General features: G+C 69.9%; 47 protein-coding genes and 2 tRNA genes (1 of these 49 running past the window's edge). 18 read left to right on the top strand and 31 right to left on the bottom strand.

Annotated features, from left to right (window positions below; genetic code table 11):
* Positions 1-818: the 3' portion of a hypothetical protein gene (locus AC3EO4_RS49685; RefSeq protein WP_431903032.1), read on the top strand. 286 nt of this gene lie to the left of the window's left edge; the window shows 818 of its 1104 coding nt (coding positions 287-1104); its start codon lies off the left edge, out of view; it ends in the stop codon at positions 816-818.
* A 22-nt stretch (positions 819-840) separates the two neighbouring features.
* Complete coding sequence (locus tag AC3EO4_RS49680; RefSeq protein WP_431903030.1) at positions 841-3039, top strand: heavy metal translocating P-type ATPase; 2199 nt, start codon at positions 841-843, stop codon at positions 3037-3039.
* Here the strand turns inward: AC3EO4_RS49680 and AC3EO4_RS49675 are convergent.
* The gene (locus AC3EO4_RS49675) at positions 2935-4179 is read right to left on the bottom strand and encodes an MFS transporter (RefSeq protein ID WP_431903028.1); all 1245 of its coding nucleotides are present in this window, start codon (positions 4177-4179) and stop codon (positions 2935-2937) included. The genes AC3EO4_RS49680 and AC3EO4_RS49675 overlap by 105 nt on opposite strands.
* A complete protein-coding gene (locus AC3EO4_RS49670) occupies positions 4180-4626 on the bottom strand; it encodes a carboxymuconolactone decarboxylase family protein (RefSeq protein WP_431903026.1) in 447 nt (148 codons plus the stop codon). It abuts the gene before it with no gap.
* Positions 4627-4694: 68 nt separating this feature from the next.
* Here AC3EO4_RS49670 and pdxR point away from each other — a divergent pair, with 68 nt between their 5' ends.
* Together pdxR and AC3EO4_RS49660 are read left to right on the top strand one after the other, a co-directional pair.
* On the top strand, positions 4695-6071 hold the full coding sequence (gene pdxR, locus AC3EO4_RS49665; RefSeq protein WP_431903024.1) for a MocR-like pyridoxine biosynthesis transcription factor PdxR: 1377 nt from the start codon (positions 4695-4697) through the stop codon (positions 6069-6071).
* Complete coding sequence (locus AC3EO4_RS49660) at positions 6068-7279, top strand: MFS transporter (protein WP_431903023.1); 1212 nt, start codon at positions 6068-6070, stop codon at positions 7277-7279. Before pdxR ends, AC3EO4_RS49660 begins: the two co-directional genes overlap by 4 nt.
* Here the strand turns inward: AC3EO4_RS49660 and AC3EO4_RS49655 are convergent, their stop codons facing one another.
* Genes AC3EO4_RS49655 through AC3EO4_RS49635 form a run of 5 tightly spaced genes read right to left on the bottom strand, consistent with a single transcriptional unit; the run spans position 7280 to position 14032 of the window.
* Positions 7280-9958, bottom strand: a complete 2679-nt coding sequence (locus tag AC3EO4_RS49655; RefSeq protein ID WP_379572789.1) for a DUF5682 family protein — start codon at positions 9956-9958, stop codon at positions 7280-7282.
* Positions 9955-11058: an ATP-binding protein gene (locus AC3EO4_RS49650; protein WP_379572790.1), complete on the bottom strand. Its 1104-nt coding sequence runs from the start codon at positions 11056-11058 to the stop codon at positions 9955-9957. The genes AC3EO4_RS49655 and AC3EO4_RS49650 overlap by 4 nt, the downstream gene beginning before the upstream one ends.
* Positions 11059-11067: 9 nt before the next feature.
* The gene (locus AC3EO4_RS49645) at positions 11068-12294 is read right to left on the bottom strand and encodes a VWA domain-containing protein (protein ID WP_431903021.1); all 1227 of its coding nucleotides are present in this window, start codon (positions 12292-12294) and stop codon (positions 11068-11070) included.
* Positions 12291-13559, bottom strand: coding sequence for a hypothetical protein (locus AC3EO4_RS49640; RefSeq protein WP_379572792.1), 1269 nt, complete (start codon positions 13557-13559; stop codon positions 12291-12293). The genes AC3EO4_RS49645 and AC3EO4_RS49640 overlap by 4 nt, the downstream gene beginning before the upstream one ends.
* Positions 13559-14032, bottom strand: coding sequence for a hypothetical protein (locus tag AC3EO4_RS49635; protein WP_379572793.1), 474 nt, complete (start codon positions 14030-14032; stop codon positions 13559-13561). The genes AC3EO4_RS49640 and AC3EO4_RS49635 overlap by 1 nt, the downstream gene beginning before the upstream one ends.
* 146 nt (positions 14033-14178) lie before the next feature.
* Here AC3EO4_RS49635 and AC3EO4_RS49630 point away from each other — a divergent pair, with 146 nt between their 5' ends.
* Entirely contained in the window at positions 14179-15384 is a 1206-nt protein-coding gene (locus tag AC3EO4_RS49630) for an aminotransferase class V-fold PLP-dependent enzyme (protein ID WP_431903019.1), read from the top strand.
* On the opposite strand, the gene AC3EO4_RS49625 is transcribed toward AC3EO4_RS49630, so the two are convergent.
* The 7 genes from AC3EO4_RS49625 to AC3EO4_RS49595 all read right to left on the bottom strand — a co-directional run bounded on the left by AC3EO4_RS49625 (position 15321) and on the right by AC3EO4_RS49595 (position 24995).
* Complete coding sequence (locus tag AC3EO4_RS49625; RefSeq protein ID WP_379572795.1) at positions 15321-17468, bottom strand: S9 family peptidase; 2148 nt, start codon at positions 17466-17468, stop codon at positions 15321-15323. The two genes, AC3EO4_RS49630 and AC3EO4_RS49625, sit on opposite strands and share 64 nt — an antisense overlap.
* Before the next feature lie 74 nt (positions 17469-17542).
* The gene (locus AC3EO4_RS49620; protein WP_379572796.1) at positions 17543-18163 is read right to left on the bottom strand and encodes a class I SAM-dependent methyltransferase; all 621 of its coding nucleotides are present in this window, start codon (positions 18161-18163) and stop codon (positions 17543-17545) included.
* Between the two features lie 30 nt (positions 18164-18193).
* A complete protein-coding gene (locus AC3EO4_RS49615) occupies positions 18194-19312 on the bottom strand; it encodes a PP2C family protein-serine/threonine phosphatase (RefSeq protein WP_379572797.1) in 1119 nt (372 codons plus the stop codon).
* 219 nt (positions 19313-19531) lie between these two features.
* The gene (locus AC3EO4_RS49610) at positions 19532-21040 is read right to left on the bottom strand and encodes a M28 family peptidase (RefSeq protein ID WP_379572798.1); all 1509 of its coding nucleotides are present in this window, start codon (positions 21038-21040) and stop codon (positions 19532-19534) included.
* A gap of 176 nt (positions 21041-21216) precedes the next feature.
* Positions 21217-22719: a M28 family metallopeptidase gene (locus AC3EO4_RS49605; RefSeq protein WP_379572799.1), complete on the bottom strand. Its 1503-nt coding sequence runs from the start codon at positions 22717-22719 to the stop codon at positions 21217-21219.
* 175 nt (positions 22720-22894) lie between these two features.
* Complete coding sequence (locus tag AC3EO4_RS49600; protein WP_379572800.1) at positions 22895-24337, bottom strand: basic amino acid/polyamine antiporter; 1443 nt, start codon at positions 24335-24337, stop codon at positions 22895-22897.
* 190 nt (positions 24338-24527) lie between these two features.
* Positions 24528-24995: a hypothetical protein gene (locus AC3EO4_RS49595; RefSeq protein WP_379572801.1), complete on the bottom strand. Its 468-nt coding sequence runs from the start codon at positions 24993-24995 to the stop codon at positions 24528-24530.
* Positions 24996-25126: 131 nt separating this feature from the next.
* Here AC3EO4_RS49595 and AC3EO4_RS49590 point away from each other — a divergent pair, with 131 nt between their 5' ends.
* The 4 genes from AC3EO4_RS49590 to AC3EO4_RS49575 all read left to right on the top strand — a co-directional run bounded on the left by AC3EO4_RS49590 (position 25127) and on the right by AC3EO4_RS49575 (position 30013).
* Complete coding sequence (locus tag AC3EO4_RS49590) at positions 25127-26356, top strand: PP2C family protein-serine/threonine phosphatase (protein WP_379572802.1); 1230 nt, start codon at positions 25127-25129, stop codon at positions 26354-26356.
* 221 nt (positions 26357-26577) lie between these two features.
* Positions 26578-26823, top strand: coding sequence for a hypothetical protein (locus AC3EO4_RS49585; RefSeq protein WP_379572803.1), 246 nt, complete (start codon positions 26578-26580; stop codon positions 26821-26823).
* Positions 26820-27548 carry an ABC transporter ATP-binding protein gene (locus tag AC3EO4_RS49580; protein WP_379572804.1) on the top strand — a complete coding sequence of 243 codons (729 nt, stop codon included), beginning with the start codon at positions 26820-26822 and terminating at the stop codon, positions 27546-27548. Before AC3EO4_RS49585 ends, AC3EO4_RS49580 begins: the two co-directional genes overlap by 4 nt.
* The gene (locus tag AC3EO4_RS49575; protein WP_431903015.1) at positions 27545-30013 is read left to right on the top strand and encodes an FtsX-like permease family protein; all 2469 of its coding nucleotides are present in this window, start codon (positions 27545-27547) and stop codon (positions 30011-30013) included. The genes AC3EO4_RS49580 and AC3EO4_RS49575 overlap by 4 nt, the downstream gene beginning before the upstream one ends.
* 120 nt (positions 30014-30133) lie before the next feature.
* Here the strand turns inward: AC3EO4_RS49575 and AC3EO4_RS49570 are convergent, their stop codons facing one another.
* The 6 genes from AC3EO4_RS49570 to AC3EO4_RS49545 all read right to left on the bottom strand — a co-directional run bounded on the left by AC3EO4_RS49570 (position 30134) and on the right by AC3EO4_RS49545 (position 36418).
* Positions 30134-30988, bottom strand: coding sequence for an ABC transporter permease subunit (locus AC3EO4_RS49570; protein WP_431903014.1), 855 nt, complete (start codon positions 30986-30988; stop codon positions 30134-30136).
* Positions 30985-32049, bottom strand: a complete 1065-nt coding sequence (locus AC3EO4_RS49565) for an ABC transporter ATP-binding protein (RefSeq protein ID WP_431903051.1) — start codon at positions 32047-32049, stop codon at positions 30985-30987. Before AC3EO4_RS49565 ends, AC3EO4_RS49570 begins: the two co-directional genes overlap by 4 nt.
* A 2-nt stretch (positions 32050-32051) precedes the next feature.
* Entirely contained in the window at positions 32052-33128 is a 1077-nt protein-coding gene (locus tag AC3EO4_RS49560) for a hypothetical protein (RefSeq protein WP_431903013.1), read from the bottom strand.
* A 250-nt stretch (positions 33129-33378) separates the two neighbouring features.
* Positions 33379-33825, bottom strand: coding sequence for an SRPBCC family protein (locus AC3EO4_RS49555; RefSeq protein ID WP_431903011.1), 447 nt, complete (start codon positions 33823-33825; stop codon positions 33379-33381).
* Positions 33822-35153, bottom strand: a complete 1332-nt coding sequence (locus AC3EO4_RS49550) for a carotenoid oxygenase family protein (protein ID WP_431903009.1) — start codon at positions 35151-35153, stop codon at positions 33822-33824. The genes AC3EO4_RS49555 and AC3EO4_RS49550 overlap by 4 nt, the downstream gene beginning before the upstream one ends.
* Complete coding sequence (locus AC3EO4_RS49545; RefSeq protein ID WP_431903008.1) at positions 35150-36418, bottom strand: MFS transporter; 1269 nt, start codon at positions 36416-36418, stop codon at positions 35150-35152. Before AC3EO4_RS49545 ends, AC3EO4_RS49550 begins: the two co-directional genes overlap by 4 nt.
* 85 nt (positions 36419-36503) lie before the next feature.
* Between AC3EO4_RS49545 and AC3EO4_RS49540 the strand changes: the two genes are divergently transcribed.
* On the top strand, positions 36504-39116 hold the full coding sequence (locus tag AC3EO4_RS49540; RefSeq protein WP_431903006.1) for a helix-turn-helix transcriptional regulator: 2613 nt from the start codon (positions 36504-36506) through the stop codon (positions 39114-39116).
* Between the two features lie 50 nt (positions 39117-39166).
* Positions 39167-39355: a hypothetical protein gene (locus tag AC3EO4_RS49535; protein ID WP_431903004.1), complete on the top strand. Its 189-nt coding sequence runs from the start codon at positions 39167-39169 to the stop codon at positions 39353-39355.
* Positions 39356-39440: 85 nt separating this feature from the next.
* Here the strand turns inward: AC3EO4_RS49535 and AC3EO4_RS49530 are convergent.
* From AC3EO4_RS49530 to dnaA, 11 genes are all read right to left on the bottom strand, one after another.
* Positions 39441-39540 (bottom strand) — tRNA-OTHER (locus AC3EO4_RS49530).
* A gap of 118 nt (positions 39541-39658) precedes the next feature.
* Entirely contained in the window at positions 39659-40663 is a 1005-nt protein-coding gene (locus AC3EO4_RS49525; RefSeq protein ID WP_379572813.1) for a nucleoside/nucleotide kinase family protein, read from the bottom strand.
* 488 nt (positions 40664-41151) lie between these two features.
* Positions 41152-41225 (bottom strand) — tRNA-Ile (locus AC3EO4_RS49520).
* A gap of 115 nt (positions 41226-41340) precedes the next feature.
* Positions 41341-41943: a DUF3566 domain-containing protein gene (locus AC3EO4_RS49515; protein WP_379572814.1), complete on the bottom strand. Its 603-nt coding sequence runs from the start codon at positions 41941-41943 to the stop codon at positions 41341-41343.
* A 3-nt stretch (positions 41944-41946) separates the two neighbouring features.
* Positions 41947-44448, bottom strand: coding sequence for a DNA gyrase subunit A (gene gyrA / locus AC3EO4_RS49510; protein WP_379572815.1), 2502 nt, complete (start codon positions 44446-44448; stop codon positions 41947-41949).
* Between the two features lie 33 nt (positions 44449-44481).
* Positions 44482-46425, bottom strand: a complete 1944-nt coding sequence (gene gyrB, locus AC3EO4_RS49505; protein WP_417629458.1) for a DNA topoisomerase (ATP-hydrolyzing) subunit B — start codon at positions 46423-46425, stop codon at positions 44482-44484.
* 305 nt (positions 46426-46730) lie between these two features.
* The gene (locus tag AC3EO4_RS49500; protein WP_379572816.1) at positions 46731-47228 is read right to left on the bottom strand and encodes a DciA family protein; all 498 of its coding nucleotides are present in this window, start codon (positions 47226-47228) and stop codon (positions 46731-46733) included.
* The gene (gene recF, locus AC3EO4_RS49495) at positions 47218-48450 is read right to left on the bottom strand and encodes a DNA replication/repair protein RecF (RefSeq protein ID WP_431903001.1); all 1233 of its coding nucleotides are present in this window, start codon (positions 48448-48450) and stop codon (positions 47218-47220) included. The genes AC3EO4_RS49500 and recF overlap by 11 nt, the downstream gene beginning before the upstream one ends.
* Positions 48451-48592: 142 nt before the next feature.
* Positions 48593-49534 (bottom strand): phosphogluconate dehydrogenase (NAD(+)-dependent, decarboxylating), encoded by a 942-nt coding sequence (gene gnd, locus AC3EO4_RS49490; RefSeq protein WP_431902999.1) that lies wholly within the window; start codon positions 49532-49534, stop codon positions 48593-48595.
* Between the two features lie 45 nt (positions 49535-49579).
* Positions 49580-50719, bottom strand: a complete 1140-nt coding sequence (dnaN, locus tag AC3EO4_RS49485; protein ID WP_379572819.1) for a DNA polymerase III subunit beta — start codon at positions 50717-50719, stop codon at positions 49580-49582.
* 525 nt (positions 50720-51244) lie between these two features.
* Positions 51245-52762: a chromosomal replication initiator protein DnaA gene (gene dnaA, locus AC3EO4_RS49480; protein ID WP_379572820.1), complete on the bottom strand. Its 1518-nt coding sequence runs from the start codon at positions 52760-52762 to the stop codon at positions 51245-51247.
* 437 nt (positions 52763-53199) lie between these two features.
* Between dnaA and rpmH the strand changes: the two genes are divergently transcribed.
* The 7 genes from rpmH (at position 53200) to AC3EO4_RS49445 (ending at position 57426) form a co-directional block, all read left to right on the top strand.
* Positions 53200-53337, top strand: coding sequence for a 50S ribosomal protein L34 (gene rpmH, locus AC3EO4_RS49475; RefSeq protein WP_043614899.1), 138 nt, complete (start codon positions 53200-53202; stop codon positions 53335-53337).
* A gap of 66 nt (positions 53338-53403) precedes the next feature.
* Complete coding sequence (gene rnpA, locus AC3EO4_RS49470; protein ID WP_379572821.1) at positions 53404-53751, top strand: ribonuclease P protein component; 348 nt, start codon at positions 53404-53406, stop codon at positions 53749-53751.
* Positions 53748-54026 carry a membrane protein insertion efficiency factor YidD gene (gene yidD, locus AC3EO4_RS49465; RefSeq protein WP_379572822.1) on the top strand — a complete coding sequence of 93 codons (279 nt, stop codon included), beginning with the start codon at positions 53748-53750 and terminating at the stop codon, positions 54024-54026. The genes rnpA and yidD overlap by 4 nt, the downstream gene beginning before the upstream one ends.
* A 4-nt stretch (positions 54027-54030) precedes the next feature.
* Positions 54031-54987, top strand: coding sequence for a membrane protein insertase YidC (gene yidC / locus AC3EO4_RS49460; protein ID WP_379572823.1), 957 nt, complete (start codon positions 54031-54033; stop codon positions 54985-54987).
* 32 nt (positions 54988-55019) lie between these two features.
* Positions 55020-55508: a Jag family protein gene (locus AC3EO4_RS49455; protein WP_379573039.1), complete on the top strand. Its 489-nt coding sequence runs from the start codon at positions 55020-55022 to the stop codon at positions 55506-55508.
* Positions 55509-55693: 185 nt separating this feature from the next.
* Entirely contained in the window at positions 55694-56365 is a 672-nt protein-coding gene (gene rsmG, locus AC3EO4_RS49450) for a 16S rRNA (guanine(527)-N(7))-methyltransferase RsmG (protein WP_379572824.1), read from the top strand.
* 137 nt (positions 56366-56502) lie between these two features.
* Positions 56503-57426, top strand: coding sequence for a ParA family protein (locus tag AC3EO4_RS49445; protein ID WP_379572825.1), 924 nt, complete (start codon positions 56503-56505; stop codon positions 57424-57426).
* Positions 57427-57671: the final 245 nt, after the last annotated feature.

Below are 57671 nucleotides of genomic sequence, written 5' to 3'. Positions count from 1 at the left end.
CAGGCCACACCGACAGCGCCGAGGCGACCAAGACGGCCACGACGTCCCAGGATACCCCCGGGGGGCTCCAGGTGTCCGAGAACGGCTACACGTTCACACCGGCCACCAACACGCTGAAGGCAGGGCAGCCGACCGACTTCAGCTTCACCGTCACGGGCCCTGACGGGCGTCCCGTCACCGGCTACGAGGTCCAGCACGAGAAGAAGGTCCACTTCATCGTCGTCTCCCGCGACCTGAACACCTTCCAGCACCTCCACCCCGAGGAAGGCGCCAACGGCGTCTGGACGGTCAAGCTGACTCTCCCCGAGGCGGGCGTCTACCGCGCCTACGCCGACATCCTGCCCACGGGCGCGAGCGCCATGACGCTCGGCGCCGACCTGTTCGCCGCCGGCGACTACGCGCCGAAGCCGCTGCCCGCGGTCAGCCGTACCGCCGAGGTCGACGGATACACCGTGACGCTCGACGGCGACCTGGTGCCAGGGCAGGCCGGCAAGCTGACGCTGACGGTCGCCAAGGACGGCAAGCCCGTCACCGACGTGCAGCCCTACCTCGGCGCGCTCGGCCACCTGGTCGCGCTGCGCGCCGGCGACCTCGCCTACCTGCACGTCCACCCCGAGAAGGACAGCCTCACCTTCTACGCCGAGGTGCCCAGCAGGGGCGACTACCGGCTGTTCCTCGACTTCAAGCACCAGGACAAGGTCCGCACGGCCGCCTTCACGGTGAAGGTCGGCGACGCGACCGCGACATCGACCACCGCGCCCACAACACCGCCCACCGCTGAGCCCGCCGAGCCTGACGGCCACGGCCACAGCCACTAGACGCCGCCGGAAGGAGAAGCTGATGGCCACCGAGACAGCCGTCGAACTCTCGATCGGCGGCATGACCTGCGCTTCCTGCGCCAACAGGATCGAGCGCAAGCTCAACAAGATGGAGGGCGTGACCGCCACCGTCAACTACGCCACGGAGAAGGCGAAGGTCACCTTCCCCGACGGGCTCGACCCGCAGCTGCTGGTCGCCGAGGTGGAGAAGGCCGGGTACACCGCCGAGTTCCCCAGGCAGCAGGCCGAGGGGCAGCGCGAGGCCGAGGAGGAGGACGAGCTCAGGCCGCTGCGCAACCGGCTGATCACCTCCGTGGTGCTGGCCGTGCCGGTGATCGCGATGGCGATGATCCCGCCGCTGCAGTTCACCAACTGGCAGTGGTTGTCGCTGACGCTGGCCGCGCCGGTCGTGGTCTACGCGGGCTGGCCGTTCCACAAGGCCGCGTGGACGAACCTGCGCCACGGCGCCGCGACCATGGACACGCTGGTGTCCATCGGCACCCTGGCCGCCTTCGCGTGGTCGGTGTGGGCGCTGTTCCTCGGTACGGCGGGCACGCCCGGCATGACGCACCCGTTCGAGTTCACGATCGCCAGGACCGACGGCTCGGGCAACATCTACCTCGAGGCCGCGGCGGGCGTGACGGCGTTCATCCTGGCCGGGCGCTACTTCGAGGCCAGGTCGAGGCGCAAGGCGGGCGCCGCGCTGCGCGCGCTGCTCGAGCTGGGCGCCAAGGACGTCGAGCTGGTGGACGGGCGGCGCGTCCCTGCCGAGCGGCTCAAGGTCGGCGACCGCTTCGTCGTGCGGCCAGGCGAGAAGATCGCCACGGACGGTGTGATCGAGGAGGGCTCGAGCGCGGTCGACGCCTCGATGCTGACCGGCGAGTCCGTGCCCGTCGAGGTGCGGCCCGGCGACCGCGTGGTCGGCGCGACGGTCAACGCGGGCGGCCGCCTGGTCGTCAGGGCGGAGAAGGTGGGTGCGGACACCCAGCTGGCCCAGATGGCCAAGCTGGTGGAGGACGCGCAGACCGGCAAGGCCGAGGTCCAGCGGCTGGCCGACAGGATCTCCGGCATCTTCGTCCCCATCGTGATCGCCCTGGCGGTCGGCACGCTCGGCTTCTGGCTGGGCACCGGCGGCGGCGCGGGCGCGGCGTTCACCGCGGCGGTCGCCGTGCTGATCATCGCCTGCCCCTGCGCGCTGGGCCTGGCCACGCCCACGGCGCTGCTGGTGGGCACGGGCAGGGGCGCGCAGCTGGGCATCCTGATCAAGGGCCCCGAGGTGCTCGAGTCGACCAGGAAAATCGACACGGTCGTCCTGGACAAGACCGGCACGGTCACCGAGGGCAGGATGACGCTGACGGCCGTCCACCTGACCGAGGGCGAGAACCGCGAGGAGGTGCTGCGTCTGGCGGGAGCGCTGGAGCACGCCTCCGAGCACCCGATCGCGCAGGCGGTCGCCAGGGCCGCCGAGTCGGACGCGACGGTGGAGGACTTCGCCAACGTCGAGGGGCTGGGCGTGCAGGGCATCGTCGACGGGCACGCCGTGCTCGTGGGCCGCCCGAGGCTGCTGGCCGAATGGTCGCAGCACCTGCCCGAGGATCTGGCGCAGGCTCTGGAGCGGGAGCAGGAGGCGGGCCGTACCGCCGTGGCGGTCGGTTGGGACGGCAGGGCGCGCGCGGTTCTCGTGGTGGCCGACGTCGTCAAGCCGACCTCCAAGGAGGCGATCCAGCGGCTGCGGGCGCTGGGCCTGACTCCCGTGCTGCTCACCGGCGACAACGAGAAGGTCGCGAGGACGGTCGCGGCGGAGGTGGGGATCGACGAGGTCATCGCCGACGTCCTGCCCGCCGACAAGGTCGATGTGGTCAAGCGGCTGCAGGACGACGGCAGGACGGTCGCCATGGTGGGCGACGGCGTCAACGACGCCGCCGCGCTCGCCCAGGCCGACCTGGGCCTGGCGATGGGCACGGGCACGGACGCGGCGATCGAGGCCTCCGACCTCACGCTGGTCCGCGGCGACCTGCGGGTGGCCGCCGACGCGATCAGGCTCTCGCGCAGGACGCTGGCCACGATCAAGGGCAACCTGTTCTGGGCCTTCGCCTACAACGTGGCCGCGCTCCCGCTAGCCGCGCTCGGCCTGCTCAACCCGATGATCGCCGGTGCCGCGATGGCCTTCTCCAGCGTCTTCGTCGTCACCAACAGCCTGCGTCTTCGCGGCTTCAAGTAGTCCCCAGCGGACGGCCGGCGCCATCGCGGCGCCGGCCGCCGCGAACATGCCGCCCAGCACCAGCCAGCCGGGCGTGCCCCAGCCGATGACGAGACCGGTGAGCAGGACGGGGCCCGCCATCCTGGCGATGGCGGTGCTGATGCCGAAGAAGCCCTGGTACTGGCCCTGCTTGTCGGCGGGCGCGAGACCGAAGCTGATCTCCCAGGCGCCCGACGCGAGCATCATCTCGCCGAGCACCTGCAGCAGCGCCGCGGCCAGCAGGAGCATGACCGTGTCGCCCTGCGAGAACACCACACAGGAGACGAACAGCACCAGCCCGGCCAGCCGTACCGCTCGGGAGGCCGAGGCCAGGTCGACCACCCTGCGCGCGACGCGCACCTGGAACAGCACGACGCACACGGTGTTGAGCACGAGCACGGCGGAGACGGTCCACGCGGGCGCGTCGGTCCGCTGGACGATCCAGAGGGGCAGCACCAGGCTGATCAGCGGCCGGTAGAGCAGCATGACCGTGTTGAGCAGCGTGATCACCGCGTACGGCCGGTCGCGCAGCACCGCGAGGCGTGGCTCCCCCTTCACCCTGGCCACCGCCGGTACGGCGGGCACCCTGGTGAGCACCGCCGCCGCCACCAGATAGCTCGCCGCGTCCACGGCGAAGACGGCCAGGTAGGCCGTCGAGGTGTCGAAGTGCAGCGCCAGGCCGCCGAGGCCGGCCCCAGCGGCGAGCCCGCCGTTCAGCGTCGACTGCAGCACCGCCCGCACGTGGGTGCGCTCGGCGGGCGGCACCAGGCCCGCGAGCAGCGCCTGCTGGGCGGCCGACAGGCCCGTCTGCGCGCTCGCGTAGAGGCACACGGCCAGCACGAACAGCGGGAACGAGCGCACCACGAGGAACGAGCCGACTCCCGCGGCCGTCGCCACCGCCAGGAGCACCGCCACGCCGCGCGGCCCCCGCCGGTCGGCCAGGTTGCCGAGCGGGACGCCGGCCACCGTGCCGACGGCCCAGCCGATGGTCAGGCCGAGGCCGATCTCGACCGGTGACAGGCCCACGATCCTGCTGAAGTACAGCGTGGAGGTGACGACGTAGGCGCCGTCGCCTATCGCGTTCGACAGCTGGGCCAGGGTGAGGACGCGGCGCGGGTTCATCTACTTGAACGATTCCGGCGTCATGTGGGTGATCACGCCGATGCGGTTCCATGCGTTGATGGTGGTGATCTGCACCACCAGCGCGGCCAGGTCGGCCTCGAAGAACACCTTGGCCGCCCGCGCCCACACCTCGTCGGAGACCGAGCCCGTACTCAGCCTGGTGCCCGCCTCGGTGAGCGCGAGCGCGGCCCGCTCCGCCTCGGTGAAGCAGGGCGCCTCCTGCCACACGGCCACGGCGTTGATCCGCGCGTCGCTCTCGCCGCCCTCCTTGGCGTCCCTGCTGTGCATGTCGACACAGTAGGCGCATCCGTTGATCTGGCTGGCGCGCAGTCGTACCAGCTCGAGGAGGGGCTTGGGCAGGCCGCTGGCCGCGATGTACTTCTCCAGTCCCGCCATTGCCCTGTACGCCTCGGGGGCGAGCTTCCCGAGGTCCATTCTCTGCGTCATACGGCCAGACTAGGGTGGCGCCTTGGCCGCCTGTAAGCTCCAATTTCTAATCGATCGATTGGGCCAAGATGGAATTCCACGTCAGCCTCAGTGGCAGGGGTGAGCTGGCCGCTCAGATCTACCGTCAACTGCGTGACGCCATTCTCGACGGCCGGCTCAGAGAAGGCGAGAGGTTGCCGCCCACACGGGAGCTCGCGAGCAGCCTCGACGTCGCCCGCAACACCGTGGCCGTCGCCTACGACCGGCTGATGGCCGACGGATTCCTGGTCGGCAGGGCGGGCGCGGGCACGTTCGTGTGCGCGCCGGCACGCGCGGCCCTGGGGCGCAGGGCGCCTCAGGGGAGCGGCGTGCAGCCGCGGGCGGTGTGGCGCTCGATCCCGTCCAAGACCACCACGCGCACGCCTCCCGCTTTCGACTTCAGGGTCGGCACTCCCGACCTGCGGCTGTTCCCGATGGAGACGTGGCGGCGCCTGGTCGCCAGGGAGCTGCGGGTCTCGGCGGCCGGCTACCTGGCGCCGGAGGGTCACGCGGGCCTGCGCGGCGCCATAGCCCGCTATTTCGGGATCGCGCGGTCGGTCAGAGCGGCGCCCGACGACGTGATCGTCACGCAGGGCGCCCAGCAGGCGCTCGATCTCATCGGCCGCGTGCTGATCGAGCCGGGCGACTGCGTGGCGGTGGAGGAGCCGGGCTACGCGCCGGTCAGGCGTCTGTTCCACTCGCTCGGGGCGCGCGTCGCGGGCGTGCCCGTGGACGCGGAGGGGCTGGACGTGACGGCCATCCCCCGCGCCGCCCGGCTGGTCTACGTCACCCCCTCGCACCAGTTCCCGCTCGGGACGCCGATGTCGCTGGCCCGCCGTACGGCGCTGCTGGCGTGGGCGGAGCGGCGCGACGCGGTGGTGATCGAGGACGACTACGACAGCGAGTTCCGCTTCGAGGACCGCCCGCTCGAACCGCTGCAGAGCCTGGACCGCAGCGGGAGGGTCGTCTACGTGGGCTCGTTCTCCAAGACGCTGGCCCCGATGCTGCGGATCGGCTTCCTCGTCGCCCCCGCCTCCCTCCAGCCCGCGTTGCGCACCGCCAAGCAGCTGACCGACTGGCACGGCGAGGCGACCTCGCAGGCCGCGCTGGCCAGGTTCATCGACGAGGGGCTGCTGGCCAGGCACGTGCGCAAGGCGACGAGGGTGTACGCGGCCAGGCACGCGCGCATCGCCGCCTTCCTGGCCGACCGGCTCGAACTGGTGCCCTCGGCGGCCGGGCTCCACCTGTGCGCGAGGGGCGAGGTCGACCTCGCAGGGGCGCCCGAGGTCGCGGTCGAGGACCTGGCGACCTATTACGCGGGCGTCCCCGAGCCCGGTGTGGTTCTGGGCTACGGTGGCATCTCACTCGAACACATCGACGAAGGACTGCGCAGGCTCTTCGCGAAGGGGAACAGGGGGCGCCGGTGAACGATCTCGGCCTGCTTCGCGAGCGCGGCTTCGCCTTGTTGCTGGCGGCCAGGACCGTATCCGTCATCGGGAGTTCCTTCGCACCCGTCGCCCTGGCCTTCGGCGTGCTCAGCCTGCCGGGCGCCGACGCCACCACGCTGTCGGTCGTGCTGGCCGCGGAGGCGGTGCCGATGGTCGTGTTCATGCTGATCGGCGGCGTGATCGCGGACCGGCTGCCGAGGAACAGGGTGATGCTGGCCGCCGACCTGCTGAGCGCGGCGGCGTTCACGAGCCTGGCCGTCATGCTGCTGGTCCACTGGACACCGCTGCCCGCCCTGGTGATCGCCGCCGCGCTCAGCGGCATCGCGGTGGCGATCATGTTTCCCGCGCTGACGGGGATCATCCCCGACGTCGTTCCCTCCGAGCGGCTGCAGACGGCCAACGCGCTGCTCGGCCTCGGCGCGAACGCGGGGCGGGTGGTCGGGCTGGTGCTGAGCGGAGCCGTGGTCGCGCTGGTCGGCAGCGGGTGGGCGCTGGTGATCAGCGGCGCGATGTTCGCGGTGGGCGCCGCCTGCGTCGCAGGGCTCAGGCTCAGGCCGCACGGAAGGTCGGCGGGGCCCGGCCACTCGGTGCCGGCCGACCTGCGGGACGGGTGGCTCGAGTTCAGGTCCCGCCAGTGGCTGTGGGTGGTCGTCGCCCAGTTCTCCGTGCTGGTCATGGCCATGCAGGCGGCGCATGGCGTGCTCGGCCCGCTGATGGCCAAGCAGAGCCTCGGCGGCGCGCCCGCGTGGTCGGTCGTGCTCGCGGGCGAGGCCGTCGGGATGATCGGCGGGGTGGTGCTCGCGATGCGGCTGCGTCCCAGGCGGCCGATCCTGCTCGGGACCCTGCTGACGCTCCCCACGGCGCTGCCGTACCTGCTGCTGGGGGTGGGGGCGCCGCTCTGGACGGTGGTGGCGGGTGCGGCGGTGATGGGCGTCTGCATGGACTGCTTCGGGGTGCTGTGGCAGACCACGATGCAGCGGGAGATCCCCACGGAGTCGCTGTCGAGGGTCAGCTCCTACGACGCGCTCGGCTCGCTGATGTTCGGCCCGATCGGGCTGCTGGTGGCGGGCCCGGTCGCCATCGTGATCGGGCCCGCCCCCGCGCTGCTGGGCTGCGCGGCCATCGTCGTCCTGTGCGGTCTGGCCGCGCTGCTGTCCCCCGGCGTGCGCGGCCTCACCGCTCGATGACTAGAGGAGTGCCGCGACGGCGCCGGCGGTCTCGGGGTGGGCGGCCAGCAGGCTCGCGACCTCGGGGTGCCCGGCGGCTGCTCCGTCGTCGTCCCCGCCCTGCCGCCACTCGCCCGTGCACCCGAGCACCGCGGCGACGGCGTCCGTGGCCGCGGGGTGGGCGGCCAGCAGATCACTGACCGGGCCCGCCACGACAGGCGTGGCCGACGGCGGCGCGGCCTGCGCCGACCACGGCGGCACCCACGCGTCGACGGCGGCCAGCGTGCCAGGGAAGGTACGGCCGGCCTCGCGCACCAGCGAGGGCACCAGCTCGGGAGCCTCGTTGCGCAGGGCGGTGATCAGCTGTGGCAGCCACGGGATCAGCACGTCGTCTGGCAGCCGCCCGAACGCGTTCGACAGCACCTCGACGACGAAGGACGTCAGCACGGGAGCGGACTCCAGCGCCTGCACGAAGCCGGAGACGTAGAGCGGCACCGACGGCACGACGAGCGGGTTGTCCAGCAGGTCGTCGGCGAGCGCCCGCAGCCCCGCCATGGACAGCAGGCCGAGCTGGAACTTCGCCGTCCACAGCAGCGCCACCTTCGCCGGCACCTCGGGATGCGACTGCTGCACGGCGAGCTCCAGCTGCGCCCTGTCACAGCCCAGGGACAGCGCGAGGCTCTCCATGGAGAACAGGAACCCGAGCATCGCGCCGACCTGCCTGACGCCTGACTCCTCGTCGATGAAGGCGGTGGGCAGCAGCGTGCAGTAGTGGGCGTAGCCCGTGGTGACGAACGCCTGGCACCAGCCGGGCAGCCCGTTGCCCGCCGACCTGTAGTAGGCCAGCAGCCTCCTGATCCTGCGCAGCACCTCCGGCGCGTCGTCGACGGTCCGCTCGGCCGACAACAGCTCCACCGCGCGAGCTCCGAGCTCGTCGGTGAACCTGCGGCTGCCCAGGAACAGGATGGAGTCCTCCACCGCGGCGAGCACCTTGGCGGCGGTCGCCTTCTGGTCCCACGCGGCCGTGCGGAGCCGCTGCTCCAGCACCTGCTCGACGGTCACGCCCTCGTAGCCGAGCTCGATCAGGTCCCGCTGGTGCTTGCCCAGCCACAGGTCCCAGCTCTCCTGGATGGACCGCTCGCCCAGCACGCGTGAGCCCATGATGGGCTTCACCGCGCCCTCGGGCAGCAGGTAGCGCAGCATCCACAGCAGGTCCGAGCACGGCACCAGCTCGGGGTTGGCGTCGAGGTTCATCAGCGCCCTCGACAGCGTGCGCTTCTGCAGGTCCAGCCCGAGCGGCGCGAGGCGGTCGAGGATGTCGCGGGCCAGGGGCGGCAGCGAATCGTAGCCGACCTGGCCGATCCTGTCGCCGCCGAGCATGATCTCGCACAGGCGGCGCACGTCGCGCCTGCCCGGCACGACGTCCTTCTCGATGCAGGTGACGGCGGCGTCCTGGAAGTCGTACGGCGTGGGCCGCTTCCTGTTGCGCATGCCCGCCAGCAGGATCGACGTCTCGTACACGGCGATGGCGTCGGCGGTGCTGGACTGGTAACCGTTGCGGCGGGCCAGCCGTACGATGTCGACGCACCAGCCGAGCAGCTCGGCCTCGTCGAAGGAGTCGAGCGAGGGCGGCTGCCGCAGGAAGCCGGACAGCCGGTCGGTCACCGGCTGGGGCGCGGCGGGCGGCTTGGCGCGGCCCTTGCGCTTGCTCCCGAGCTGGAACGGCGTGACGCCGGTGCGCTGGACCGACTTGTCCCACGTCGCCGAGGCGATCGACACCGAGCCGGGCGCGAGACCGAACTGCGACTCGATCTGCGAGTGGCTGGAGGGGATGAGGCCGTAGAGCCAGCGGGTCTCCGAGCGCGGGGTGATGTCGAGGTGCTCGCCCATCACCGGGCTGGCGGCGTGGAAGGCGCCGCACACGTACAGGCAGGTCGAGGGGTCGGCGCCGGTGGCGGCGAGGTGCTCGCGCATGCGGGTCCACATGTAGCGCTCGCGGTCCTCGTCGACCTCGTTGCCGTGGGGGCGCAGGCGGCGGAACAGGCTGCCGATCAGCACCATGACCTGCCGGTAGGTGTCGTAGTCCGCGCCGGAGAGCGGCTGCTCGACGTACTGGTCCCACCATTCCGACCAGTGCCGCACCTTGCCGTGATGCAGCAGGTGCTCCTCCAGCTCGGCGAAGCGGGGGCGCAGGTCGCCGATCTCGACGCCGACGGTGTCGACGACCTTGTCGTCACCCCGCTCGCGCGGCTCCCACTGGAAGACGTGGTCGACCGAGCGGTCCACCAGCACGATCTCGACGCCGGGGGTTTCGAGCGCGTAGGCGATGGCCTGGTACTCGGCCGACGCCTCGGTGATGGGCGCGATCACGCTCAGCGGCGCCCACTCGGGAGGAAACCCCTCGATCTCGGTGGCGAAGGCCTGCAGCGCCACCGGCAGGCGGCAGTTGACCAGCTCGTCGAGGACGGGCCGCAGGTCCTCGCACAGCTCCAGGTAGATGACCTTGGGCTGCTTCTCCCTCAGCCTGCGCACCATCGCCAGCGCCGAGGCGGGCGAGTGGTGGCAGACGGGGAAGATCTCCAGCTCCTCGGCCAGTGCCCGCTCGACGTCGTCGACCATCCCGGGGAGGATGCCGTCGCCCGCGAAGGCCTCGGCCGCCGTGGCGAGCTGCTCGCGCAGCGGGTCGAAGGGTCCGCTCATGAGAGGGTGGCGATCGCCTGACGACCGCCGTCGAGGAACTCGGGCCACTCGCCGCCGTCCTTCTTGCTGCGCGGCTCGACGACCCCGTGCAGGTACTTGTTGAGGATGGCGAGGTCCTCGGGGCTGCGCCTGGCCAGCGAGGTGACCAGCGAGCTCGCGAGCGTGCCGGCCCGCAGCGTGCTGTCGCCGAAGAAGTTGCTGTGCAGGATGGCGTCCTCGAGCACGCCGATCTGCTCGGCCGTGGACAGCGCCGACTCAAGCTTCTGGTCGTCGCCGGTGGCCGAGGCGGCCGCGGCGCGCAGGTCGGAGAAGCTCTGGAGCAGGATGTCCAGCAGCGTGGGCGGCACGTCCAGCTCGATCTGGTGCCTGCGCAGCAGCTCCGTCGTGCGGAAGCGGACGATCTCCGCCTCGCTCTTCTTGTTGGTCACGACGGGGATGCGGACGAAGTTGAAGCGGCGCTTCAGCGCGGAGGACAGGTCGTTGACGCCCCTGTCGCGGCTGTTGGCCGTGGCGATGATGGAGAAGCCGGGCTGGGCGAAGACGATGTTGTCGTCGTCGAGTTCGGGGATGGAGACGTACTTCTCCGACAGGATCGAGATGAGCGCGTCCTGCACGTCGCTGGTGGACCTGGTCAGCTCCTCGAAGCGGCCGATCACGCCCTGCTCCATCGCCGTCATGATCGGCGAGGGGATCATCGACTCACGGGACTGGCCCTTGGCGATGACCATGGAGACGTTCCACGAGTACTTGATGTGGTCCTCGGTGGTGCCGGCCGTACCCTGCACGACCAGGGTGGAGTTCCGGCAGATGGCGGCGGCGAGCAGCTCGGCCAGCCAGCTCTTGCCCGTGCCGGGGTCGCCGATCAGCAGCAGGCCGCGGTCGGAGGCCAGCGTGACGATGGCGCGTTCGACGAAGCTGCGGTCGCCGAACCACTTCTGCGGGATCTCGCGGTCGATGCCGTCGGAGCGCTCGGAGCCCAGCACGAAGATCCGCACCATGCGGGGGCTGAGCCGCCACGAGAACGGCTTGGGGCCTTTGTCGATCGACTCCAGGTAGTCGAGCTCTTCGGCGTACTTGGTTTCAGCGGGGGCGCGCAGCAACAGGGTCTCCTAGGAGAGAAAGCTCTTGAGCTCGAACACAAGTTTGCGAATATGTCCGGAAATTACCGGAGTGCCCAGGTCCTTGAGCTTCTGGCGGAACCATGGGTCCACGCTCGCTTGACCCGAGCTGTTCACCGAGCCGACGGGGATGAACTTCACCCCCGAGCGATGGATCGACTCGAAGTCGGTGATCAGCGACCGGTTGTCGTAGAAGTCGGAGATCCACACCATGACGGTGTTACGAGGATCAGTGATCTTCGGCCTGGCCAGGGCCATCGCGACCGTCCCGTCCGTGCCGCCGCCCAGCGTCGTGCGCAGCAGCACCTCGAAGGGGTCGTTCACCCACGGCGTCAGGTCGAGCGCGCGGGTGTCGTAGGCGACCAGGTGCACGTCCACCTTCGGCAGCCCGGCGAAGATCGACGCGAGGATGGTGCAGTTGACCATCGCGTCGACCATCGAGCCCGACTGGTCGACGACCACGATCATCTTCGCGGGCGTCGTCCTCTTGGCCGTGTGCCGGTAGAACAGGCGGTCGACGTACAGCCGCTCGTCCTCCGGGCTCCAGTTGGTGAGGTTCTTCCAGATCGTCCGCTCGATGTCGAGGTTGCGGAAGACGCGCTTGGGCGGCACCGACCTGTCGATCGTGCCCGTGCTGGTCTTCTCGACCTGGGTGCGCAGCACCTGGGCCACCTCGTCGACGAACCTGCGGATCAGCGCCTTGGCGTTGGCCAGCGCGACGCCCGACAGGTTGGCCTTGTCGCGCAGCAGCTGCTCGATGAGCGACATGCTCGGCGTCAGCTGCTTGGCCAGGTTGGGGTCGTTCAGCACCTCCCTGAGGTGCATGCGCTTGACCAGGTCACCCTCGATCTGGGCGAGCTGGCCCGCCTCGTCGCCGATCAGCTCCTGGTAGCAGGCCGCGTCCTTCTTCCACGTGGCCAGCTGGGTGGCGGTGACCGTACCGGAGCCGGTGTTGAAGACGTTGAGCATCAGCTTGCTGACCAGGGCCGCCTTGCGGACGCTGTCCAGGTCGTGGAGGTTGTCGAGCTGGTCGCGCAGGTCGGGGAAGCGCTGCACGAGGTTGTCGATCGAGATCGACGGATCGAGCAGCGCGGGCGGAAGCCCGAGGTCGTCCACGATGGCGACGCTGGCCGACTCGAGCGAGGGCTGCTCGTCGGGCTCGAACACCCGCGCGAGGAGGCGCCAGTAGAGCACCTGCCTTCTGTTCTCGTCGCTCATTTGCGCAGCAACCGTCCCGCTCGTTCCCTGAGCACGGTCACGGCCTCGCCCGCCTTGGTGGCCTTCGGGCTCAGTGCCAGCTCGGCGTTGTGCGGCGACTTCTTGCCCTTCTGCACCGCCAGCGGCTGCAGGATCCAGCGCCCGCCGTCCCATCGCATGAGCCCGACGCAGGCCGTCGCGCCCGCGGCCAGGTCCGCGGTGACGGGCCCCGCGGTGGTCAACCCCTCGATGGTGTGGTCACTGAGCTTGCCTTCGACCAGCACGGGCTCCGCGATGCGCACGGGGTGCCGCTCCAGCGGCGCCACGCCGGGCGCGACCGCCTCGGGCAGCAGCACCCTGGCCGTCACGAACGGGTCGGCGGGGTCCTTCAGCGTGACCTTGTCCTCCTGCCACAGCAGGTCGCCGCCGCTGAGCAGCGTCAGCCCCTTGACCTCCACCGCGCGCTGCTCGGCCAGCGCCCTCAGCAGCAGCGGGTAGCCGCTGAGCAGCGGCCACAACGCGAGCCCGACGATCGTGTCGACCTTGGCGACGGCGACGCTGGTGCGGACCAGCAGGTTCTGCCCGTCCGCCTCCAGCACCCCGTGGACCTGCACCTGTACGGCGGTGCCGTGCTCCTGCACCTCGACGCCGAGGATCAGCAGCCGGCCCGACACCTCCTCGCCCGCGGCGTCGGGCCAGCCGCCCTGCGACAGCAGCAGGGCCCTCGACCACAGGTCGGCCCACCTCCGCGCGGGCAGCCGCTCCATCGCCGCGACGGGAGAGGAGGCGCTCAGCTCGGCGGCGAGCCCGTCGAGCAGGACGGCCAGGCGGCGCGTGGCGGGCTCGGCCAGCAGCCCCTCGACCACCTGCGAGGAGGCCGACACCAGGTCGTGGTCGACGCCGCGCCAGCCGGTGATGGCCAGCTCGCTCAGCCAGGACCTGCAGCTCTCGTTCGCCTTCGACGCGCCCTCGCCGGGGACGAAGGACGCGCGTTTGCGGCCCAGAGAGGTGTCGAGCTGGTCGAGCAGCGCGTCGTGGACGGCGCCGAGCAGCGCGGACCTGCCGCCTGCCAGCGCCATCAGGTGCTCCTCGGCGACGGAGCCCGTGGCGATCTTCTCGGTCGCCTCGGCCACGCGCGGCCCGATCGGCGTCGTGGCGAGCGCACCCGCCAGCGCTTTCAGCCGCTCTCCTCCGGATCGCGCGAGCCCGTGCGTCAGGGCCTCGTCGATCCCGGTCACGACCTCGAGGGCCTCTTCGACTCCCTGCGGGGGAGCGTCCAGTCGCATCAACGGAACCAATGCATCTCGGGGACGGGCATGGTGGACTCCGGCACTTCCAGGTAGGCCAGGTGGCGCAGAAAGCGGCTGAACACCATGGCCGCGGGAGCCGGCTCGTGGCCGCCCTCCAGCTTGCGGATCAGGCGCTCGCCCTCGCCGACCTCGACGCGCAGGTACCTGGCGACCCGGTCGAGGCCGTACTGCACGATCGCCTCGTCGACGAGCGCCACCAGGTGCTTGCACGGCCCTCCGTACAGGCCGCCGCACGGGCGGTTGTTGTTCGTGCTGCAGTTGAAGTCATGGGTCGTCGCGGCGATCGACGAGACGTACACCCTCGCGATGTCGGACCCGCTCGACACGACGCCCTGCAGCCGCCCGTCCGCCAGTTCGACGAAGGGCACCTTGGCGAGTTTGCGGGGTTGCACGGGCGAGATCACCCGTACGGCACTGCGTATTTCCCACGCGGGACTGTCCGCGTTCACGTCCTCGACCTCCGGCCTTGTCGGCTTGTGGGCGATCAGTGATCCGAGAACTTACCCCATTCCCGATACGTCCGGACACGCTTCTCGATCATGCGATGAGGCCAGTAATGCTACTCTAGGACATGAGAGATCAGGAAAGCGCTTCTGTGCGCACGAAGGAATCGCTTCTCGACATCGCGGCACTCAGGGCCGACACGCCGGGCTGCGAGAAGGTCGTCCACTTCAACAACGCAGGCTGCGGCCTGCTCGCCCGCCCGGTCCTGCGGGCCATGGTCGACCACCTCGACCTGGAGGCGGCGATCGGCGGCTACGAGGCCTCGGCCGCGATGGCCGAGCAGGTCCGCGACTTCTACGCCGCCATCGCCGACCTCATCGGCTGCCGCCCGGAGAACATCGCCTTCGCGGGCAGCGCCACCCACGCCTACACCAAGGCGCTGTCGGCGATCACCTTCGACGCGGACGACGTCATCCTCACCACGCGCAACGACTTCATCTCCAACCAGATCGCCTTCATGGCGCTGCGCAAGCGCTTCGGCGTCAGGGTCGTGCACGCCCCCGACCACCCCGACGGCAGCGGCGTCGACGTCGACGCCATGGCCGCGCTCATGCGCGAGCTGCGTCCCAGGCTGGTGGCCGTCACCCACGTGCCCACCAACTCGGGGCTCGTCCAGCCGATCGCCGAGGTCGGCCGGCACTGCCGCGAGCTCGATCTGCTCTACCTGGTCGACGCCTGCCAGTCGGTCGGCCAGTACCCGATCGACGTCGAGGAGATCGGCTGCGACCTGCTCACCGCCACCTGCCGCAAATTCCTGCGCGGCCCCAGGGGCTCGGGCTTCCTCTACGTGTCCGACCGGGTCCTGCGCGAGGGATACGAGCCGCTGTTCATCGACATGTACGGCGCGCGCTGGGTCGAGGCCGACCGCTACCAGCCGGTCGACACCGCCGCCCGCTTCGAGGAGTGGGAGTTCCCCTACTCCACCCTGCTCGGCTGCGCGGCCGCCGCGCGGTACGCGCTGGCGGTGGGCCTCGAACCCATCTCCCTGCGCACGCCCGCCCTCGCCGCGCGGCTGCGCGACCGGCTGGCCGCCATCCCCGGCGTCCGCACCCTCGACAGGGGGCCGAGCCCGGCCGCGCTGGTCACCTTCGAGGTCGAGCGATGGCGGCCGCAGCCGTTCAAGCAGGCGATGGACGAGCGCGGCATCAACTCGGCGCTCAGCTTCCGCGAGTTCGCCCAGTACGACTTCGCGGACAAGGACGTCGAGTGGGCGCTACGCCTGTCGCCCCACTACTACAACACCGAAGAGGAGGTCGACAGGGTGGCCGCCGCGGTCGCCGAGCTGACCAGGTCCTGATCGGCGCCGCGCGCGGGCCGCTCCAGCCCCAGCGCGCGCCGCAGGAACTCCAGCTGGTGGACCAGGAGGTTCTCCGCCGTCGCCAGGTGCGTGGCACTGGGCAGCGGCAGCACCTCGTGCGGCCTGCCCGCCTCCAGCAGCGCGGCCGACATCCGGAGCGTGTGCGCCGCGACCACGTTGTCGTCGGCCAGGCCGTGCACCAGCAACAGCGGGCGGCTCAGCGACGCCGCCTCCTTGATCGGCGAGCTGCGGTCGTAGGCCTCGGGGTGCTCGTCGGGGTGGCCGAGGTGGCGCTCGCGGAAGTGGGTGTCGTACAGGCGCTGGTCGGTAACAGGGGCACCGGCCACCGCCGCGTGGAAGACGTCGGGGCGGCGCAGGACGGCCATGGCCGCCAGGAACCCGCCGAACGACCAGCCGCGGACGCCCACCTTGGTGAGGTCGAGGCAGGTGCGCCGCCTCGCCGCCTCGTGCAGCCCCTCCACCTGGTCGTCGAGCACGGGCCCCGCGAGGTCGAGGTGGATCTCCCTCTCCCACGCGGGCCCGCGGCCCGGCGTGCCCCTGCCGTCCACCGCCAGGACGGCGAAGCCCTGCTCGGCGAACCACTGTGAGACGTAGACAGGCCACGACAGCGACGCGGTCACCTTGCGCATGGCGGGCCCGCCGTACGGGTCCATCAGCACCGGCAGCGGGCCGTCGGCCGCGCGGTGCCACGACGGCAGGAACAGGGCGGCGCGCAGGGCGCGGGGACCGAGGCTGAGCAGCTCCATCCGGGGGTCGAGCACCGGGCGCTCGGCACGCGAAAGGACCTCGACCTCGCTCCCTTCGCGCAGGACCGTGACGCGCTCGCCCTGCGTCGTGCGGGAGACGAGGACTGTGGAGCCACCCCGGAGGGTGCCGCCGTGGACGCCTGGCCCACCGCTGAGCCGCCGGAGGCCGCGCTCGGGGTCGTGCGCCCACAGGTGCGTCTCGGTCGGCTCGTCCGACGCGGTGAACAGGACGGTCTCACCGTCCACCGCGAGGACCGCGTGGAGCTGGAGCCCGACGGGCGTGACGGGCCGCCCCTCCCGCAGCAGCCTGCGCGTGTCATCGAGGTCGGCGCAGGTCAGCAGCGCGCCCGACGGCGTACGCGTGGGCAGCCCTTCGACGAGCGTCACCCATGCCGCGTCGCGCCGCTCCGAGAGCACCTCGACGGCGCCCGTCTCGGCGTCGACGCCGAGCACCTGGACGTGCCGCTGGTCACGGCTCTGCACGGCGGCGAACGGCCCTGCGGCGTCCCAGCCCGCGGCCGTCAGGTACTCGAACCCCTCCCTGTCCCACCGTACGGCGACGCGCCCGCCGTCCGTTCCCACGATCCACAGGCTCACCTCGGCGTTGGCGGTGCCCACGGACGGGTACCGGATCGCCACCGGCGGCTTGGCGGGATCGGCGGGATCGGACACGTACCAGCGCTGGACGGGAGCGGTGTCCACCCTGGCCACCAGGATCGAACGGCCGTCGGGCGCCCACCAGTGGCCGCGGCGCCTGCCCATGGACTCGGCCGCGACGTGCTCGGCGAGCCCGTAGACGACCTCGGCCCCCTCGGGCACCGCGACCGCGCGATCGCCCGTTCCGTCGGCCTCGACCACCCGCAGCGCGCCGCCGCTGACGTAGGCGATCCGGCGGCCCGCAGGGTCGGGGCGCGGGTCGGCGACCGGCTCGGCGGCGGCGAGGCGCCTGACCTCGCCGTCACGGGTCCTGACCGTCCACAACCGTCCCGAAAGCGCGAAGACGAGAAGGTCGCAGGCGGCGTCGGCCGTGTAGGCGACGATGCCCGACGACAGTACGCGAGCGCGCTCGCGGCGGGCCCGCTCCTCCTGCGACAGCCGCTCCTCCTCACCTTCCAGGAGGACCAGCGGGTCGGCGAGCAGCCGCTCCTCCCCCGTGGCCACGTCCAGCGCCCACAGGCAGGAGACGGGATCGTCGCCCGCCCTGCTGCGCAGGAAGAAGACGGTGGCGCCGTCGGGCGAGACGGTGAGAGCCGCCGGGACGCCGAGCGTGAAGCGCCTGGTGCGGGCGAGCTGGCGGGGCAGTGATGTGATGGTCATTCCACTTCCTTCGTCGTCACGTAGAAAGCAGAATGGCCGCCCCCGTCACGCGGGAAGCGGCCTCACTGGTCATTTCATTTTACCACGGCCCTGACGTAGTACAGCATGGGCGGCAGCGTGCCCCTGCTCTCGATGTCGAACCCGGCCTGCGGGATCAGCTCGTCGATCAGCTCCTCGGGACCGTGCCGCATGGCGTGGGCCGCGACCAGCCCGGCGATCAGCCTGGCCGGCCCGCCGGTCGGCGGGCGGAGTTCGACGATCAGCAGCCTGCCGCCAGGCCGCAGCACGCGGGCCATCTCCCGTACGGCGGCGCCCCGCGCGGCGGCCGGCATGTGGTGCATGGCGAGTGTGGAGACGACGACGTCGAAGGAGGCGTCGGGCAGGTCCAGCGCCTGGCCCTCGCCCACCAGGTAGACGCAGTTGGCCGGGGCCCGCTCCCTGGCGTACCCGATCATCTGCGGCGACGGGTCGACGCCCGTCACCCGCTCGCCCGGGCCGATGAGCGGGGACAGGACCCGGGTCAGGTAACCGGTCCCGCACCCGACGTCCAGGACCCTGTCGCCCGGACGGGCGCCCGACAGCGCCCCGATCCGCGCGAAGACCTCCCTGCGCCGTCCCAGGAAGGCGAGGGACGAGAACAGCTCGTAGGCGCGCGGGTGGTCGATCGTGCCCGCTCCGCCGGCATGCTTGACCATGTCGTCTCCCTGAGGGTCGTCTCCCTGAGGTCATCCCATGAGCGGAGCCGCCGCTCGTCCCCAGCTCTTGAGGTCTCTTCCATACTGACGGAGCAGCAGCATGGCCGCGTCGTCGTGCAGCGGAGCGTCGACATGGGCGACCAGATCGACGCGGAGGGCTTCCAGCGCCGCCTCGGGGGTGTCGTTCTTCAGCAGGAAGGCCCGTTCGGCCAGCGGATAGAACCTGCCCTCCGGGTCGCGCGCCTCGATGACCCCGTCGGTGTAGAGCAGCAACTGGTCGCCAGGGCGGAACCTGACGCGGTACGGCAGGGGCCCCTCGACGTCGAGCACGCCCATGCCGAGGGGCGGCGCCGTCTCCTCGGGCTCGGCGAAGCTGACACGGCCGTCGGCGTGCAGGAGCAAGGGAGCGGGGTGCCCGTAGTTCAGCAGCGTCATCATGCCCTCGGAACTCGCCTCCAGCAGGACGGCGGTGACGAAGTCCTCGCCTTCGAGCCGCCGGTTGAGCGCCTTCTCCAGTCGGGTGCTGACCCCCAGCAGGTCGGGCTCGTCATGCGCGGCCTCGCGGAAGGCGGCCAGGACGATCGCCGCGGTCTCCACCGCCTCCAGGCCCTTGCCCTGCACGTCGCCGACGATCACTCGGACGCCCGTCGGCCCCGTCACGACCTCGTACAGGTCCCCGCCGATGTGCGCGTCGGCGGCGGCCGAGGTGTAGGAGACCGCGACCCGCAGGTTTCCCACCCGCCGCGGCACGGGACGCAGGAGCACGCGCTGGGCCACCTCGGCCACCGAGCGCACGTTGGCCAGCTCGCGTTCGCGCCGCTGCCTGCCCACCGTGGCGACCAGGCTCGCCGCGGTGACGCCCGCGATGACCAGCAGGCTCTGGTAGCTCTGCCGCGACCCGAGCAGGCCGTCGAAGACGGCCAGCAGCAGGGACAGCACCAGCCCGATCACCCCGATGAGGACCGTGCGCCTGACGCTTCCCACGAGGCTGGCGAAGGCCGGGCCGAGCGCCAGCAGGGACAGGAAGTCGAACTCGGGCCCTGACAGCAGGTCGACCACCGTCACGATCCCCATCATGACGTACGGCAGCGCGGTCATGATCAGGTGTGCCGTGCGGTTTCCCGCGGCACCTTCCCCTGGTCCCACCATCGCGCGCCTCCTGACCTCCTGGTCAACCTCCACTCAACCGCCGACCGGACTTTCCATCACACCGCGGCCGTTGTAACAAGCGACAAAGAGAGCGGAAAGCCGCAGCACTGGAGCAGGAACTACCCGGTCAGAAAGGTGATACGCCGGGTCGAGCGCGAACCCGTCGCGGGTGTGGAAGGGCGCCGCCCCACGTCAAAGGGGCGGCGCCGGAAGAACGGGCTACTGGCGGGTTACCTTGACGTCGTCGACACCCGCCTCCACGAGGCTCGCCCCCAGAGCGTCGGCGGCCTCGAACACGATGCGGACGGTCTGCCCCGCGAACGCCGAGATGTCCGCGGTGGAGGCCACCCATCCGCCGTCGCGGTCCGACGCGGCGCCCAGCTGCTGGAACACCGTGCCGGTCGTGGCGCCCACGACCTTGACCCTGAAGAAGTCGGCGTTGGAGGCGTTGCTGCCGTGCGCCAGGTACCACGAGAACGACACGCGCAGCACGCCGCTCGCCGGAAGCGTGATCGGAGGCGACTGGATCGAGGTGAGCCCGCCGTCGACGTCGTGGTCGCCCGCGCTCGCGCCCGCCAGCCGTCCCGTCACCAGGTCGTTGACGCCGCTCACCGTGGTGCCCACCTGCTTGGTGCCGCTGGAACTGGTGGCCTCCGGGTCGCCGCGCTCCCAGAGCCCCGTGGTGGCGGTGTCGGTGCCGCCCGGGTTGGCGGTCCAGCCCGTGGCGGTCTCGAAGTCGTCGGACCAGACGGTCACCGGAGGCACGGCCGTGGCGATCGTCCACACGGCGTGGGCGACCGCGTCGGCGTTGCGGTCCAGCGCCGTGTCGTTGATGTTGGCCGTGGTGTCGCACGACCGGTGGTAGCAGGGGTCGAAGGCCTGTCCAGCCGTACCGCCCCAGAGCTGGGCCTGGGCGCTGGACTTGACGCCCTCGGCGCCGGTGAAGGTACCGCCCGCGGGGATGCCGCGGGAGATGAACGGCCCGTAGTCCGAGCGGCCGTCGAAGTCGGTGCCCCTGGTCGGCACGCCGATCGAGGTGAAGTAGTCCTGCAGCGTCCGCTCCAGCTCGGCCGAGCCCGTCGGGCCGGGACCGGATCCGACGCCGTCGGAGTTGTCGCCGTCGTAGATGAAGTAGCCCGCGTTCGGCGAGCCGACCATGTCGAAGTTCAGGTACGCCTTGATCTTCGCGCGGTCGGCGGTCGACAGGTTGTTGACGTAGAACTGGGAGCCGCGCAGCCCGAGCTCCTCCGCGCCCCACCAGGCGAACCGCAGGTGCTTGGTCGGCTGTAACGCCTGACGCGACACCTCCAGCGCGGTCTCCAGGATCGAGGCACTGCCCGAGCCGTTGTCGTTGATGCCGGGCCCGGCCGTCACGCTGTCAAGGTGCGCGCCGACCATGAGGATGTCGTCGGGGTTGCCGCCCGGCCAGTCGGCGATGACGTTGTAGCCCGTCGCTCCGTTGTAGGTGAACGACTGCAGGACGGTCTGGAACCCGGCCGCGTCAAGCTGGGCTTTGACGTAGTTGGCCGACGCCAGGTAGCCGGGCCTGCCGTGGGCGCGGTTGCCGCCGTTGGCGGAGGCGATGGACTGCAGCTGGCCGAGGTGGGCCTTCACGTTGGCCAGCGAGATGTTGGGCGGCGCCAGGCGGGCGGCCGCCGAGGCGGCCGGGGTGAGGGGGGCGGCGGCCAGCGCGAGCGCGGCGGCCACGACGAGGATGCGGGACTTCATCGGTTCCTCCGTGGGGATGGACAGAGGGTGCGATGGAGGGAGAGCGGTTCCGATGGGACACCGCCCTCCCTCACGGGTGGGGTCAGCTCGCGGCGCTGCCGTCGGCTGCCCGTACGGTCACGGGTGGGGTCAGCTCGCGGCGCCGCCGTCGGCTGCCCGTACGGTCACGGGTGGGGTCAGCTCGCGGCGCCGCCGTCGGCTGCCCGTACGGCGGAGCGGGCCGCCGAGGCGGTCTGCCTGCCGGGGATGTCGCGGATGTTGAAGGCGTAGCGCGCGACGGAGTCGGCGATCGCGTCGGCGTTGACGTCGAGCGCGGTCGCGTTCGCGTTGGCGATGCCGTCGCAGGCCTGGTGGTAGCAGACGTCGTAGGCGACGCCCGCCGTACCGCCGAACATGGCCGCCTCCTCGGCGGTCTTGAGCTGCTCCGCGCCGGTGAAGATGCCGCCTGACGGGATGCCGATCGCGATGAACGGCCCGTAGTCGGAGCGGCCGTCGAAGTCGGTGCCGACGGTGGGCAGGCTGCGGCTGGTGAAGAAGGCCTTCAGCTGCCGCTCGATCTCGGCCGATCCCGGCGGGCCCGCAGGGGAGCCGGTGCCGTCGGAGTCGTCGCCGTCGTACAGCTTGTAGGCGTAGTTGGGCGAGGCGACCATGTCGAAGTTCAGGTACAGCTTGACCTGGTCGCGCTGCGCCTGCGGCAGCTTCTCGACGTACTGGTCGGAGCCGAGCAGGCCGATCTCCTCCGCCGCCCAGAAGGCGAAGCGCACCTTGTTGCGTACAGGGAAGTGCTTCATCTGCAGGGCGGCTTCCAGGATGGCGGCGGACCCTGAGCCGTTGTCGTTGATGCCGGGGCCCTCGGGAACGCTGTCGAGGTGCGCGCCGACCATGACGACGTTGCTCGGGTCGCCGACCCTGGTCTCGGCGATCACGTTCTCGTCGGTGCCGAGCACGAGGGTGGAGTCGACCTTGAGGCGGACGGTGGCGCCCGGCGTGCCCGCCAGCGCTTGGCCGACGGCGAAGTCGGCGAAGACCATCGGGACTCCCGCCCGCCATTCGCCGAGGTCCAGGGGGAAGGCTTCGGTCCTGCCCGGCTGGCCTTCGTTGAAGACGATGATCCCGGAGGCGCCGGCAGTGCCCGCGTTGCGCACCTTGGTGGCGAACGGGCAGGTGCCGCGCTGGATGAGCGCGATCCGTCCGGCGACGAAGCCCGAGAAGTCGGACATCTCGCAGCCACTCGTCGAGGTCGGCGTCGGGGTGGGCGGCAGCGTCAGGTCCACGCCCTGGACCTGCGCGGTGACGTCACCCGCCGGTGAGGGCTGGAAGGTGAAGAAGTCCTCGTTCGGCACGTAGGAGCCCAGCACCGGCGGGGTGTTCTCGGTCCAGGTCTCGACGTAGTTGATCGGCTGGAGCGTGACCTTGTAGCCGGCCTTGCGCAGCTTGCCCGCCACGTAGTCGCGGGAGGCGTCGTAGCCGGAGGTGCCCGCGGCGCGGGTGCCGCCGTTGGCGGTGGCGATGGACTGGAACGCGTCCAGGTGCTTCTTGACGTTGGCGCCCTTGACCTGCTTGACCAGCAGCTTGGCGAACACGTCGTCGACGGGTCCCGCGCTGGCGGGAGGGGACAGCGAGAACGGTAGGGCGAGTGCCGCGGCTACGGCGATGGCCTTGCGGAAGGGTAAGTGCATGAGGCTCCTCCAAGGGACCACGGGTGTGCAAGATCCCCCCGACGCCCTCGGAACGTACCTCTTTTGTAGATACCCGCCTAGGGCCCCAGATTCGGCTTCGTCCACAGGGTGTGGAGAACTCGGGTGGATCGCGCGGGACGGGGCAGGTCACGCGGCCCTTGGCCACGTCGGCCGGTCAGATCGTGATCAGGCCGGTGGCCAGGCCGACGACCCCGACGACCGCGCCCACGAGGACCACGACGAACAGCACCAGTTCGGCGGGAGAGAAGATCCGCCTGCCGTGCTCGCGCCGGGTGATGATGAACAAGATCATTCCAGGCGCGTAGATGATGCACGACAGCAGCAGGAACTTCAGCCCCGCCGCGAAGATCAGAAACGCCGTGTAGACGACGGCGAGCCCGGCCACCAGCAGATCCTTGGCCGGCCCACGCCTGTCGTCCTCCCCCTCGCCCCACCCGCCGGCGAGCTTGAGCGCGTAGCCCGCGGCCAGCAGGTACGGCACCAGCGACAGCGAGCTGCACAGCTTGAGCGTGAAGGCGAAGGCGTCGTCGGAGAACAGCGTGATCGCCAGCACCGCGGTGATGAGGCCGCTGGTCATCAGCAGCGCGGCCACCGGCACCCCCTTGCGGTTCTCGCGCTTGAGGAAGGCCGGCATGTCGTCGTCCTTCGCCGCGACGAACAGCACCTCGGCCGCCATGAGAGTCCACGCGAGGTAGGCGCCGAGGACCGAGACGATGAGCCCGAGGCCGATGAAGACCGAACCCCACGGGCCGACCACCGATTCCAGCACGCCCATCATGGACGGCTGGCGGATCGTGGCCAGCTCCGCCTTGGGGAGCACGCCGTACGACAGGATCGAGACGGAGGCGAACAGGGCGAGCACGCTGAGGAAGCCCAGCACGGTCGCCTTTCCGACATCCTCCCGCCTGCGCGCGTAGCGGGAGTACACGCTGGCGCCCTCGACTCCGAGAAAGACGAAGACGGTGACCAGCATCGTCGCCTTGACCTGGGTGAACAGCGCGCCGAGTGACCGCTCGCCGCCGCCCCACAGGTTGGCGGAGAACACCTCGCCGCGCAGCGCCACCGCGACGATCACGATGAACACCACGATCGGGACCAGCTTCGCGACCGTCACGATCCTGTTGATCGAGGCGGCCTCCTTCACCCCCCGCATGATCATGGCGTGAAACGCCCAGACGCCCACTGCCGAGACGGCCACGGCCAGGATCGTGTTGCCCTCGCCGAAGCCGGGGACGACCGTGCCGAGCGTCGACTTGATCAGCACCCAGTAGGAGACGTTGCCGACGCAGGCGCTGGCCCAGTAGCCGAAAGCGGAGAAGAACCCGGGGAACTCGCCGAACCCCGCCTTGGCGTAGGCGTAGACGCCCGCATTGAGATCGGGCTTGCGTACGGCGAGCGTCTGGAAGACGAAGGCGAGCATGAGCATGCCGACGCCTGCGATCGTCCAGGCCACGATCGCTCCCAGGACGCCCGTGGCCTGGGCGAAGTTGCGGGGCAGCGAGAACACGCCCGCGCCGACCATCGAGCCGACCACCATCGCGGTCAGCGTCGGCAGCGGCAGCTTGCGTGCGGCCTCGATCCTGGTCTCAGTGCTCATCGTGGGGTCCCGTCCGCCTGCGAGCCATGGCGGTCAGGGGCCGAGACATCCTGATGATCACTCATGGAATCCCCCGATTCCCGTTGTGCCATGACGGCCTTGCGGGGGAGAGGACACGGCAACCCGCATCATTCCACTGACGATTTGGGGCCAATCTTCCAGTAGGGATTGCTTTGTCAAAGGTTGAGCATCAGCGCCGCGTGGAATCCATGTGCCAGTTGGTGATCCAGGTCCGCTCGCCGTCGACGGAGAACGCCTGCTCCCAGTGGGCGGACCGCTCGGTGATGTCCGACCAGATGAAGCGCACCCTGACGTCCCTGCCCCGGACGGTGTCGTCCCCGTAGAACTCGCCCCTGCCGCCGGTGAACCTGCCGACGACCGGCGGGGTCAGCGTGCCCGTGCGGCTGTTGACCCAGTTCAGGGACCACTCCTCGCTCGCGGGGTCGTACAGCCGCAGGGTGAGCCCGCGGAACCCCTTCGTCGGGAACTCGATCTCGTCGAAGTTCGCTCCGCCGCCGAAGTGCCGGGAGGCGTGGCTGACGGCGGGGAACTCCTCCCACTCGGTCGCCTCTCGCAGGAAGCACGACTCCTCGAGGAAGTCGGTCCTTCGCCTGTTGGTGACGTCCCATGTGCCGGTGTAGAAGTCGAAGTCGTTCATGTGACGGACCGTAGGGCGGGTCCACTGCCATCTCGTGTCAGTGGAATTCGAGGAACTCGGCGGCCGTCGCCCCCCATGGTGGCGACGCGACAATGGGTATGTGGCAGGTGAGTGCGAACGAAGGTGCCGCCATGAACGATTCCACCGGAATCGAGGACATGATCACCGGGCTGCTCGAGGCCAGCCACCAGGCGACGCTGGAGCAGCTGCCGGCACTGGTGAGCCTGCACGCGGCCCGCGTGGGCATGGACCCGGTGCTGATCTACCTGGCCGATCTGCAGCAGAACGTGCTGCGCCTGCTTGCGGGGCACGGCGACGGCGCCGGACAGGACGCCTGTCTGCGTCCGGCGGAGCTCGGCATGGACACCACCCTGGCAGGAAGGGCCTTCCAGGAGGTCCGCGTCCTGGCCAGAGCCGCTCCCGGCGACGCCACGACCGACTGGTGGGTGCCGATCCTGGACGGCACCGAACGGCTGGGCATCCTGCGGGCCACCGTTCCCCGGGGACGCGAAGGGGCCGAGCACGCCATGCGGCCCCTGGCGTCACTGGTGGCACTCATCGTGAGCAGCCAGCGCGCCCACAGCGACACCTTCCCGCGCCTGGTGCGCTCGCAGCCGATGAACGTGGCCGCCGAGCTGCAGTGGCGGCTCATGCCGCCACTGACCTTCGCCACCAGCCGGGTGACCGTGAGCGCCGTGATGGAGCCCGCCTACGAGGTGGGCGGCGACGCCTTCGACTACGCCCTCGACGGCGACACTCTGCACCTCGCGGTCTTCGACGCCATGGGCCACGACGTCTCGGCCGGGTTGACCGCCACCCTGGCCATGGCGGCCTGCCGTAACCACCGCCGCCATGACATGCCGCCGGCGCCCAACACGGAGGCGATCGAGCGGGTCCTGATCGAGGAGTTCGGGCGCAGCACGCGCTACGTGACAGCGGTCGTCGCCGACCTGGATGTCACCACCGGCGTCCTCACCTGGGTCAACCGCGGACACCACCCACCGATCATCATCCGCGGCGGCCGCTGGACCGTCACGCTGGAGTGCCCGCCCGCCCACCCCATGGGCCTGGACCTCGGCCTTCCCGTCGTCCTGTGCCGCGAACAGCTGGAGCCCGGCGACAGGCTGCTGCTCTACACCGACGGGATCATCGAGGCGGGCAGCCGGGAGGGGAAGGAGTTCGGCCTGCCCAGGTTCGTCGACTTCATCATCCGGCACAACACCGCCGAGCTCCCCGTGCCCGAGACCCTCCGGCGCCTGATCAAGAGCATCCTGACCTACCGGGACGGCCGGCTCGACGACGACGCCACGGTCCTGCTCGCCGAGTGGTGCGGCCCCGCCGAGCGCCGGCTCCGCCTCTGATCGTCGACCCGGCCTGGCCCGGAAGCCGTTCCGCGGCCGGCCCCTCTCCCCCGGGTCAGCCCATGGAGCGGCGCAACGTCAAGGACTGGAACCGGAGCTCATCGGCCCAAGATGGACCGAAGCCCGGGTGCACGTCGGCCGGATCACTACAGCCCGCTCCACCCTCCCTTGGGTTGCTGGCGGGATTTCCGCAGGTGAAGCGGGATTCTAGGGTGATCGTCATGAACGATTCCCACCGCTTCGCCCCCTCCGGACGACCGCCCGCGCCCGCCTCCAGGCGGGATGGCCGTGGCATCGCGGTGCGCGCTCTCCTCTGGCTCGTCCTCATCGTGAGCGCCGCCGTGAACATCGCCGGCAACCTCTTCGACCGCACAAGCACGCCGGTGGGCCTGGGCGCCGGGATCATCGCCGTGGGCTGCATCGCGGGGCTCATCAGCCATCACGTCGTCGCACGCCGCCGCGCATGAGCGTCGTCACCCTCACCGATGTCGTCAAGGAGCACGGTGACGTCGTCGCGCTCGACCGGGTCTCGCTCGCCTTCCCGCGCGGCCGGTTCGTCGCCGTCATGGGACCTTCGGGCTCCGGCAAGAGCACGCTGCTGAACTGCGCGGCCGGGCTCGACACGCCCACGTCGGGCTCGGTCACCATCGGCGGCGTGGACGCCACCAGGCTCAACGAGACCAGGCGTACCGAACTGCGAAGGAAGCACATCGGGTTCGTGTTCCAGTCCTACAACCTGCTGCCCGCCCTCAGCGTCGAGCACAACATCACCCTGCCGCTCCGCCTGGCCGGAATCCGGCCCGACCCCGCCTGGCTGCGCGAACTGGTCGACCGGGTCGGGCTCGGCGGGCGGCTGCACCACAGGCCCGCCGAGCTGTCGGGCGGCCAGCAGCAGCGCGCCGCGATCGTCCGCGCGCTCGCGGCCCGCCCCGATGTGGTCTTCGCCGACGAGCCCACAGGGGCACTCGATCTGCGCAGCGCCTCCGACGTGCTCGACCTGCTGCGGGAACTGGTCGACGACCTCGGCCAGACCGTGGTCATGGTCACCCACGATCCCGCGGCCGCGGCAAGGGCCCATGACACGCTCGTCATGGCCGACGGGAAGGTGGTCGACCTGCTGTCCGGCCCCACGGCCGCGGACCTGGCCAGGCGACTGACCCAGCTCACCGCCGTACTGGAGGATGCCAGGTGATCAGGACAGCCCTCGCCATGGCGGGGTTCAGCGGCCTCGTCGTGGCCTTCCTGGCCGTGTTCGGCGGAATGGCCCTGCTCACCGGATCCGGTGTGATCATCGAGTCGGGCGTGCGCTCCAGCGTCTCCACCCAGCGCCTGGCCGGGGCCGACGTGATCGTCTCGGCCAGGCAGTCCATCCCCCAGCCTGAGGACCTGCCGGTCGCCCTGCCCGAACGCGCCGTCGTGCCCGCGTCCCTCGTGGCCCGGCTGGCCGCCGTACCGGGCGTGGCCTCCGCCGTCGGCGACCTGAGCTTCCCCGCCACCGTCATCCCCGGCGTTTCCGGTACGGCAGGCACTCCCATCATGGCCACCGGTCACGGATGGTCCTCGGCCACGCTCACCAGGACGCCCACCCCCACGATCACCGGCACCGCCCCGAGAGCCGCGAGCGAGATCGCGCTGCCGTCCGCCACCCCGGGCGCGCGCCTCGGCCAGAAGGTGCGCGTCGTCGCCGCCGGCACGACGGGCGACTACCGGGTCACCGCGCTCGTGGACTCCCCCGGCCTCTACTTCAGCGACGAGACCGCCACCAGGCTCGCCGCCAGGGACACCGGGCCGCGCGCGAAGACCGTGGACCTCGTCGCGCTCCGCGCGGCACCCGGCGTGTCCGCCGCCGCGCTCGCCGCCGACCTCGGCAGGCTGTTCGGCGAGCGGTACGAGATCTCCACCGGCCGGACCAGAGGCGACGCCGAGTCCCCCGGCACGGCCGCCGCCCGCGCCATGCTCATCGCGCTGCCCGCCTCCATCGGCGGGATCAGCCTGATGGTCGTGGGGTTCGTGGTCGCGGGAGGCCTGTCCCTGTCGATCGACAAGCAGCGCCGCGACCTCGCACTCCTGCGCGCGGCCGGCGCCACCCCGCGCCAGGTGCGCAGGCTGGTCTCCGTCCAGGGCACCGCGGCCGCGCTGGCCGCGCTCATCCCGGGGGCGGCGCTCGGATACTTCCTGGCCGCCAGGTTCGGCGACCTGCTGGTGTCGATCGGCATGCTGCCCGGCGACCTCCCGCTGTCCTACAGCCCGCTGCCCGCCCTGGCGGCCGCGCTGCTGCTGCTCGCCGTGGTCAGGACGTCGGCCTGGGGCGCGTCCTACCGCGCCTCCCAGATGTCGGCGGTGTCCGCCGTCGCCGAGTCGCGCAGCGAGCCGCGCGCCCCCTCCCGCATCCGCACGACCAGCGGGCTGCTCCTCATGCTCGCCGCGGTCGGGCTCTCCGCGATCCCGCTGGTGATCCGCACCGAATTCGCCGCGATCGGCCCAGGAACGGCCGCGCTCCTGGCCGTGATCGGCCTCGCGCTGGCCGGCCCCTCGCTGATCCAGCGGGCGACGGGCATGCTGGCCAGGCGGCTTCCCCCCGGCCTGTCCGCGCCCGCCTGGCTCGCGGTGAGCAACACCCACGGCTACGCGCTCAGGACCGCGGGAGCCGTCGCCGCGCTCGGCATGGCCGTCACGCTCGCGCTCAGCGTCGTACTGACCCAGACCACGATCGCGAAGGCCACGGAGGACGAGGCCGCCCAGGGCATCCGTGCCGACGCCACGATCACCGCCCCCGCCCTCGGCGGCATCCCGCACGACCTGCTCTCCGACGTACGCGCCGCCAGGGGTGTCACCGCGGCCACCGCGTTCACCACGACCACCGTGCTGGCCCGCTCCCTGGCCGTCGGCGACGACGCCCGCCGGCTCGTCCCCCGCCCCGCCATGGTGCTCGGCCCCGACGCCGAGGGCCTGGTTGACCTGGGCATCACGCGAGGCGGCCTGGCCGCCCTCAAGGGCGACACGATCGCCCTCGACGAACGCGCGGGAAGGCTCGGCGAACACCGGGAGCTCATCATGGGCGACGGCACGCGGGTACGGGCCCGCGTGGTGGCCACCTACACCCGCGCCCTCGGCTTCGGTCCGATGGTGCTCTCCCGCGACCTGGCCGCCGGGCACACCACGACCGGCCTGGACTCCACCATCCTGGTACGGCTCGCTCCCGGCGCGTCCCCCCTGCCCGCGCTCCTGAAGCGGTGGCCGGGTACCGTCCTGTCCCCCGACCCCGGCCTCCAGCTGGGCAGACCCTCAGGGGAGCTCTGGGTGAACGCGGCGGTCATCGCCGTACTCCTCGGCTACGTCATGGTCGCGGTCACCAACCGCCTGGTGGCCACCACCACCGGGCGAACCGCCGAGCTGACCGCCCTGCGCCACCTGGGCGCCACCCCACGGCAGCTCCGGTCCATGATCCGCTGGGAAGCCCTGGTCGTGGCCGCCGCGGCCGCCGGATCCGGTCTCCTCCTGGCCGCCGTCCCCCTGACGATGCTCAGCATCGGCTTCCTCTCCCGGCCGTGGCCCGCGGGTCCGCTCTGGCTCGCCCCCGCCGTCGTGCTCGCCGTCACCATGGTCGTCTGGCTCGCCCTCGACCTTCCCGCGCGCCGTATCATCCGCCGGATCTGACGCCTGCCCCCGTTGTCGAGCGGCCTGTCCGCGCCACTTCCTGGGGCAGGCGGGAGGGGCACCGGCACGGTCATCCCGCCCGCGACGTCAGCCTGCCGAACGCGGCAAGGGTCGAAGCGGTCACAGGTCCTTACGCTGGAAGGACAGCGCCGCCAGCCCCCAGACCATCACCACCCACGCAGCGGCCCACACGAGGTAGGCGGCCGTCAGCGGCGCCCTGCTCAGGAAAGGAGAGCCGTCGAACGCCGCGCCGAGCCGCGCCAGCGCGACCGGATCCTGGAATGCGTGCATGGCCCCACGCCACAGGCCGTCGGTGGGCAGGAGCATCCGCGAGACGGCGCCGACGCGCGCGACACCGTCGTTGCCGAGAGCCTCGCCGATGCCGCCCACCACACCGGCGACCCAGGTGGCGCCGAAGAGGCCCACCGCGACCACGCCCGACGCCATCGGCGAGATGACGGTCGACAGCAGCAGGCCGAGGGTGAGCAGCACGGTCGTCTGCGCCGCGAGCAGCGCGAGGGCGACCGCCGGCTGCGGTGGCCAGTAGCCCACCGTCCACCAGACGATGAGGCACTGAGCCAGCCCGGCGAGAACGACGAAGCCGCTGCCGAACACCACCAGCCCCAGCCACTTGCCCAGCAGGACCGCCGATCGACGGACCGGCCGGGCCAGCACTGCCAGCGCGATGCCCGACTCCGTCTCGCCGGACAGCGTGGGGCCGGCAAGGAAGGCGGTACCCAACGCCGCGATCAGGCTGAAGCCGAACATCACGAGGTTGAGCAGCTGGGAGGCCGCCATCCGGGCCTCGCCGCTGGTGAGCGTGCCGTAGCTGGACTCGGCCGCCAGGCGGGAGAACCCCCAGCCGCTCAGCAGGAGCAGCGCGACGGTGAGTACGGCGAGGGCCAGCAGCACGCGCCGGCGCGACGCCTCGCGCAGGGTGAGCACGGCCATCGACACGACCGTCCGTATGGTCATCGTTCGCCTCCGTGGCCTGCCCGCAGGATGCCGAGCAGGCGCTCCTCCAGGCTGATGCGTCCGGGTTCGACCGCGTGCACCCGAGCACCCAGGGTGACCAGGTCGCGCACCAGGTCGGGAACGGCCGTTCCGTCGTCGTCGGCCGGCAGCGCCACGGTGAACCAGTCGTCGGCCTTCTCGACGTCCCCTGTCGCCGCCAGCCGCGCCTGCGCCGCAGGGGACAGGTCGGTCAGCCGCAGCCGGAGCTCGCGCCGGCCGAGCAGCTCGGCAAGGGTCCCCGATGCGGCGACCCGTCCCCTGTCGAGGATGACCACCCGGTCGCAGACTCGCTCGACCTCGCCGATCAGGTGCGAGTTGAGCAGCACCGCGACGCCCCGCGACCGCAGTGCCAGGACTATGTCGCGCACGTCGACGCGGCCCAGCGGATCCAGCGCGCTGGTCGGTTCGTCCAGGACCACGAACTCCGGCCGGGCCACCAGGGCCACCGCCAGACCGAGCCGCTGCTGCATGCCCTTCGAGAAGCCGCCCACGCGATCGCCTGCGCGGTCGGCCAAGCCCACGAGGGACAGGCAGTCGCGCTGCTCCTGCGCGGGCACGCCGACCCCTGCCAGACGGACGTGAAGGGCCAGGACCTCGGCCGCGCTGAGCCACGGCTGATACCGGAAGAGCTCCGGCAGGTAGCCGACGCGGGCGCGCGCGGCCGGATCGGCTGCGGGCCTCCCGAGGAGCAGCACCTCTCCCGCGTCGGGCCGGACCAGGCCGAGGAGCATCTTGATCACCGTGGTCTTGCCGGCCCCGTTCGGGCCGAGCAGCCCGACCACCTCGCCGCGGCCCACCTCCAGGGACACATCGGCGACCGCCGGGCGCCGGCCGTACCGCTTGCGCAGCCCCGAGCACCACACGGCGGGTGCCGGCGGCAGGCCGGCGATCAGGCGCGCCGCCGCGAGCAGCGCGTCGGCGTCGTCGGCACCGTCGGGGCCGACGGGGTCGGCGGGATCGGCGGGATCGGCGGAGTCGGCGGAGTCGGCGGGGTCGGCGGGGTCGGCGGGGTCGGCGGCCATGGTCACCCCAGGTCCCGGGCGATCGACAGGACCTCGTCCGCGTCCAGTGTGCCGGCCACGGCGGTCACCACGCCGTCGTCCACCCACACGACGGCCGCCATCGCCCGGTCACGCGTAGCCAGCACCGTGGCAGGCACTCCGTCCACCTGGGCCGACGACGTGGTGACCTGGTCGGCGGGCACGGGCAGCGGCAGGGTCGAGCCGTCGCCGCCGAACGTGCGCAGCCGGGCCGCGACGTCCTCGGGCAGGCCGGAGATCGACAGCAGGTAGTCCCGCACGGTCTCGAACGGGACTCCGGAGGAGTACGCCGACGGCGCGACGGCGCGACCGACGACGAGGGCAGGCGCCCCGGCCGAGGAGGACCAGATCTGGGCCACGCCAGGGCCGGCGACGAGCCGTACCTGACTCCCGTCCAGACCCTGTGGGGCAGGCGGCAGCGTCTTCCCCGCCTCTGCGGCGGCGCGAGCGGCGCGATCCGCCGAGAAGGTGAACGTGGCGTTCACCTTGCCGCCCACCTGGTAAACCGGCTCGCCGGTGACGCCGCGGGGCAGGGCGGCCACCTTCGGCACGGCGAGACCGGTCTCCCCTGCCGCGGCCGCCGTGTCAGGGACCTGGTGCACCTCGCCGTCGCCGGCCACCACGACGTCGCCGTATGCGCTCAGGTCGGGCAGGGCGATGAGATCGGCGGCGCTGAGGCCGACCGGAGCGACCTGCTCGGTCTGGAAGATCTGCAGCCAGTCGTTGGCGGCGGCGGTGCCGGCTCCGCTCAGGGCGAGGGCGACGGCGACGGCCGCGGTGACGGGACTGCGCAGGGCTCCACGGAGTCGACCGGCACGGCGGGTCGCCCGCCCCGGTCCCGTGGCGGGCCCAGCCGTCGGCAGGCGCCGCCGCGCGGCGGCGTCGCGGTCCGCGCCGTCTCCGGTTGCCGGCACCGCGTCGACAGGGGCGAGGTTCTCGCGCATGGCGGCCACCCCGCCGAGGCACTGCGGGCAGCCGGCGACGTGCCGGCGGTCGGCGTCGGCCACGCCGGCCGGCTCGTCGAACAGCCGGCGCAGCACACCTTCAGTCGGATGACGCATGACGTTCAGCTCCTTGCGAAGGCGGATTCCGCTCGGTCACGGCGTCATCAAAGCAGACGCGTATGCGAATGCCGCGCAGCTGATGTGAGGATCTGGTGCAGAGTTCGTTCCTCGAGCCCGGCGCCCAGGAAGCGCGATATGGACGACGAGTCGAGTTCCCCGTCGGCCTGGCCGCCGCGGCTGACACCGAGCCCCGTCCGCGCGAGGAACGGCATGGCGCGTGAACAGGAGCGGCGCCCGGACAGAGGGCTCAGCGGGCTCCGTTCTCGGCTGTCTGCTTGAGGTGTGCGAGCCAGGCGGTGAGCGACGCCTCGAGGGCCGCCCGCATGCCGTCCCGGTCAGCGTGGACCGGCTCGCCGTCCCACGATTCAGCGGTCTGGACGTAGGTGCGCCCGTCCCGTTCCGTGAAGGTCCACTCGTGGATACCCGTGATGCCGTGTGCGGGCCCGCCCCACAGGATGCGGCGCCCCGGCTCGATCGTGTAGACGGTGGAGTCGATGTCCAGGCCGAAGGTGCTCCAGTGGAACACCGAGCCCTCGGCGAGCGGGCCGTCGGCGGAGGCGGTGGTGATGTCGGTCTGCCACGACGGCCAGGCGGGCACGTCGGTGTGCAGGTCCCAGACCCGTGACAGGGGCGCGTCGATGACGGTTTCGAGTCGGACGACGACGGCGGCTGCGGTGTCGATGTTGATGATCACTTCTGGTCCTCGATCCAGTGGCCGTGGATGCCGGCGGGCACCCTGCGGGGGAGTTCGACGGTGGCGACGGTGGCGAGGTCTCCCGCGTCCAGGACGAGGAGCTGGGAGGCCTCCGCCTTGAGGTCGCTGACGACGGTGAGCAGGTAGCCGTCGTCCTCGTTGGTCCCGCCCTCCGCGGGGACGAAGACGGCCTCGCCCGGCATGCGGCCTGGTCCGTGGCTGAGCAGCTGCTGCCGGCCGGTGACGGTGTCGAACTTGACGGTGGAGTAGCCGTCCAGGCCCGCGCCGGGGAAGGCGATGGCGTAGCTGTAGCGGTTGAAGGCGCCGGTGTGGGCGTCGTTGATGGAGGGGAACTCGGTGGGCAGGTCGTCGAGCGACTCCTCGGTCGCCTTCCCGGTGGCCGGGTCCAGGATCCAGCGGTGGAAGGTGGATCCGGCGTCGGGGCTGACGCCGTAGCCTGGGGCGCCGATCCACCACTTCCAGGAGGTCTCCCAGGAGGAGCGGTCGAAGCGGGGCCCTTCGAGCACCACGCGGCCCTGCGTGTCGACGTAGGAGTTGGTGACGTGCAGGATGGCTCCCTGCTCGACTTCGAACCACGTGACCGTGGCGGCGCCCGTGCGGGGCATGACGCCGATGCGCAGCGGCACGTCGTCGTGCCACTTGTACGGGATGCCTGAGTGCTCGGAGTGGTCGAAGACGACCGGCGAGTTGATGAAGACCGCGTGGTCGCGGGTGATGGCGAAGTCGTGCATGAGCGAGGGCCCGGAGCCGTCGATCACGGTGGTGCGGACGATCTGGCCTGAGGCGTCGGCGACGTGGTAGGTCAGGTAGGGCGGGAAGGGGCTGTAGGAGAAGAAGTGCAGCTCGCCCGTGACCGGGTCCTCCTTGGGGTGAGCGGTCATCGAGCTGGTGAGCTTGCCGCCGAAGTCGTAGACGCCGACGGTGTCGAGCTCGGCGGTCACCTCCCAGGGCAGGTTGGCCTCCTGCAGCGCCAGGTAGCGACCGCCGTGGAAGATGATGTTGGTGGCGGCGGCGGAGACCTTCAGCTCGGTGCCGGTGAACGGCACGCCGTCCAGGAACGGGGTCTTCACCCACCGGTTGCGGTACCACTCGGCCCGCCCGTCGGCCAGCCGTACGCCGTGCAGCATGCCCTCGCCGCGGAACCAGTGGCTGGGGGTGACGCCGGGCTTGGGGTTGTGGCCGTTGCGGAAGTAGCGGCCGTTGAGCTCGGGCGGCAGGGTGCCGTGCACGGTCAGCTCGCGGGCGGTGATCTCGTCGGTGACCGGGGTGAAGTGGCCGGTCAGGTACGGCTTGGGCAGGTCTTTCATGACCGTGTCGCCTTTCCGAGAAGGAGGAGGGTGATGACGGCGCAGGCCAGGAAGGCCGCGCCGGACGAGGGAAGAAGGGTCAGGAAGGCCAGGCCGACGGCACCACCGATCTGGCGGGTGGCGTTGAGCAGCCCGCCGGCCAGGCCGCTGTCGGCGGCGGGCACGCCCGCCGAGGCGACCGAGGTGAGCCGGACGAAGGCCACTCCGAGCCCGGCGCCGATCAGCAGCGAAGGGCCAAGCAGGTCCACGAGGAAGGTGCCGTCCGCGGGGGTGCGGGCCAGCCAGGCCAGCCCGGCCGCCAGCAGCGCCAGGCCGCTGGGCAGTACGGCACGACCGTGCAGCCGAGGTGTCGCCCAGGACGCCAGCGTGATCATGAGGGCGAGCGGCAGCTGGGCGACTCCCGCTTCGAGCGGCGTGTAGCCGAGTTCGCGCTGCTGGTAGAGGGGCAGGTAGTAGAACAGGCCGAGCCAGACCGCGCCGAGCAGCGCCATGAGCACGTTCGCCCGGGCCACGATCCGCATGCGCGAGGGCAGCAGCGGGTCCTGCGAGCGCCGCTGCAGCAGCACGAACATGCCCAGCAGGACCAGGCCCGCGATGACGAACGGCCAGCGTCCGGACAGGCCGTAGGTCAGGGCCACCAGCCCGCCGGTGACCGTCACCGCGCCGGGCAGGTCCAGCCGACCGCCCCGTGGCGGGGAGGGCTGGACCATGAGCCGGGTGGCCGCCAGCACGGCCAGCGCGACGGGAACCATCACGAAGAAGACCGAACGCCAGCCGTACAGGCCCGTGAGCAGTCCGCCGAGCAGAACGCCCGCCGCGCCTCCCGCGCCGGAGACCGCGCCCCACACGCCGAGTGCGGTGCCCCGGTCAGCGCCCTGGTACAGGGTCAGCACCAGCGCCAGCGCGGTGGGCGCCAGCAGTGCGGCGCCCACGCCCTGCGCCGCCCTGGCCGCGATCAGTGTCACGGCGTCCGGCGCGATCGCGGCGCCCAGCGATGACAGCGCGAACAGGCCGGTGCCGACCAGGAAGACGCGGCGCAGGCCGTACACGTCGCCGGACCGCCCGCCGAGGAGCAGCAGCGCGCCGAAGACCAGCACGTAGGCGTTGATCACCCAGGCCAGACCGGCGGCCGACAGGCCGAGACCGCTGCGGATCTCGGGGAGGGCGACGTTCACGATCGAGGTGCTCAGCACGACGAGGAACTGGGCCGTGGCCAGGACGCCCAGTGGCGTCCAGCTGGTCCGAGTGACGTGTGCGCTGCTCATGGCTCGACACTGGCAGCGGTGGCCGGACGTTCGCGTCGGTAGTTTTCGCCTATATGACTGCCTATGCGGAATGATCGGGGCACCTATGGAGACGTTGGTCGGCCGGGAGGCCGAGACAGAACGGCTGGACGCCCTCGTGGAGGCCGCCAGGCAGGGCCGCGGCGGTGCGCTGGCACTGTGCGGGGAGCCCGGCATAGGCAAGAGCGCGCTGCTGCGCCGGCTCGCCGAGAGCGCGTCCGGCTTCCTGGTCATCCAAGCCTCGGGCGCCGAGTTCGAGACCGAGCTGCCCTTCGCCGCACTGCACCAACTCTGCGTGTCGCTACTCGAGCACCTGGACGAGCTGCCGCCGCCGCACCGCAGGGCCCTGGAGATCGCTTTCGGCCTGGCCACCGGCGCCCTCGATCCCTTCATGGTCGGGGTCGGGACCCTGGGCCTGCTGGCCGAGGCCGCGCGGAAACGCCCTCTGCTCTGCTTGATCGACGACGCGCATTGGCTGGACGACGCATCGGCCAAGGCGCTGGCCTTCGTGTCGCGCAGGATCGCCGATGAGCCGGTGGCCGTGGTGTTCGCCACCAGGGAGCCGGGATTCGGCACCTTGCCGGGCCTGAACCTCGGTGGTCTGCGCGAGAGCGAGGCCAGGGCGCTGTTGGCCGGGGCTGTCCGGGCGCCGCTGGACGAGCGGGTCCGCGACCGCATCCTGGCCGAGTCGAGGGGGAACCCTCTCGCGTTGCTGGAGCTGCCCAGGAGCGCGGGCCTGGCAGGGATGGCGGGCGGATTCGACCTGCCCGCTCCCAGCGTGGTCGAGCAGAGTTTCCGGGTACGGCTGGCGCAGCTGCCGCCACAGGCCAGGCTGCTGCTGACCGTCGCCGCAGCCGATCCGGTCGGTGACCCAGGACTCCTGTGGCGGGCGGCCGAGCTGCTGGGCATCGAGCACGCGTCGGCCGCAGAGGCGGCAGAGCTGGTGGACTTCGGCGCCAGGATCCGCTTCAGCCACCCACTCGCCCGATCGGCCGCCTACACGGCCGCCCCTCCTGAGGAGCGCAGGCGAGCCCACGCGGCGCTCGCCGAGGCGACCGACGCGGTGGCCGACCCCGATCGGCAGGCCTGGCACCGTGCCCATGCCGCCGTCGGACCCGACGAGGAGGTGGCCGCAGCGCTGGAGCGGTCGGCGGCCAGGGCGCAGGCCCGAGGCGGGGTGGCGGCCGCCGCCGCCTTCTTGGAACGGGCCGCGGCGCTCACCCCCGGCTCGGGCCCGCGGATCGAGCGGGTGCTCGCCGCCGCTGAGGCCAAGCTCTCAGCGGGCGCGTTCGACATCGCGGCTGAGCTGCTCACCACCGCGGGGACGGCCTCACCCGACCGTCCCCAGCAGGCCAGGATCGACCTGCTGCGGGGCAGGCTCTCCTTCGTCCGCCACCGGGGCGACGAGCGGCCGACCGCCTACCTGCTGCGGGCCGCCGACCGGCTGGCGGACACCGACCCGGCCTGGTCCAGGGAGTGCTACCTGGACGCGATGGAGATCGGCGTCCTCATCGGCGACCTCGACCCCGTGGTGCAGGCGGCCAGAACCGCCGGCTCCAAGGACCCGGTGCTGGAGTGCATGATCAGGCTGACCACACAGGGCCATCGGGCAGCGGCCGACCTGCTGCGACCCATCCTCGCGGACGAAGCCGGGTGGAGCAGTCGCCCCTCGCTCGGCTTCATGCTGGCGGCCGAGCTGTGGACCTACGGCGCCCTGCGCGGCATCGCCGAGCGCGTCACCGCGGCCGGCCGCGAGTCAGGCTCCTTCCACATGCTCCCCATCGGACTGGCCATGCAGGCCACAGCCGCCGCCCACGCGGGCGAGTTCGGCGCCGCCATGGAGATGATCTCCGAGGAGGAGGCCATCGCCGAGGCGACGGGCGCGGCTCCGCTGGTCTACCCGCGCATCCACCTGGCCGCGCTGCGTGGACGCCGCGCGGAGGCCTTCGAACTGTTCGCCAACGTGGATTCGCGGATGACGCTCAGCGTCCAGTGGGCGGCGGCCGTCCTCCACAACGGCCTGGGCAACTATCAGGCCGCTCTGGAGGCCGCGCGGACCGCCGTCACGCACGAACACCTCGGCATGTCCGGGCTGGCCCTGCCGGAGCTGGCGGAGGCCGCCGTGCGCTGCGGCAAACCGGACGTCGCCGAGAGCGCCACGGCCGACCTCCGCGAACGTACGCAGGCGGGCGGGGACGCCTGGGGGCTGGGCGTGGCAGCGTACGCGCGGGCGCTGGTCACCGGCGACGAGGAGGCCTACCTCGAGGCCATCGATCACCTCGACGGTAGCCGGGTGGCGATCTACCGGGCCCGCGCGCACCTGCTGTACGGGGAGTGGCTGCGCCGGCAGGGACGACGGCGTGAGGCCCGCGAGCTGTTGCGTGTCGCGCACGAGGCGTTGACGGACATCGGGGCCGAGGCCTTCGCCGAGCGTGCCGCGGGCGAGCTGCGCGCCACCGGCGAACACGCCCGCAGCCGCTCCTCGCAGACCGCCGAGCGGCTCACCATGCAGGAGGTGCACATCGCACGGCTGGTCGCCGACGGGGCCACCTCCAAGGAGGTCGCGGCCACGTTGTTCCTCAGCCCGAGAACCGTCGACGCCCACCTGCGGAACATCTTCCGCAAGCTCGGGCTCACGTCGCGTAAGCAATTGCGCGACCTGCCCGACATCCGGGGATAGGTAGCTTTCGCCGACGCGACCGACGTGGCTCTGACGCGAACGTATGAGCCATGACGATCAACGACATCACCCAAGAGATCACCACCGAAACGCCTGCCAAGAAGAAGAGCAAGGCGAAGAAGCGCGCGGCCAAGAGCCTGCTCTGGTTCGCCCTGCTCGGCACCGCCGTCCTGGTCCTGGCCGAGCCATGGCTCCTGATCCCAGCGGCCCTCCTCGCGGCGATCGCGCTCTGGGACTGACACCCGCCGTGTTCGAGCCGCCCGAAGAACGGCCAAACGACAAAAGGCCGATCCCAAGATCTTGGGATCGGCCTCTGAACTGCGATGGTGGGGCTACCAGGACTTGAACCTGGGACCTTCCCCGTTGCTGACCTTCCTGAATGGCACGCAATGGGCACGGTCTGACCTTCTGATCCCTAGGCCTCTCGTTCAGAGCCGTCCGCCTTGCTGTTTCTCGAGGCTCTGGCCGTTCAGATCCGCACGGCCCAGTTTCCGTTCCAGCGGCTTTCTGGGCGGCTCCAAAGTCCAGCTGAGCATGCACGGTCAGTTCCCGGCCAGGAGAAACATCGCAGCCAGGTCGCTAGCCGACTCCTCGACGTCTTGAGAGCCATCGACATCCAGGACCGGCAAGTCCTGCCTGAGGGCTTGGCGTCGTACCTCTTCGTCCCAGAGCTCGTCGCGGCCCAGCCGATTCACCATCGCCTCGGTGTGGTCGCTGATTCCCCAGTTGGATCGCGCTCGGGCTGGGTCAGCGAATCGGGCCCCCAAAGCATGGCGACGAAATTCGGGCGTTGGCAGCAGAAACACGGCCTGCTCACGCCATGTCAGCAATGGCGCAACGTCCGCAGGCAGCGTACGGAAATCGTCGACCAGCACGGGTCGGTCGGTTGGCAGAGTCAGCAGGTCTTCGATGACGAGTCCGAATGTCTCGCCGTGCAGACTGGGCATGCTCTCGAAGATCTCTTTCGGCGTGCGGCCCGTCCATCTGTGTTCCAGGGGGGTTTGCAGCAGTGTGCACATGTACGGATGTCGTTGTGGGGTACACCGCTGGATGTAGCGATGCTCGGCCAGATCGCCGTCATACACGAACACGTCATAGCGTTCGGCCAAGACCCGGCTAAGAGTGCTCTTGCCTGCGCCGGTACCTCCGGCGATCCAGCGGACATGCGCAAGCCGACGGATGAGATCAGCAGAGTCATGTTGGTTCAGGCTGGTCATGTCCGGCAGTCTCGCAAGATCGAGCAGCTGGAAACAGTCTTGTTTTCGCATCCCGTGCTGGTGAAGCTTGAAGAAGACGACCGATTCGTACTGCCGTGCCAGTCCCGCGCTGTCAGCTTGGCAATTGCAGGGATTTTGGCTTGTAGAGTCGTTGACCTGCGGCTGAGGCCCGCCGTGAGTGACCTTGGTTGACCCCTCGTCACCGCCCTCAATGGCACGACCTTGGATGCGGATGAGGGCATGAACGAGCAGGTTGCGGCCGAGATCGCAGACGAGTCTGAACCCCCGCGTTTGGTACGCACCTGCGTGCACCTCGCCCGCCTGAGCCACCTACGGTCCGAGCATCCGAATCTCGATCATCCTGGAGCCGGATGGATGTGGATAAGGCCAGGACGGAAACCGCTCGTTGCCTCTCCTAGGCATCATCAGAGAAGCTCCAGAGAGCCAGCGAAGGGGGCAAGAGATCCCGCGCGAGGAGGCAGGGGAGAGCTGGACAGGCCTGGGACTCGCCTTCACCACGAAATCGGGACGGCCTGTCGAACCGCACACCCTCGCGCGACCTTTCGCCCGGATCGCCAAGGCGGCAGAGTCGCGGCCTATCCGCCTACACGACCTGAGGCCCACGGCGGCTTCACTTCTCAAGAAGCTGGGTGTCATGCAATGGAGATCGTCGGCCATAGCCGCATCTCGGTGACAACGGAGATCTACATCCGTGGCGACGGCGATAGCCGTGAGGACGCGATCAAGAGGGCGGTACGAGTGAAGTCGTTGCAGTAAAGAAGCCCCGAAGCTTGATTGCTTCGAGGCATTTTCGCAGGTGGGGCTACCAGGACTTGAACCTGGGACCTCTTCCTTATCAGGGAAGCGCTCTAACCGTCTGAGCTATAGCCCCGCGCACAAAGAACGTTATCGCATCCACCAGGTGGAGGCGAACCGGTTGTTCGTACGGGGAAAGCTTACCGTGTCCCAGGCGCTGCTCGCGCCGCGTCCAGGACACGGCAAGGAAACTACTCGGCCTCGCTGAACGTCACTTCGACGCCGCCCACCAGATCAGCGGCGATGTTGTAGATGACGGCCCCCAACGTCGACAGCGCCGTGATCAGCACCACGTTCACCGCGCCGATCAGCGCGGTGTACCCGAGGATCCTGACCGGCTCGAACCACGAGGAGATGTCGAAGCTCCCCGAGGTCTGCCCGTCGGCCTGGGTGAGCTGGTTGACCGTCTGGACGATCGAGTCGAAGACTCCGATGGCCGACAGCACGCCGTACAGGACGGCGACCGCGACGAACAGGACCACGAAGCAGACCAGAGAGACGACGAAGCTGAACTTCATCGCCGACCACGGCTCCACGCGCCGCAGCACCAGGTGCGCCTTGCGCGGCAGGCGTGAGGCCGCGGCCGCCTTCTTCTTCGGCAGTTCGACCGCCGGCGGCGGGGCCTCGGAGGTCAGCGACGGACGGATACGGACCGTCTCGTTCTGCGGCTGCTCCTCCTCGGCCTGGGTCTCGTCCTTGGTGAGGCCAAGAATTTCTGGCTCGTTAGGCTTCGCGGGCTTCTGCCCGTTCTCCCGAGACGACGTGGTCTTCGCGGGACCGCCCTGGGCGTTCATGGACTACTCTCCTCCCCCGTCTTCCTCAGCTTCCACCGAAGTCTCCATCGACTCGGCGTTCCGAGCGAGGGCCACGACGCTGTCGCCTTCGGCGAGATTCATCAGGCGAACTCCCATGGTCTGACGGCCGGACTGCTTGATCTCCACTGCACGCGTCCGGATCACTCCCCCATTGGACGTGATCGCGTAGACCTCGTCCTCCGGGTTGACCATGACGGCTCCGACCAGCTTTCCACGAGAGGTAACAATCTTCGCAGTCAGCACACCCTTGCCGCCACGTCCCTGTACCGGATATTGCTCGACAGGTGTCCGTTTCGCGTACCCGCCCTCGGTGGCGATAAGCACGTCCTCACCATCCGCCATGCGATTCATGGCGAGAAGTTCGTCACCTTCTAGGAATCTCATGCCGATGACACCGCTGGTGGCCCTGCCCATGGGGCGCAGCGCGTCGTCGGTCGCGGTGAAGCGGATGGACTGCGCGCCCTTGGAGACGAGCAGCAGGTCGTCCTCCTCGGAGACCAGCCGGGCCGCGATCACCTCGTCGTCCTCGCGCAGGTTGATCGCGATGAGGCCGCCGGTCCTGGGGGAGTCGTACTCCGACAGCCTGGTCTTCTTGACCAGGCCGGAGCGGGTGGCCAGCACCAGGTACGGCGCGACGTCGTAGTCGCGCAGGTCGAGGACCTCCATGACCGTCTCGTCCGGCTGCATCGCCAGCAGGTTGGCCAGGTGCAGGCCGCGCGCGTCGCGCCCCGACTCGGGCAGCTCGTAGGCCTTGACCCGGTAGACGCGGCCCTTGTTGGTGAAGAACAGCAGCCAGTGGTGGGTCGTGGTGACGAAGAAGTGGTCGACGATGTCGTCCTGGCGCAACTGCGCCCCTCGCACGCCCTTGCCGCCGCGCTTCTGCGCCCGGTAAAGGTCGGTCTTGGTGCGCTTGGCGTAGCCGCCGCGGGTGATCGTCACGACGATCTCGTCCTCGGCGATGAGGTCCTCGATCGACATGTCGCCGTCGTAGGCGATGATCTCGGTGCGCCGGTCGTCGCCGAACTTGGCGACGATCTCCGACAGCTCCTCGTTGATGATCTCGCGCTGGCGGGCCTGGCTGGCCAGGATCGCGTTGTACTCGGCGATCTGGGTCATCAGGTTGTCGTACTCGTCCTGGATCGCCTGGCGCTCCAGGGCGGCGAGCTTGCGCAGCTGCATGTCGAGGATGGCCTGGGCCTGGACCTCGTCGATGTCGAGCAGCGTCATCAGGCCGCCCTGCGCTTCGGCGGCCGAGGGCGACTGCCTGATCAGCGCGATGACCTCGTCCATCCGGTCGAGGGCCTTGAGCAGCCCTCGCAGGATGTGGGCCCGCTCCTCCGCCTTGCGCAGGAGGTAGCGGGTCCTGCGGACGATGACCTCGATCTGGTGCGCCACGTAGTGGCGGACGAACTGGTCGAGGCGGAGCGTGCGCGGCACGCCGTCGACCAGCGCCAGCATGTTGGCGCCGAAGGTGTCCTGCAGCTGGGTGTGCTTGTAGAGGTTGTTCAGCACGACCTTGGCGACCGCGTCGCGCTTGAGCACGATCACGAGTCGCTGGCCGACGCGCGAGGACGACTCGTCGCGGACGTCGGCGATGCCGGTCAGCTTGCCCTCGCGGACCAGTTCGGCGATCTTGAGCGCCAGGTTGTCCGGGTTGACCTGGTAGGGCAGCTCGGTGACCACCAGCGACTGGCGGCCCTTGCCGTCCTCCTCCACCTCGACGACGGCCCGCATGGTGATGGAGCCGCGGCCGGTGCGGTAGGCGTCCTCGATCCCGCGACGGCCGACGATCAGCCCGCGGGTCGGGAAGTCGGGGCCCTTGACCAGGCCGATGGCCGCCTCGAGCAGTTCCTCGTCGGTGGCCTCCGGGTTCTCCAGGCACCACTTGACCGCCGAGGCGACCTCGCGCAGGTTGTGCGGCGGGATGTTGGTGGCCATGCCGACCGCGATGCCGCCGGAGCCGTTGACGAGCAGCTGCGGGATGCGCGCGGGCAGGACGTCGGGCTCCTGCGACTTGCCGTCGTAGTTGGGCCGGAAGTCGACGGTGTCCTTGTCGATGTCGCGCAGCATCTCCATGGCGATGGGCGCGAGCTTGCACTCGGTGTAACGCATCGCCGCCGCGGGGTCGTTGCCGGGCGAGCCGAAGTTGCCCTGCCCGTCGACCAGCGGGTAGCGCAGCGACCAGGGCTGCGCCAGCCGTACGAGCGCGTCGTAGATGGAGGTGTCGCCGTGCGGGTGGTAGGTGCCCATGACGTCACCGACGACGCGGGCGCACTTGAAGTAGCCGCGGTCGGGACGGTAGCCACCGTCGTACATGGCGTAGAGCACCCGGCGGTGCACGGGCTTGAGGCCGTCGCGGACGTCGGGCAGCGCACGGGACACGATGACGGACATCGCGTAGTCCATGTAGCTGCGCTGCATCTCGGACTGGATGTCCACAGGCTCGATGCGGTCAGCCGGGGGAGTGGTGTTCACTTCCGTCACAGGTGATGATCCTTTTTTCTGGTACGGCTACCGCTATACGTCGAGGAAGCGGACGTCACGCGCGTTGCGGATGATGAAGTCGCGCCTCGCCTCGACGTCCTCGCCCATGAGCACGCTGAACAGGTCGTCTGCCTGGGCGGCGTCGTCGAGCGTGACCAGGCGCAGCAGCCGGGTCGCCGGATTCATCGTGGTCTCCCACAGCTGCCCGGCGTTCATCTCGCCCAGACCCTTGAAGCGCTGGACGTTGTCGCGCGGGCGGGGGTCGGGCTTGCCCGCCGCGATGCCCTCGGCGATGACCGCGTCACGCTCGGTGTCGGAGTAGGCGTAGGAGGCGTCGTCGCCCTTGCGGTCCCACTTGATCTTGTACAGCGGCGGGCACGACAGGTAGACGTGTCCAGCCTCGATCAGCGGCCGCATGAAGCGGAACAGCAGGGTCAGCAGCAGCGTGTTGATGTGCTGGCCGTCGACGTCGGCGTCGGCCATCAGGATCACCTTGTGGTAGCGCAGCTTGGCGATGTCGAACTCGTCGTGCACGCCGGTGCCGAGCGCGGTGATCAGCGCCTGGACCTCGTTGTTCTTCAGGACCTTGTCGATCCTGGCCTTCTCCACGTTGAGGATCTTGCCGCGGATGGGCAGGATCGCCTGGAAGCGCGAGTCGCGGCCGCCCTTGGCCGAGCCGCCGGCCGAGTCACCCTCGACGATGTACAGCTCGCACTTGTCGGGCTCGTTCCACTGGCAGTCGGCCAGCTTGCCCGGCAGTCCGCTGCCTGACTCCAGCAGCGACTTGCGCCTGGTCAGGTCGCGGGCCTGGCGAGCGGCTATGCGCGCGCGGGCGGCCTGCAGCGACTTGTTGATGATGTCCTTGGCCTCGCCGGGGTTGCGCTCGAACCAGTCGCGCACGTGGTCGTTGCAGGCCTTCTGGACGAAGGACTTGGCCTCGGTGTTGCCCAGCTTGGTCTTGGTCTGACCCTCGAACTGCGGGTCGGCCAGCTTCACCGAGACGATCGCCGTCAGGCCCTCGCGGACGTCCTCGCCCGAGAGGTTGTCGTCCTTGCCCTCCTTGAGGAACTTCTGCTCACGCGCGTAGCGGTTGACGATGGACGTCAGGGCCGCGCGGAACCCCTCCTCGTGGGTGCCGCCCTCCGCCGTGTTGATGGTGTTGGCGAAGGTGTAGACCGACTCGGAGTAGGAGTTGTTCCACTGCATGGCGATCTCGACGGAGATGCCCTCACCATGGGCCTCGAAGTCGATGACCGACGCGTGCGCGGGCTCCTTCTTCGAGTTGAGGTGCGTGACGAAGTCGGACAGGCCGCCCTCGTAGTGGTAGTGGACCTTGTGGACCTCACCGTTGATGTGGTCGGGCCGCTCGTCGGTCAGCGTGATCGTCAGGCCCTTGTTGAGGAAGGCCATCTCCTGGAAGCGCCGCGAGAGCGTCTCGAAGTTCCACGCCGTGGTCTCGAAGATCGTCGGGTCGGCCCAGAACGTGATCGACGTGCCGGTCTCGTCGGTGGTCTCGCCCTTGGCCAGCGGCGCCACGGGCTTGGACATCTCGAAGCGCTGGCGCCAGACGTGGCCGTTCTGCTTGACCTCCACGTCCATGGCGGTCGACAGCGCGTTGACCACCGCGGAGCCGACGCCGTGCAGGCCGCCTGAGACCGCGTAGGACTTGCCGTCGAACTTGCCGCCCGCGTGCAGCGTGGTCAGCACGAGCTCGACCGCGGAGACCTTCTCCACAGGGTGGATGCCTGTGGGGATGCCTCGGCCGTTGTCGACGACCCGCACGCCGTTGTCGGCGAGGAGGGTCACCTCGATGCGGTCGGCGTGGCCCGCCAGGGCCTCGTCGACGGAGTTGTCCACGATCTCGTAGACAAGATGGTGCAGACCGCGCTCACCGGTCGATCCGATATACATACCCGGGCGCTTGCGGACCGCCTCAAGCCCTTCGAGTACGGTGATTGAGCTAGCGTCGTAGGACAAGTGCGAAATCCTCCTGCCGCGGACACGCGGCCGGGAAAGCGACAACCGCCAGCTGCCCCTACCGTGCCCGTCACCGTCGTGAGTGCCCCGATGCGCGGTCACCCAGGGGAGTCGGCTCGCATGCCGCGGGTGACACGCAAGCGGACGTGTCCGGAATCCGCTTTCATTCTACCGGCTCTGAGCGCTGAAGGTGGCATTGAACGCGCCTGTGATGCCCTGTAGCTCGTTTTCCCCCCTCGCAAGCATCCCCCCTTTGGGAGGAGGGCCACTCGCTTCAGCGGCCGTCTGATCGCTCGATGCGGGTTTTACCCGTACGTGTCGCCGGGCCCGCGGCTGCCGGTGACCCTCAGCCCTCCGGACGGCCTCGGCGCGTTCTGCGGCCCTCTGACCTTGACCTTCTTGACGGTTCCCTCGCCGAGCTCCTCGTTCAGCCTCCGGATGAGCGTGCGGGCCAGCAATCTGACCTGGGTCGCCCACGCCGTCGAGTCGGCGGCGATGACCACCTCGCCGTCCTCGAAGTGCTCCGGTTTGGTGTGCGCGGCCAGGTCGGCGCCCACGATTTCCGGCCACCTGCCGAAGACGCCGCCCACGGCGGCCGACCGCTCCCACCCGCGTGCGGCCAGCAGATCCGTGATCGCCTTGCCGAAGAGCTGCGGGTCGGCCGCGTCCCTCGCCGCCGCCCTGCGACGCGGCTCACGGCGGGGCAGCTGCCCCCTCCTGGCCGCGTCGGCCTTGGCCTGGGCGAGCTTCTCCCTGGCCAGCGCCGCGCCACGGGCGGCGGTCGCGTTGTCGTCATCTGACACGGGTCACGCTCCCCCCTGCGACATCGAATCTGGAACCGATCAATTCCTTCGGCACGTCGTCGGCCACCGCGGCGGTGATCAGCACCTGCTCCGCCGGCGCGACGATCTCGGCGAGCCTGCGCCTGCGCTGGCTGTCGAGCTCGGCGAAGACGTCGTCGAGGATGAGCACCGGATCGCCGCCGTCGGACCGCAGCAGGTCGTAGGCGGCCAGCCGCAGCGCCAGCGCGAACGACCACGACTCGCCGTGGCTGGCGTAGCCGCGCGCGGGCAGATCGCCGAGGCCGAGCACGAGGTCGTCGCGGTGCGGGCCGACCAGGGTGACACCGCGCTCGAGCTCGGACTGGCGGACCTCGAGCAGCCGCTCTCTCAACCGCGACTCAAGGGTTTTCCCCAGGTCTGTGGATAACGTGTGTGCATCGGAAGATCCGCTCTCACCGGCCTCTTCGTCATCCACGCCATCCCCACCTGTGGACAACGTGCTCCGATAAGTGAGCCCCGCGGGAGCGCTCGTGGGCGCCAGCGAAGCATAGGCGGAGGCGACCAGCGGCCGCAGCGCTTCGATCAGATCGAGTCTGGCTCGCAACAGCTCGGCGCCGTGCCGCGCGAGGTGCGCGTCCCACACCTCCAGCGTGCTCAGCACGTCTCCCGCGCCCGCGGCGGCGAAGGCGGCCTCGCTCTCCGCCCTGCGCGCTCCACCGCGCCCACGGCGCGCCTGGGCGGCCGTACGCAGCAGGGCGCCCCGCTGCTTCAGCACCCGGTCGTAGTCGGCTCTGACGCCCGCGAAACGCGGCGCTCTGGCCACGAGCAGGTCGTCGAGGAAACGCCTGCGCTCGGCGGGGTCGCCCTTGACGAGGGCGAGGTCCTCGGGAGCGAAGAGCACGGTGCGGAGCAGGCCGATGACGTCTCGCGGGCGGGACACGGGGGAGCGGTTGAGCCTCGCCCTGTTGGCCCTGCCCGGGTTGATCTCCAGCTCGACCAGCGCGCGCCTGTCCTCCCTGTGGACGGCGCAGCGGATGATCGCCCTGCTGGCGCCCTGCCGTACGAGGGGGGCGTCGTTGGCGACCCGGTGGCTGGAGTGCGTCGCCACGTAGCCCATGGCCTCGACGAGGTTGGTCTTGCCCTGACCGTTGGGCCCCACGAACGCCGTGACGCCCGGCTCCAGGTCGAGCTCAACGGAGGCGTAGGACCTGAAGTCGGTCAGCGACAGGTGGGCGACGTGCACCCTCGAAGGTTAGTGGGCCACACCGACCACTGGGGTCACCGCCGTGCACCCCTGTGGAAAACCGGTATGGCCCCTCCGACCCTCGCGAAGATCGCTCGCGCCGAGGCGCATCGGCGTCCCCACCCTGTGGACAACCGCCCGGCTACTCGGCTTCCTTCGGCGGGACGACGTCGGCGCCGGGGGAGTCCGCGCCCTTCTCGTGCGAGCCGTCCACCGAGGTGACCGCGTGGCCGCCGAACTGGTTGCGCAGCGCCGCGACCATCTTCATCGCGGGGGAGTCCTCCTGCCGCGAGGAGAACCTGGCGTACAGCGCGGCCGTGATCACCGGGAGCGGGACCGCATGGTCCACCGCCGCCTGCACGGTCCACCGGCCCTCGCCCGAGTCCTGTGCATAACCCTTGAGCGCGTCGAGGTGCTCGTCGTCGTCGAGCGCCCGCACCAGCAGGTCGAGCAGCCACGACCTGATCACCGTGCCGGTGCGCCAGCTGGCGAAGGATCCGCGGACGTCCTTGACGATGTCGGAGGCCTCGAGCAGCTCCCAGCCCTCCGCGTAGGCCTGCATCATGCCGTACTCGATGCCGTTGTGGACCATCTTCGCGAAGTGGCCGGCGCCGACGTCGCCCGCGTGGACGAAGCCGTCCTCACCCTCGGGCTTGAGCGTCTGGAAGACCGGCATCAGCCGGTCGACGTTGGCCTTGTCGCCGCCGCACATGAGCGCGTAGCCGTTCTCCAGGCCCCACACACCGCCGCTGACACCGCAGTCGACGAAGCCGATGCCGTGCGCCTTGAGCTCCTCGGCGTGGCGCTGGTCGTCCACATAGTGTGAATTACCGCCGTCGACCACGATGTCGCCCGGGTCGAGCAGCTCACCGAGCGCGTTGACGGTCTGCTGGGTGGGGCCGCCCGCGGGCACCATGACCCACACCGCGCGGGGAGCCTCGAGGCGGTCGACGAGCTCCTTGAGGCTCGCGACGTCGCTCACCTCGGGATCGCGGTCGTAGCCCACCACCTCGTGGCCGCCGCGGCGCAGGCGCTCGGCCATGTTGCCGCCCATCTTCCCGAGCCCGACCATGCCGATCTGCATGTTGATAACCCCCTTGTCAGGCTTCCATCATCTCCGATGGCCGCGTCAGCTGGACAAGCGGATGGGCATGATCAGGTAACGGTAGTCAGGCGTGCCACCGTCGTCCACAGGCTTGCCGCCAGTGAGGATAGCGGGCTTCGTCGAGGTGGTCATCTGCAGCCTGGCCACGTCAGAGTCGATCGCCCCGAGGCCCTCCAGCAGGAACTGGTGGTTGAAGGCGATGTTCATCTCCTCGCCCTCGTAATCCACAGGCAGCACCTCGACGGCCTGCGCCTCGTCGCCGCTGCCCGCCTCCAGGACGACCTCGCCGCCGCGGAAGGCCAGCCGGACGGGCGTGTTGCGCTCGGCGACCAGCGCCACGCGCTTGACGGCCTCGACGAACGGGCCTGTGGACAGGTCCGCCCTGGCGGAGAACTCCGTCGGCAGCAGCGAGCGGTACTTGGGGAACTCGGGATCGAGCAGCCGCGTGGTGGTGCGCCGGCCCGCGCTGGAGAAACCGATCATGCCCTCACCGGTGCCGCCCGCCGAGCTGAGCGCGATCTCGACCTCGGCGCCTGTGGATCCCAGCGCCTTGGCGGTGTCGGCGAGCGTCTTGCCGGGGATCATCGCGATCGCCGAGAAGTCGGGCTGGCCCGGCTGCCACTTCAGCTCCCGTACGGCGAGGCGGTACCTGTCGGTGGCCGCGAGGGTCACGGTGTCGCCCTCGATCTCCATCCGCACGCCTGTGAGCATCGGCAGCGTGTCGTCCCTGCCCGCGGCGACGGCGACCTGGCCGACGGCGGAGGCGAACACGTCGCTGCCCACCCGGCCGGCCGCGGGCGGCATCGCGGGGAGCGACGGGTAGTCCTCCACAGGCATGGTCAACAGTGTGAATCGAGCACTGCCGCACGTGACGACGGCCTTGGCGCCGTCCACCACGAAGTCCACAGGCTGTGCGGGAAGCGCGCGGGTGATCTCGGCGAGCAGCTTGCCCGAGACGAGCACCACTCCCGCCTCACCCGTCTGCGGCTCCAGCGTCACCTCCGCCGAGACCTCGTAGTCGAAGCCCGAGAGCTTCAACTGGCCCGTGTCGGTGACTTCCATGCGCATGCCTGCCAGGACGGGCACAGACGGGCGCGCAGGGAGGCTGCGTGCCGTCCATGCGACCGCCTCAGCGAGCACATCGCGCTCGATCCGGAACATCACGGAGATCAGCCTCCTGCTTGTCGTCGCTGCTGCTTGTTAAGTCTTCACTCTCCCGCACCTGAGCTCCGGGAGAACCCCTCTATGGGTCTTTGAATCTCTTAGTTAGAACTAGAGGAAGTCATCTTCATAGGGGCTGTGGATGTTGTGGATGACCGGCGTTTCCGCAGCTCATCGCAGGAATTTCTATCCACTGCCCGTGTGGGTGAAGCCTGGGGAGAACTTCGCCGCCTGGGGATGACGATCCGTTGCCCACAGGCTGTCCCCAGATCGGGGGGTCGTCATCCACCGGTTATCCACTGGGTTTCAACAGGTTATCCACGGGGTAGAAGGGGTCACCTGGAACCCCTGTTTCCGATGTTCACAGGGCGTCCACAAGTTGTCCACGAGCTGTCCCCAGGTTGTCCCCAACATGTCCCCAGCCTTATCCCCAGGCTCTGTGGGCGGCGTTCACGCTTTTTGATCTTCATTTGGCCGCTGAGAGGCCGTCTGAGCTGGTCCACAGAGTTATCCACAGGCTGTGCACAGTCAGGCCTTGGACGTCTGCTTGATACGCATCGTCAGCTCGTTGACCTGGTTGTACATCGACCGGCGCTCGGCGATGAGTGAACGTATCTTCCGCTCGGCGTGCATCACCGTGGTGTGGTCGCGGCCGCCGAACTGCTGCCCGATCTTGGGCAGCGACAGGTCGGTCAGCTCCCTGGCCAGGTACATCGCGATCTGGCGGGCGTTCACCAGCGCCCTGCTGCGCGAGCTTCCACACAGGTCGTCGATCGAGATGCCGAAGTACTCGGCCGTCTTCGCCATGATCGTGGCGATGGTGATCTCCGAGCTCGCGTCCGTGGTGATGAGGTCCTTGAGGACCACCTCGGCCAGTTGGAGATCCACACCCTGCCTGTTGAGGCTGGCGAACGCGGTGACCCTGATCAGCGCGCCCTCGAGCTCGCGGATGTTGGTGGAGATCCGGCTGGCGATGTACTCCAGCACCTCGGGCGGCGCGGCCAGTCCCTCCTGGATGGCCTTCTTCCTGAGGATCGCGATGCGCGTCTCGAGCTCGGGCGGCTGGACGTCGGTGATCAGGCCCCACTCGAACCTGTTGCGCAGCCGGTCCTCCAGCGTGATCAGCTGCTTGGGCGCCCGGTCGCTGGAGATGACGATCTGCTTGTTGGCGTTGTGGAGGGTGTTGAAGGTGTGGAAGAACTCCTCCTGCGTCTGCTCCTTGCCCTCCAGAAACTGGATGTCGTCCACAAGCAGGATGTCGATCGCGCGGTAGCGGCTGCGGAACCCGTCGGCCTTGTGGTCGCGGATGCTGTTGATGAAGTCGTTGGTGAACTCTTCCGAGCTCACGTACCTCACCCGGGCGCCGTCGTAGAGCGACTGCGCGTAGTGGCCGATCGCGTGCAGCAGGTGGGTTTTCCCCAGGCCCGAGTCGCCGTAGATGAACAGCGGGTTGTACGCCTTGGCGGGCGCCTCGGCCACGGCGACGGCCGCCGCGTGCGCGAACCGGTTGCTGGCGCCGATGACGAACGTCTCGAACGTGTACTTCTGGTTGAGCCTCGCCGGCTCGCTCGGCTTGTTGCTCTTGGCCTCCCACCGGTTCTGTGGAGGCTCGGGCTGCGCCTGTGGATATTCGGTGGATATCTGCGAAGCCTCGGGCGGCGCGGCGAAGAAGAGCGACGGCTCAGGGGCCTGGTAGGCGGGCTGTGCATAACTCTGCACAGGCTCGGGAGCCTGGGGAAAACTCGGAGCCACAGGCTGGGGATGAGGCTCGGCCATCGGCGGCTCGGGCGTGGTCGTGTCGATCATCACGGCCACGCGCACCGGCCTGCCGAGCTCGTGGGAGAGCGCGTGGCTCACCGGGGTGCGCAGCTTGCCCTCGATCAGGTCCTTGAGGAACTCGTTGGGGACGCCGAGCACGATCGTGTCGCCCGCCATGGCGATCGGCCTGACCATCGCCAGCCACGTGCGCTGCTGGATGGGCAGGTTGTCGTTGAGGAAGTTGGCCAGCGCGTGGGCCCATACCGTCCCGAGGTCGTCCCCGTTCATGGTGTGGCTTCCCCTCCGTCGTTCATCCACAGGCAGCAACCGCTACGGTCGCGGATTGCTCGTTCTATCCACAGGGCGTGGTTGGTGCGATCTCCCCAGGAGATCCACAGGAGATCCACAAGTTGTGCACAGAGTGATCCCGCCATTACGGCTGGGCTCTGGGAGTTGTGCACACCTGTGTTCAAGTCGTTGTCCACAGCCTAGTGGCACCTGAGTGCACAGACTGTGGACGCGCGAACCCCGGTGGAAAAGTTGCCTGTGGATACGTGGAAAACTCCGCCGGTTTGACCTCGGGCACGCCTGGCCCGTAACGTACGACGGTCGGCTTGTCACGTGACGGCTCTTTTGCATGCCCTCGCGAGCTCGGCAGGCCAGCCATGTGTGTCACGCGCTCTCGCTTCCAGGCGGGGGCGCACTTTCAAGCCTGGAGCCCACTCGTGAGCAAGCGTACTTTCCAGCCGAACAACCGTCGCCGCGCGAAGACCCACGGCTTCCGGCTGCGTATGCGCACCCGGGCCGGCCGCGCGATCCTCGCTGCTCGTCGCCGCAAGGGCCGCGAGAAGCTGTCGGCCTGACGGTCGTCCTGTCCCATGCTTGGTCGCCCGCCGGCGCTACTCGTCGGCGGGCGATAGGCGTCTGACGTGTTGTCGCGAGAGTCCCGTATGCGGCGGGGTGAGGATTTCTCAGCCGCGGTCAAGCGAGGGGCCCGTGCCGGCCGTCCCACCCTCGTCCTGCATCTGAAGGTCGCGGAGGACGGGCCACCGCGGGTCGGCTTCGTGGTCAGCAAGGCCGTGGGCGGCGCTGTCGTGCGCAACAAGGTCAAGCGGCGGCTTCGACACCTGATGCGGGACCGTGTAGCACGGCTCCCGCGAGGTAGCCTGCTTGTGGTACGCGCTAATCCACCTGCCGCGTCCGCGCGACACGAGCGCCTTGCCGCCGAACTCGATGCCGCGCTGGATCGTTTGTCGAGGCGAGAACAAGAACGATGACGGAGCAGACGCAAGGGGCGCCGAGCCTTCCGGCTCGGATTCTCATCGCCCCGATCCGGTTCTATCGGGCATTCATCAGCCCGGTACTGGGTCCGCGTTGCCGTTTCTACCCCTCATGCAGTGCTTATGGGCTTGAGGCGATAGCCGTACATGGTGCTTTGCGCGGCATATGGCTGACTGTCCGGCGTATCGGGCGTTGCCACCCATTCCATCCCGGAGGTTTTGACCCGGTGCCCCCACGCCCGGTTCCGTCCGACGAAACGCAAGGGAGCTAGCTCGGTGGAGCTGTCCTGGCTTAACTGGCTCTACACAGCCATCGCCCAAGTCCTCACCTGGATTCACCAGGCCTACAGCACCGTGCTCGACCCGGACAGCGGGCTGACCTGGGCGCTGACCCTCATCACTATCACAGTCCTCATGCGACTGCTGATCTTCCCGCTCTTCCTGAAGCAGATGCGTTCCTCGCGGAAGATGCAGGAACTCGCACCGAAGGTGCAGGAGATCCGCAAGCGCTACAAGAACGACAAGCAGCGCATGAACGAAGAGGTCATGAACCTCTACCGCGGCCAGGGGGCCAACCCCCTCGGCGGCTGCCTGCCCGTCGTCGCGCAGTTCCCCATCTTCATCTCGATGTTCACCGTGCTGAACGCCATGGCGCTCGGCGAGATCAAGTTCGGGATGACCCAGGCGTTCGTCGACAGCGCCCGCGCCGCGCACATCTTCGGCGCGCCGCTGCCCGCCAACTTCTGGATGGGCTCCGCCCAGATCGAGTCCTTCGGCGCCGGCGTGGTCCAGACCAAGATCGTGCTGGCGATCTTCGTGGCGATCAGCTCCCTCACCACGTTCCTCACCGTCAGGCAGAGCGTCACCCGCTCCATGCAGCAGATGCCCGACAACCCCATGGCGTCGCAGCAGAAGATCCTGATGTACATCTCGCCGCTGTTCGCCTTCTTCAGCCTCAACTTCCCGCTGGGCCTGATCTTCTACTGGGTCACCACCAACCTGTGGACCCTCGGCCAGCAGCACTGGTTCTACGCCCGGCACCCCATGCCCGAGTACGACGCCAAGGGCAACGTGATCCCCGTCACGCCCAAGCCTGGACTGCTGTCCAAGGTGCGCAAGAGCTCGGCCGTCGCCGAGGAAGAGGCCCCGCCCGCGCCGCCGGAGCCTAAGATCATTCGACGGCAGCCGACCAAGCAGACCCGCAGCAAGCGCACGGGCAGCAAGAAGTCTTGATCCTTACCCACGAGCACGAAAGAGAGGCCGACGTGACCGAGGCCGAGCAGGAGAAGGCTCCGGATCTTGCGGCGCTTGAGCAGGAAGGCGAGATCGCGGCCGACTACGTCGAAGGTCTGCTCGACATCGCCGACATCGACGGCGACATCGACATGGACGTCGAAGGCGACCGCGCGATGGTCTCCGTCGTCGGCGTGAAGGGCACCGACCTCGTCGGTCCCGGCGGTGAGATCCTCGAAGCGCTGCAGGAACTCACCAGGCTGGCCGTCCACCGGCAGACGGGGGAGCGGTCGCGGCTCATGCTGGACGTGGCCGGCTACAGGGAGAAGCGCAGGGCCGAGCTGAGCAAGCTCGGCACCGAGGTCGCCGAGACCGTCAAGCGCAACGGCGAGCCGAAGTCGCTCCACCCGATGACGCCCTTCGAGCGCAAGATCGTGCACGACGCGGTGGCGGCCGCCGGGCTCCGCAGCGAGTCCGAGGGCGAGGAGCCCAACCGTTTCGTCGTGGTTCTGCCCGCCTGACCCTCCTCGGGTACGGCAGGCACGAACGCCAGGCCGTCGGCTCCTTCGGGGCTGGCGGCCTTTCGTTTGAGATCACGCCTTCCGCGCCTAGGCCGGAGAAACCGCCGGGACGGCTAGTCTTCGTCCATGTCGGCCATCCGCCGTACCACCAAGAACACGCACATTCAGGAAAGGCCACCGGATCAGTGAGCGACGAGCTGACGGCTCCACCGCAGATAGCGCGCGAGGTGTTCGCCGGCGACGCCTGGGACAGGGCGCGGCAGTTCGCGGAGCTGCTCGCCGGTCCAGGAGTCGTGCGCGGGCTGCTCGGCCCGCGCGAGGTGCCCAGGATCTGGGACCGTCACCTGCTCAACTGCGCGGTGGTCGCCGAGGCCGTCCCCGAGAACGTCCGCCTGATCGACATCGGCTCGGGCGCCGGGCTGCCCGGCCTGGTCCTGGCGATCGTCCGGCAGGACCTCACCGTCACGCTCCTGGAGCCGCTGCTCCGCCGTACCGTCTTCCTCGAGGAGTGCGTCGCGGCACTCAAACTCGACAATGTCGAGGTGCTGCGCGGACGCGCCGAGGAACTGGCGGGCAAGCGTGTGTTCGACGTCGCGAGCGCCCGCGCGGTGGCGCCGCTCGAGCGGCTGCTCAAGTGGTCGATGCCGCTTCTGCGCGAGGGCGGCGAGCTGATCGCGATGAAGGGCGAGCGCGCCGCGGAGGAGCTCGCCGAGGCCGAAGCCCAATTGCGTGCCAGCGGGGCACAGACGGCAGAGCTGATCTCGGTCGGGCACGGTAAGGTCGAGCCGCCTGCAACTTTGGTCCGCGTGGTCGCGGGTCGCGCGCCAGAGCCAGGTCGGCGCCGACGAAAGAGGTGACGGTTGTGCCGGGCACGTCCAGTGGACTCGGTTGGCCGGGTGAACCCGGTCCCGAGAGCCCAGCGGGTGTCGGCTGGCCGGAATTGGGCGTGTCGCGGCACCGGATGACGGGCAGCACCCGGCCGCTGGTTGAAAGGATGGCCATCGTGACCCAGACCCCCCTTAACCCCGGCGATTCGCCGCTGGTACGAGAGGCACTCAGCTCCGTGGTTTCACGTGAAACATCTGCGACCCAGACGGCGGACGCCCCCACGTCAGGCGACGGCTCCTGGCCGCGCCCGTCCAAGTGTCGCGTCATCGCCGTTGCCAACCAGAAGGGCGGTGTCGGCAAGACCACGACGTCGGTGAACCTCGCTGCCGCCCTGTCGATGAACGGCGAACGCGTCCTCGTCGTCGACCTCGACCCCCAGGGCAACGCGTCCACCGCCCTTGCCACCGAGCACCGCGGTGATGTTCCCGATGTGTACCAGGTGCTCGTCGATGACCTTCCGATGGCGGACATCGTCAAAGAGGTCCCCGACATGCCGGGCCTGTACTGCGCTCCAGCGACCATCGACCTGGCGGGGGCGGAGATCGAGCTGGTTTCGCTGGTGGCCCGTGAGGCGCGACTACGGCGGGCGCTGATGGCCTTTGACGCGGTGGAGCTCGACTACATCATCATCGACTGCCCGCCCTCACTGGGACTGCTGACGGTCAACGCGCTCGTCGCCGCGGACGAGGTGCTGATTCCGATCCAGTGTGAGTACTACGCGCTCGAAGGACTGGGGCAGCTGCTCAGGAACGTCGACCTGATCAAGGCGCACCTGAACCCGACGCTGAACCTGTCGACGATCGTCCTCACGATGTACGACGGGCGGACGCGGCTGGCATCCCAGGTGGCTGAGGAGGTCCGGGCGCACTTCGGGGAGACGGTGCTGAACACGGTGATCCCGCGGAGTGTACGGCTGTCGGAGGCGCCCAGCTACGGGCAGTCCGTGATGACGTACGACCCGGGCTCGAGCGGGGCGATGGCCTACATGGACGCGGCGCGGGAGATCGCCTTCCGTGCGGTAACCGTCTGACGTGGCAGGCCGACGGGGGAGTCCTTCACCGTCAGGGCTCTCCTCGCTCGCGACCACCTCCTGATCGTTCGACGGCCCCCGCGTCCGCCAAGCCGGCGAGGCCTGCGGTACAGCGTGCCCTTGAGCGCCGGCCTCCCTCTCCACACCCGCTGGCCCACACACGCAGACGCCACCCTTGGGACGACCGCACCTCCACGCTCGCGCCCTGCCCTCGCGCCTGCGATTCCTCACCCGCTCATCTAGTC

The sequence above is a fragment of the Nonomuraea sp. bgisy101 genome (genome assembly GCF_057708945.1).
Note: the sequence above shows the minus strand (reverse complement) of the source record. Positions and strands in the feature narration are given on the sequence as shown.

Bases quoted from the DNA above. Each gene is read 5' to 3' on its own strand.
- AC3EO4_RS49600 (WP_379572800.1), bottom strand. From the start codon at position 24,337: ATGAGCACTGAGACCAGGATCGAGGCCGCACGCAAGCTGCCGCTGCCG.
- AC3EO4_RS49645 (WP_431903021.1), bottom strand. From the start codon at position 12,294: ATGAGCGACGAGAACAGAAGGCAGGTGCTCTACTGGCGCCTCCTCGCG.
- AC3EO4_RS49610 (WP_379572798.1), bottom strand. From the start codon at position 21,040: ATGAAGTCCCGCATCCTCGTCGTGGCCGCCGCGCTCGCGCTGGCCGCC.
- pdxR (WP_431903024.1), top strand. From the start codon at position 4,695: ATGGAATTCCACGTCAGCCTCAGTGGCAGGGGTGAGCTGGCCGCTCAG.
- AC3EO4_RS49445 (WP_379572825.1), top strand. From the start codon at position 56,503: ATGGCCATCGTGACCCAGACCCCCCTTAACCCCGGCGATTCGCCGCTG.
- AC3EO4_RS49680 (WP_431903030.1), top strand. From the start codon at position 841: ATGGCCACCGAGACAGCCGTCGAACTCTCGATCGGCGGCATGACCTGC.
- AC3EO4_RS49565 (WP_431903051.1), bottom strand. From the start codon at position 32,049: ATGGCCGCCGACCCCGCCGACCCCGCCGACCCCGCCGACTCCGCCGAC.
- AC3EO4_RS49625 (WP_379572795.1), bottom strand. From the start codon at position 17,468: ATGACCATCACATCACTGCCCCGCCAGCTCGCCCGCACCAGGCGCTTC.
- AC3EO4_RS49590 (WP_379572802.1), top strand. From the start codon at position 25,127: ATGAACGATTCCACCGGAATCGAGGACATGATCACCGGGCTGCTCGAG.
- AC3EO4_RS49560 (WP_431903013.1), bottom strand. From the start codon at position 33,128: ATGCGTCATCCGACTGAAGGTGTGCTGCGCCGGCTGTTCGACGAGCCG.
- AC3EO4_RS49675 (WP_431903028.1), bottom strand. From the start codon at position 4,179: ATGAACCCGCGCCGCGTCCTCACCCTGGCCCAGCTGTCGAACGCGATA.
- AC3EO4_RS49605 (WP_379572799.1), bottom strand. From the start codon at position 22,719: ATGCACTTACCCTTCCGCAAGGCCATCGCCGTAGCCGCGGCACTCGCC.
- AC3EO4_RS49620 (WP_379572796.1), bottom strand. From the start codon at position 18,163: ATGGTCAAGCATGCCGGCGGAGCGGGCACGATCGACCACCCGCGCGCC.
- yidD (WP_379572822.1), top strand. From the start codon at position 53,748: ATGACGGAGCAGACGCAAGGGGCGCCGAGCCTTCCGGCTCGGATTCTC.
- AC3EO4_RS49535 (WP_431903004.1), top strand. From the start codon at position 39,167: ATGACGATCAACGACATCACCCAAGAGATCACCACCGAAACGCCTGCC.
- AC3EO4_RS49615 (WP_379572797.1), bottom strand. From the start codon at position 19,312: ATGGTGGGACCAGGGGAAGGTGCCGCGGGAAACCGCACGGCACACCTG.
- AC3EO4_RS49550 (WP_431903009.1), bottom strand. From the start codon at position 35,153: ATGAAAGACCTGCCCAAGCCGTACCTGACCGGCCACTTCACCCCGGTC.
- AC3EO4_RS49655 (WP_379572789.1), bottom strand. From the start codon at position 9,958: ATGAGCGGACCCTTCGACCCGCTGCGCGAGCAGCTCGCCACGGCGGCC.
- AC3EO4_RS49640 (WP_379572792.1), bottom strand. From the start codon at position 13,559: ATGCGACTGGACGCTCCCCCGCAGGGAGTCGAAGAGGCCCTCGAGGTC.
- gnd (WP_431902999.1), bottom strand. From the start codon at position 49,534: ATGCAGATCGGCATGGTCGGGCTCGGGAAGATGGGCGGCAACATGGCC.
- AC3EO4_RS49585 (WP_379572803.1), top strand. From the start codon at position 26,578: ATGAACGATTCCCACCGCTTCGCCCCCTCCGGACGACCGCCCGCGCCC.
- AC3EO4_RS49595 (WP_379572801.1), bottom strand. From the start codon at position 24,995: ATGAACGACTTCGACTTCTACACCGGCACATGGGACGTCACCAACAGG.
- AC3EO4_RS49580 (WP_379572804.1), top strand. From the start codon at position 26,820: ATGAGCGTCGTCACCCTCACCGATGTCGTCAAGGAGCACGGTGACGTC.
- AC3EO4_RS49540 (WP_431903006.1), top strand. From the start codon at position 36,504: ATGGAGACGTTGGTCGGCCGGGAGGCCGAGACAGAACGGCTGGACGCC.
- AC3EO4_RS49570 (WP_431903014.1), bottom strand. From the start codon at position 30,988: ATGACCATACGGACGGTCGTGTCGATGGCCGTGCTCACCCTGCGCGAG.
- AC3EO4_RS49515 (WP_379572814.1), bottom strand. From the start codon at position 41,943: ATGAACGCCCAGGGCGGTCCCGCGAAGACCACGTCGTCTCGGGAGAAC.
- dnaA (WP_379572820.1), bottom strand. From the start codon at position 52,762: ATGAACGGGGACGACCTCGGGACGGTATGGGCCCACGCGCTGGCCAAC.
- AC3EO4_RS49545 (WP_431903008.1), bottom strand. From the start codon at position 36,418: ATGAGCAGCGCACACGTCACTCGGACCAGCTGGACGCCACTGGGCGTC.
- AC3EO4_RS49670 (WP_431903026.1), bottom strand. From the start codon at position 4,626: ATGACGCAGAGAATGGACCTCGGGAAGCTCGCCCCCGAGGCGTACAGG.